This is a genomic window from Sporosarcina beigongshangi (genome assembly GCF_033485195.1).
In the GTDB taxonomy this organism is placed as follows: domain Bacteria; phylum Bacillota; class Bacilli; order Bacillales_A; family Planococcaceae; genus Sporosarcina; species Sporosarcina beigongshangi.
Window position 1 is genome coordinate 115,343 of record NZ_JAWLIR010000010.1, and the last position, 51,678, is coordinate 167,020.

Below are 51,678 nucleotides of genomic sequence, written 5' to 3' on the forward strand. Positions count from 1 at the left end.
TTGACGACTTCCTTCAATCCATAAAGGCGCGTCACTTCTTCAATTGATCTTCCTGGTTTATAAGGGTTCATCCCTTCAAGTGCTGGTTTCCAGTTCATCTTAATCCCTCCGGTGCACAATTTATTTTTGTAAATCAGGTCGCAACTTTACAGCTTCATTTTGATAAATATGTTTAACAGAGCGCTGTGGGGTATCCGTATTCACGTGCATCAACGCTCTGACGCAAAGTGGCATTGCACCCGGTACGTCCATCTCGTGCGTACACATTACAGGAACATAGGTCCATCCCTCAATCGTACGAACCGCTTTCGCTGGAAAAGCGGATGTCACATCTTTCGTAGTAGAAATTAGAACCGAAATAATATCTTCGGGTGAAATGCTGTTCGCTTGTGCCATTTCAACGACCAATGCTTCCGTCGCTGCAAGCACCGTTTGCTCATCATCTTGTTCAACAGTCGTTGCCCCTCGTAATCCCCTAACCGTCATCTTGCCCTATCCCCTTCCACACGTCGCCTCAATTGTTCAAAAGCTTCCTCACACTGCTCTTTTGACAGTTCCTTAACAAATGGATTGCCTACACCATCCAGCAACACAAAATTTAACTTTCCAAAAGAAACTTTTTTATCTTTTTCCATGAAATTCATAAATATTTCGAATGTATGATCATAAACCGGTTGGAAGGTATAGCCCTGCTGGCACGCAAATGTGATGAAACGGGTCGTCAATTGCTCATCAACGGCTCCGTGCTGCTCACTCAAAATAAGGCTATATGCCATACCAATCATCACGGACTCCCCGTGGCTTAAGCCTCCAAACCCACATGCCGCTTCCACTGCATGGCCAAATGTATGGCCAAAATTGAGGTACTTCCTTGTTGATTGTTCAAATTCATCTTCCGCCACAATTTTTGCTTTAACCTCAATGCCTTTTAACAGTTCGGAAGATAGCCAATCAATAGCAGGCTGCGCGAATGTAGGATTAGACAATAATTCATCTGCCCACTCTTCGTTCGATATGAGAGCGTGCTTCAATAATTCTGCCATGCCTGACCGCATTTCTTTCGCTGGTAATGTTGTGAAAAGTGACGTATCAAAGAGTACACCCGATGGTTGATGAAATGAGCCGACCATATTTTTTCCTTCTGGCATATTAATAGCCGTTTTCCCTCCAACTGCACTATCATGAGCCAAAATCGTTGTCGGGCATTGAAGGAAACGAATTCCCCGCATAAACGTTGCTGCGACGAACCCCGCTAAGTCACCACAAGCACCGCCACCAAATGCAATAATAAGTGAATCTCGTGTAAATTTTTTCTGTAGTAGAAACGACAAACAGTCAACATAAACAGCGGGGCTTTTACAGTTTTCCCCTGCTGGAACCTTTTTAACGACTATTTCACGCCCCGTAAATGCCAATGCTTCTTGAAGAAGTGGTAAATGGATTGCTGCAACTTGTTCATCTGCTAGAATAGCGATGCGATCTACGCTAGCAAAAAGCTCCGCATACTCCGTGGCAAACAGCTGATACGTCTGTTGACCGATATGGACATCATATTCATGATTTTTAATGTTGACCGTCAGCCTTCCCATCATTAAAACTCCTTCACATAGCGTCTGTAGTCTGAAATTTCCTTTTTAAGTCCATCTATCGTATCTGAACGGAACTCTTCCATAATTGCTTTTGCCATCTCAGTTGCGATGACATGCTCCGCTACGACCGAAGCCGCTGGCACTGCACAAGGATCTGAGCGCTCAATTGTCGCAACAAACGCTTCTTTCGTATCGATATCCACACTTTCAAGTGGCTTATACAAGGTTGGAATCGGCTTCATAACCCCTCTAACAACGATCGGCATACCCGTCGTCATGCCGCCCTCAAGCCCACCTAAACGGTTGGATTTACGAGTATAGCCCTGTTCCTCACTCCAAGCAATTTCATCATGCACTTGACTACCTGGCATTTTCGCCATGTCAAACCCAAGTCCAATCTCGACACCTTTAAAGGCATTGATGCTCATCATCGCTCCTGCAAGCTTACCGTCCATTTTTCGATCAAATTGAACATAGCTTCCAATGCCCGGAGGACACCCTTCAATAATCACTTCTACGACACCACCAACCGTGTCTCCACGACCTTTCGCATCGTCGATAGCCTGTACCATCCGTTCGGATGCCTCAGGGTCTGCACAGTAGACAGGGTCGTCCTCAATGATGCTACGGAGCTCCTGCGTCCCTTTTCCTGCATATGTATCTGGATTTGTAGTGACACCGCCAATGTCTGTTACATGGGCAACCGTTTCGATACCCAATTCACGAAGAAACTGCTTGGCCACTGCACCAATTGCTACACGCATGGTCGTTTCACGAGCAGATGACCGTTCCAGCACATTGCGTAAATCGCGGTGGCCGTACTTCATCCCCCCCACAAGATCCGCATGACCTGGTCTCGGCCTTGTAATCTGCCTTTTCACATCCTCCGGCTTTACATCCTCCGGCAATGGTTCAACGCCCATAATAGATGTCCAATGCTTCCAATCGTCATTGACTACTGTCAATGTCACCGGCGAACCTAATGTCTTACCATGACGCACACCTGACGAAATAATAACCTGATCTTTTTCGATTTGCATCCGTCGTCCCCGACCGTGTCCTCCTTGCCGTCTTGCCAGTTCTCCATTAATCATTTCAGTCGTCAATCCCATTTGGGCAGGTAGGCCCTCTATAATCGCCGTCAATTGTGGACCATGTGATTCTCCTGCTGTGAAATACCTCATTTCATTTTCCCCCTCCAACTATCTGTTTTATAGCACTTTACCAGAGTAAAGTCCGTTTGACTATATGTTTATATGAAAAATATCCGGAAAGTTATCCGGATATTAATCAATTACGCCAAGGCGTAATTGAATCAGCAGTGAACTTCTGTATCTGACACTTCGCTTTCAGTACAAAAATATTGGCTGATTCAAGTTATTATATTTTCCTGTAAAAGAACGTATCCTCGGACTCGAAACCATACTTAGCTGGATTGAATATTTGTTCGGTACTTCCAACAAAAAGAATCCCACCGGTTTTTAACGACTTGGAGAAGTTCATGTAAATCTGATCTTTTGCTTCCTCTGTAAAATAAATCATGACATTACGACAAACAATTAAATCAAAACCGGTATCATAACGGTCTTCCAATAAATTTTGCTGTTTAAAAGTGACCGTTTTTTTGATTTCATCTTTGACCTGATAAAAATGACCTTCATTGTTAAAATACTGTTTCACAATTGGTGCTGGTACTTCCTTCAACGCCCTCTCAGGATAAAGACCAACCTTTGCTCGCTCAATGACACCCAAATCGAGATCGGTCGCTAGGATGGAAATATCACGCATTGGAACATGCGAGGATAGCACCATCGCCAATGAATACGGCTCTTCTCCAGTTGAACAGGCAGCACTCCAAATTTTCAGTTTTTTGTTTCGTTCCAGTAGCTTCGGGAAAATCTTTTTTTCAAGAACATCCCATCGTTGGGCATTCCGGTAAAATTCAGAGACGTTTATCGTCATCCGATCAAGAAATTCTTCCAGTAATTCCTTATCACTATGTATCGCATCGAAATAATCCTTAAAATTTCGATAGCCCTTTTTCTCATAAAGAGATGTGAGCCTTCTTTTCATTTGGGCTTCTTTATAGAGTGATAAATCGATACCCGTCTTCTTTTTAATATTTTCAATAAATATAGCATAATCCGGCAATGTAACCCCTCCCGTTCATACGTTCTTTCCATTATAGCTGATTGGAGGCAATTACGGAATAACAAAAACAGCCGAGCACGAATGCAAGGCTGCTTTTCTTCAATTACGACTCAGCGTAATTGAAAGTTAGATTAGTTAATCCAGTTATTCAATGTTTTATCGTAAGAAACAAGCTCTTCTTCTTTGAAGAAAAGACCGATTTCGCGAACTGCTGATTCTGGTGCATCAGAACCATGAATAATGTTTTTACCGACAGTAACTGCGAAATCACCACGGATTGTTCCAGGTGCAGATTCTTTCGGATTTGTAGCTCCCGTCATTAGACGACCAACGGAGATAACGTTTTCACCTTCCCACACCATTGCAAATACAGGACCTGAAGTGATGAACTCAACAAGCTCACCAAAGAATGGACGCTCCTTATGCTCACCGTAATGCTGTGCAGCAAGCTCAGGTGTAATTTGCATAAGTTTAGCACCTACAAGTTTGAATCCTTTGCTTTCAAAACGTCCCACGATTTCACCGATTAGATTACGTTGTACGCCGTCAGGCTTAACCATTAAAAATGTTCTTTCCATTTATAAACACTCCCTCTTATATGTATCCGGATTTCTCCTTGTCGATCGTACCATCTGATGCTATATCTTTCAACTAAAACCTGAATCAATTGAATAAGGTTGATTAGTACTTACGTTTACCGATGAATTCAGCGATTTGCACAAATGCTTTTTTTGCGTCACCTTTGGGCAAATCATCTAATTCGCGGAGCGCTTTCTGTAAATATAAATCGCTCACCTCTTGCGCTTTTTCAATCGCATCTGTTCCCCGGATATAGGATAACATTTCATCACGCTCAGATTCGGTTAAAGTCCCGTTAAACGAGCGCTCCATATACGGTTGGAATACAGGATCATTTTTTATGTATAAAATAGGCAATGTCAAATGCCCGTTCAATAAATCACTACCAGCTGGTTTTCCAAGTTGTTCGTCCGTTGAGGTAATATCTAGAATATCATCTACAATTTGAAAGGCCATTCCTGCATAATAACCAAAACGACGCATTTTCCCAACAACTACAGAATCTGCTCCCGAAGCAAGAGCACCTAATTCACAGCTAGATGACAATAACAATGCAGTCTTCCGTTTAATACGACGTAAATAGTCACGAATAGTTTGATTTGTCTTGCGCTGGTGATCAATCTGAATGATTTCACCTTTGCAAATTTCAAGCATCGTCTCTGCGAGTAGCTGATGAACTGCTGGCAACTCAATTTCACCGATAGATGTCAGCGCACGAGAAAAAATGAAATCTCCCGTATACATCGCAATTCGATTATCCCAACGAGCCTTGACAGTCTCAAAGCCACGACGCATATCTGAATCGTCAATGACATCATCATGGACAAGCGAAGCCATATGGACAAGTTCGAGAGAGACAGCGACCTTTGACACATCCTTCAATGAATATGTACCGAATTTAGATGCGAGGATTACAAATATTGGCCGTATTCTCTTTCCACCAGCACGTAATAAGTGCAATGAAGCTTTCTGAATAATTGGGGAAGATGAATTGACGGAGCGCTCAAGTTCCTTTTCTATATAAGCGATATCCTTGCGAAAATCGCTATAAAGTGTCATTAACTTCAATTTCTCCAAAACGATTACCTTCCCCTGCGGTCTTTATTGTTTAAATCCTACGTGGCCTGCCGCCGCACCACCGCTATATGATTTATAAGAAACTGTTGTAAACCCTGCATCTGTAAATAACTGCGCAAGCTGCTTCATCCCTGGAAAATCGTCCGCAGACTCTTGCAACCAAGAATATTCCTTGTAGCTCTTCGCAAATATTTTCCCAAATACAGGCATTATGAATTTGAAATAGAATTTGAATAACTGCCTATAAACCGGGATTTCAGTTTGTGATGTTTCCAAGCAAGTAATCATACCACCCGGTTTGAGTACACGATTCATCTCTTTCAACACAGTCAAATAGTCCGGTACATTTCGCAATCCAAAACCGATTGTCACATAATCAAATGAATGATCTGGGAAAGGTAAAGCCATTGCATTTCCTTGTGTCAGCACAACATTTGAGTAATTCTTTGTTTTAGATCGTCCCACCTCTAGCATACCTTCACTAAAATCAAGTCCAGTTACATGACCCGTAGCTCCGGTTGCATCAGCCAATGCAATCGTCCAATCTGCCGTCCCACAACAAACGTCTAATATTTGGGCTCCTTCACGAACGTTCATCCGCACCATAATATCATCTCGCCATTTTTTATGTTGATTAAAACTAATAATGGAATTCATCTTATCGTAATCGACGGATACTTTTTCGAAGACTTTATGAACCTTTTGTTCTTTAGGTGTTTCCAAGAGTCATACCCCTTTTCTGTCAAATACGCCTCAATTTGGTTTTCCAAGAAGAGGTAATGCTAATTTGCGGATTTCCTCTTGTAAAAACGGCTCTAAAAAATCGGCGGCCTGAAGTACATCCCGCAATTCAGCATGTAATTGAAGTGCTACTTCACTTGAAGTCAACGCCACATCCTCCTTTTCCATCCAAAGAAGTGGCAATACTATATTGGCCAGCTTTGCATACTGCGAAAAACCGAATGTATGTAAAAAATCTGTAATGCATCCTGCTTCAATAATTCGGATAGCCTCCACTAATCGTGCGGGCTCATCTGGCACTTTTAGGTGAAGTGCTGTCTTCACCTCGTTAATATGCCCAATCGTTCGCGATAATGATTGAATGAAGTCCAATTTTGGAATTGAAGCAAGAAGCCGATAATGAATACCACTGTAATGATCGCCTGATAACACTGTCAGCTGTTGTTGTTTAGATGTCGCATCCGACACATCAATTGCATCATGCGCATCAAACGCAGCATGTACGGCGCCCACCGCGATAGCTGCTGTATGGACATGATCCGTCCACCTCTCGCCGTTCAACAACGGAAGCAGGAGGAAGAATGCCTTAGCAGCGTCAATCGGTAACCGCCCTACGTCCCTGTCCACAATCGGTTCTGAAAGCGAATGTTCGACATCATTTATATAGTTTTCGATATGCTGTTTAATTTTTTGTCTTTCCATCTTCGGATCTCCATTCAAAGACGTCTCCGGAAGAGTGTGTCGCGAAAGAATTATTCCTTCCCTTCGCTTGACACAACACCATATGCCGTATGAACGTCGGCTTTGCCGCGTATTTTCATCGCTGACGTATGTTCAGTGAACTGGGCAATCATCACTTCACCACGATCCAATTTTTCCGTATGGTGAAACTTCGTATCATTGCCTCTCGTCAATCCGATGACATTCACGCCGTCCTCTTGCGCTTTAATAACAATATAGTCAGGTTGTGTCATACTATACCTCTCCTGTCTGTTATATACTGCCCCATCATATCACAATAAAGGCTTTGCCCGCAAAGGCGTTAAGTCATTTTAATAAGTGATAGAATTTCAGCTCGTTTTACATCGTCTTGCTCATAGATGCCTCGTGCCACCGTCGTCACCGTTTTTGCACCCGGTTTCTTAATGCCACGCATCGTCATACACATATGCTCCGCCTCGATCACGACATAAACACCAATCGGATTCAACATGTCCATCATCGCTTCGGCTACCGTCGATGTAATTCTTTCTTGTAACTGCGGTCTTCTTGCAGTAGTTTCGACTGCTCTTGCCAATTTACTTAGTCCGGCAACAACACCGTCACGTGGTATGTATGCAATATGGGCATGGCCGAAAAACGGCACAAGATGATGTTCACACATCGAGTGAAATGCTATGTCTTTAACAAGTACAACTTCATCGTGATTTTCATGAAACACTGTTTTGAAATAATCTTTTGGATCTTTGTTTAAACCCTCAAATACTTCGGCATACATTTTCGCAACCCGTTTCGGAGTATCGATCAGACCTTCACGTTCCGGATTTTCACCGATCGCTTCAAGGATCATTGTAACTGCCTTCTCTATCTTCCCATAATCGACATCATTCATCGTACAAATCCTCCTCAATTGTGTCCAGATTTTGAATCGAACTTGTGCCCACAAGATGCAGGTACGCAACTGTGATCGCACGACGCGGCGAACTTAGGTTGCTTTTCCTTTACCTTCAAAATCTGTGACATCCGCCGGTGGCATTAGCTAAATTGAGATAAAGCTATTCCATCAAAAATAGTAGCACACTCCTACATTTCCGTACAGTTCTCATGCTTCCCTTTACGCTGATTATGACGAAAAAGGAAAGAAGCCCGACCAAAGTATCTGATAACCAGATACGCCGGACGGACTTCTATGTAAGCTTGATGATTATTTTACCGCGTCTTTAAGCGCTTTACCCGCTTTGAAAGCAGGAACTTTGCTTGCAGCGATATCAATTTCTTCCCCAGATTGTGGGTTACGTCCTTTACGAGCTGCACGCTCACGAACTTCGAAATTTCCGAAACCGATCAATTGTACTTTCTCACCCTTTGCAAGAGTAGATTGGATCGTTTCGAATACAGCTTCAACAGCTTTTGTAGCATCTTTCTTCGTTAGACCTGCTGCCTCAGCTACAGAGTTAATCAATTCTGTTTTATTCACACCATTCACCTCCTCTCAAAAGGAAATCACAACCAATTACGCACCGGCCTAATTGTATACGGATTTTGAATCGAGCTGGCTCGATAAACTTCTTTCAAAATCCGTGACATCCGCCGGAGACCTCATTAGGTAGGAATTGAATTTCATTCCTCCTTGATGAGCTTCAATACTGTAAAAAGAGTATCACAACAAAAACCATGACGCAACAATATTATCATTGTTTTCCTATTATCATGCACTTTATCCGTAAAAAAGCAGAAAAAGATCCGTTTTTGACGGATCTTCTCTCACAATAAGTTAATATCAAACGATGAATGTAATCATGCCTTTATTACCATCATTGACCATTTGTTCGATTGTTTCACGTAGGCGTTTTCGTGCATTTTGCGGTACGGAGGCTGTTTTAAAACGAATACTTTCCTTCATTACCTCATGAAGTGGTGTCCCGAAAAGTTGCGTATCCCACAATGCCTCTCTGTCATGTAAATAAGCATTTTTCAATTCTTTTAACAGATGATGACTGTGAAATTCGGAGCCAATTAAAGGGGAAAATTCCGCCTCCATATCGACCCGAATAATATGAAGTGATGGGGCTGTCGCCTTCATGCGAACACCAAAAAAATTATTTTGTTTGATTAATTCCGGAGCGGAAGGATTGAAATCCTCAATCGTTGGAAGAGCAACACCATAGCCTTGTTTTCGAGCAGTATCAATCGCTTCCGCATACATATTATGGGATTTCTTCGCTTTGGCAGCTTCTTTCACAAATAATAGCCAATCTTTTTTCGTACCTATTTCCTGCCCCATAATATTCTCACAAATTTCACGAAAAGCCTGCTCATCCATGTCAATTTTTACGATGGCTCTGCCTTTTCCAGCATCCACTTCAATTACTTCAGCGTTTCTCACATACTTTTCATCCTTGAGTCGCTCGGCAAGTTCCTGTACTTTACGAATTTTGGATACTTCAAGAAAGCCCTCATTGATGACCCTATCAATGTTAGCATTCAATTCATGCTCGCTTCCGAGCACATCCATCCAATCTGGCTTTTCGAGATCAATATCTGTAATTGGAAATTCGTAAAGTGCTTCTTTTAAAATGAGCTGTATTTCCTGTGCGTTGAGCTGGTCTGCACTAATAGCAATCACAGGCACACCATACGTCTCATGCAGTTGATTTTTCAACACGACGGTCCGTTCATTGGCCGGCATCTTGGAGTTCAAAACAATCACAAACGGCTTACCAATGTCTTTTAATTTGTTAATGATCTCTACTTCAGCGACTTCAGCTGCAGCTCGTGGAATATTATTAACTGTGCCGTCCGTTGTCACAAGAATACCAATGGTTGAATGATCACGAATCACTTTATCCGTTCCAATGCGCGCTGCCTCTTCAAAAGGAATCGGCTCATTATGCCATGGCGTATGAACATACTTCGGACCGTCCTCGTCTTCATAGCCCTTCACTCCGTCAATGACATAGCCGACACAATCAGCAAGTCGGATTTGGAATTTCAACTCGCCATCCCCTACAGCAACCGTCGTGCCTTGTGCAGGCACAAACTTCGGTTCTGAAGTCATAATGATAGGTCCTGGTGAGCTTTGCGGCAGTTCATCCTGTGCACGAATCCGATCAGACGCCTCCGTCATATTCGGAATGACGACTTCTTCCATTACCCTTTTCACAAATGTAGATTTCCCGACACGAACAGGGCCGACAACACCAATGTAAATATCACCGTCTGTACGTCTAGCTAGACTTTCATACAATTCTTCTTTCAAACCATCGCCCTCCTTTTCTGCGCATATTAGTTTATGTATAAAAAAAACGTTTCATGCGCGAAGCATGAAACGTTTTTTACTTTAATCAGCAAGGGGGTCCCCAGCTCGTGTTTGAGTTATTTCAACTTCTTCATAAAGACAGGCTCGTTATCTTCATTCACTGTGTAAGGCAATGAATACGCCGGTAACACAGGATAGTTATCAGCCAGTAAATAGCGGATATCTTCTCCTACTTTCACATCTGGCTGCTGTTCCTTTAATATTCGATTGAGATCAATCGAGTAGTCAACGTAAAATACTCCATCCCCCCCGACGACAATCGGCAAAAAGGTGTCTGAGTAAGGGCTTGGAACTGTTGGTTGTTCCTTGAAGCCCATCGCTTTATAATCAACCGCATATACATTTTCACCAACAGATTCATTAAATGGTACATAGCCATTAATATTTTTACGCAAATTCAATTCTCGAATTCGTTCTGCTGAACGTAAATCGACTAGTTTGACTGTTGGATTTTCTTCCACATCAGTCAGTACATATTGATAAACACCACCTGTTTCATAGCTATTGGCAGGTAGCTTTTCTGTGTAGGCGGGTACAATTTTAGAAAACTCAATTGGGTATTTAATATAAATATCTGTATCCAGATCTTTCGTTTTAATCGGTAACATGCCTCCAGAGCCTTCTCGGAAAGCGTCAACTGCTTTTTGAACAGTCTCCAACTGATCCGCATAGGGAGTCACTTGGGTTACTTTTTCATCATCAGGTAACATACAGCCCGAAAGAACTAGCATTATAGAAGCGAATAAGGTGACCATTTTTATTTTCACTGTCAACTTCATTATGCTCCTCCTGTCGGGCCATTAAATACGAGGTACACCATTGCAAAAAATGAAAAGATAAGTAAAGCGTACGCAATAATAGCAAATATAAATTTAAGTATTTTATTTTTAATCTTATGTCGGCTCACATAAATAAGACCCATGGAAATTGCCATGAATCCCATCGCATAAAAAGACAGCCACATTTTATCCATCGAGGACAAGATAAGTTCCCCCTTTCATCAATTTCGCCTTGGCGTAATTGAGTCCAGATTTTTTCGAGCCTGCTCGAAAAGCTCCCCTAAAAAATCTGTGACATCCGCCGGAGGCTTTAACTTAATTTAGCAGGGGTTTGAACTCCTGCTGAATTAAGTTAAAAATTACTGTGAATCAAACAAATCTTCAACTTCTTGCTTTTTCATCCGTGTCATTAGATGATCGACCGCTTCCTTCGGTGGGACGTTTTCGAAGACAATCGAATAGAGCGCCTCCGTGAGCGGCATAGACACTTCATGGAGCGCCGCCAGCTGGTGAGCTGCCTTCGCTGTTCTAACGCCTTCGATGACCATCCCCATGCCTGATACGACATCCTCGAGACTATTTCCCTGTCCGAGCATATTGCCTGCCTTCCAGTTACGTGAATGTACGCTTGTACACGTCACAATTAGATCACCAAGACCTGTTAAACCCGAAAACGTTAAAGGATTGGCCCCCATCTTCATACCTAGTCTTGAAATTTCTGCCAAGCCACGTGTTATAAGAGCCGCTTTGGCATTATCTCCATAGCCAAGTCCATCAGAAATACCTGCTGCTAATGCGATGACATTTTTAAGTGCCGCGCCAATTTCAACACCTACAATATCGGAATTTGTATAGACGCGGAAATAATGATTCATGAATATGTCTTGCACACGCTCTGCTGCCGCCAAATCGACAGAGGCAGCCGTCACTGTCGTTGGGTGTCTAAGGACAACTTCCTCCGCGTGACTAGGGCCTGAGAGCGCTACAATCGCACGCACTTTGTCAGATGCTAGCTCTTCCGCAATCATTTCAGATATTCGCTTCAAGGAATCCGGTTCAATCCCTTTTGAGACATGTACGATGATTTTCTTTCCAACAAGCATTGTATTCAATTCAGCACATACTTCTCGGATTCCTTTTGTTGGGACAGCAATGATGACGATATCGCCATGCATCGCTGCCTCTTTCAGGTCAGAAGTTGCCTTTAAAGTAATTGGCAAAGCAGCTCCTGGTAAATATGCATGATTCGTATGCAAGTCATTAATTTCAGCAGACTGAGTGTCACGCCTGGCCCATAATAAGCAGTCATGACCGTTTTCAGCAAGAACAAAGGCAATTGCCGTTCCCCAGCTTCCAGCGCCAATAACAGTTACTTTCTCCATTCCATACATCCTTTCTTAGGAAATCATTATTAACTTCTTGCGCGGGTAATGAGTCGAATTGGTGTTCCTTCGAAGCCAAACGATTCCCGAAGACGGTTTTGTAAAAAACGTTCGTAGGAGAAGTGCATAATTTCAGGCTCATTGACAAAAACAACAAACGTTGGCGGCTTGACCGCAACTTGTGTTGCATAGTAAATACGCAATCGACGACCTTTTTCTGAAGGGGCCGGGTTTCTTGCAACGGCATCTTCTATTACTTCATTCAAGACACTCGATTGAATACGAAGTGAATGGTTTTCACTAATCTGTTTGACCTTATCGAACAAAGTTGTAACGCGCTGTCTTGTTTTTGCAGACACAAACGAAATCGGTGCGTAGTCAAGAAATTGGAAATTGTCACGAATATCAGCAATATACTTATTCATCGTCTTATCATCTTTTTCAACGGTATCCCATTTATTGACGACAAACATGACACCTTTCCCTGCATCCTCGGCATAGCCTGCAATTCGTTTGTCCATTTCACGAATGCCTTCTTCTCCATTGATAACAATTAGAACGACGTCAGATCGGTCTATAGCTTTTAATGCGCGTAGAACAGCATACTTCTCTACATTTTCATAGACCTTTCCTTTTTTACGCATCCCAGCTGTATCAATAATTTTGTATTTTTGTCCATCATATTCATAGGAAGTATCAATGGCATCTACGGTTGTTCCAGGTATATTACTAACAATTACACGTTCCTCACCTAAAAACGCATTGACGAGTGAGGATTTCCCGACATTTGGTCGACCGATTAATGAAAAACGGATGACGTCATCTTCAATCGGTTCAGCACCTGGTTCCGGGAAGCTTTTAGCTACTTCATCAAGTAAATCACCAAGTCCAAGTCCATGAGATCCCGAAATCGGATACGGATCACCAAAGCCAAGTGAATAGAAGTCGTAAATCATATCCCGCATGTCAGGATTATCAATTTTATTGACAGCAAGTACGACAGGTTTTTTTGTTTTGTATAAAATTCTTGCTACCTGCTCATCTGCATCCGTTACGCCTTCACGACCATTTACAAGAAAAATAATAACGTCAGCTTCATCAATTGCAATTTCTGCCTGTGAACGGATTTGCTCTAGAAAAGGCTCGTCCCCAATATCGATTCCACCGGTGTCAATCAAATTGAAGTCGTGGTTCAGCCAATCTGCTGAGCTATAAATACGGTCACGCGTAACACCCGCAACATCTTCTACAATCGAAATTCGTTCTCCAACGATTCGGTTAAAAATTGTCGATTTCCCGACGTTTGGTCTTCCGACAATCGCCACTGTTGGTTTAGTCATAATCATACATCCTTCCAGCTTATCTTCTTCATATTATACACAAAAAAAATGATGATGCTATAAAAGCATCATCATCGATACAAGTACTTGTTCCCATTTTGTTCACATGCTGTCCAAAATAACAGGTTTAGTTTGAAAATTTCTTAAGCTGATCACCAATGACATCACTCAAAGAAAAACCAGATGCTTCTTCAGGCATTTCATAATCTCCATAGGAGTCATTATTATCTTCTTTTTCAATCAGGTCTTTAATGCTCAAGGATAGTCTTTTATCTTCATGATTTACTTCTAATACCTTCACGTCAACTTCTTGACCTTCTTGCAATACCTCGTGTGGTGTGCCAATATGCTGGTGAGAGATGCGTGATATATGGACAAGTCCCTCGACACCTGGGAACACTTCCACAAATGCACCATAAGATACTAGTCGTTTTACAGTCCCTTTTAGAACAGCTCCTTTTGGCGCGCGGTCTTCGATTCCTTCCCACGGTCCAGGTAGCGTATCCTTAATAGAAAGTGAAATTCGTTCTGAATCACGATCGACAGACAAAATTTTCACATTCACTTTTTCGCCTTCTTTAAGAATGTCTGACACTTTGTCAATATGGTCATGTGACAATTGCGATATATGGACAAGACCATCTATGCCACCGATATCGACGAAAGCACCAAATGTTGCAAGGCGTTGAACCGTTCCTTCCACAACTTGACCTTCCTTCAAGCTCTCTAACACCGCGCCTTTTTGTGACTCTTTCTCTTCCTGAATCACTGCACGATGCGAAAGAATAAGTCGATTTTTCTCTTTATCCATTTCAACAATTTTGAACGTCATCATACGCCCTTTATATTCCTCAAATGATTCAACGAAATAATCTTCGACAAGTGATGCCGGGATAAAGCCGCGCACGCCTAAGTCAACGACTAGTCCACCTTTGACGACATCCTTAACCTCAGTTTCAATCGTTACTTTGTTGTTAAACTTTTCTTCAAGCGAATCCCATGAGTCCTCTGCATCGACTTTCCGTTTTGACAGGACATACGTGTTGTCTTCCACCTTCATGATGATCAATTCAAGCTCGTCACCCTCTACTACTGCATCCGCAGCTTTTTCAATGTGGAGGCTGGACAATTCACTAATCGGAATAACACCATCAAATGGCGCTCCAGAAATTTCAACTGTCACCGATTTATCTTCAATTTTTGTCACTTTACCAGTAACACGATCACCTTCATTGTAGCTTTTCACCGTTTCCAAGTTCATCTCTTCAGTCATTATGTAGTCCTCCCCTATAAAGAATTCTACTTCTATATTATGCGAATTGATTCATAAAAACAAAAATTAACCCTTACTTTATTTCTGATGTTGTTCAATTAGTTTGCGAATTTCATTCATGATGACCTCGGTCACTTCTTCGGATGAAGCTCGTCTTTCACGATAAGGTGTTACATCAATCGGTTTTCCGTACACGACCTTTAACCGACTGAAACGCTTATACGGTCCGATAATCGCACAGGGCATGACGACTGCATCTCCCTTTAGAGCAAAGAAGCCTGCACCAGCAAGACCTTCACCTAGCTCACCTGTTTTACTTCTCGTCCCTTCTGGAAATAAACCAACAACCTCTCCAGACTTGAGAATTTTCAACGCCTTACGAAATGCTTCCCGATCGCTCATACCACGTTTCACCGGAAACGCTTTAACACTCGGCAAAACACTCTTCAAAATAGGTACATTAAAAAGCTCTTCTTTCGCCATAAAGTGAACGGGTCTTGGGCAACTAATTCCAACAATCGGCGGATCGACGTTTGCGATATGGTTTGTACAAAGCAGAACGCCTCCTTCTTTCGGAAAGTTCTCTTGACCGATCACCTGAATGCGATACAGTGGGTAAAAGACTACACTACATAACCATTTTCCAAACGGATACAAGTTCATCGGCTCAACCTCTTTTCTGCAAGCTCACTAATTTGCCTTGCCACTTCCTCGATTGACATCGAAGTCGTATCAATGAGCACAGCATCTTCCGCTTGTTTCAATGGGGATACTTCCCTTTCACTGTCCGCACGATCACGCTCGCTAATCTCTGCCTGCAATTCTTCGAGGGACGTTTCAATGCCACGCTCATTATTTTCAATATGGCGACGCATCGCTCTTTCTTCAACAGATGCTGTCATGAAAATTTTCAGCTCCGCATGAGGTAAAACAGCTGTCCCAATATCTCGACCGTCCATTACCACACCCGTTCCTTCAGCAAGTTGACGTTGTTTGTCAACCATTAGCTGCCGGACCCCTGGATGAACTGCAACAGCCGACACATGTGCCGTTACTTGCTGTGTTCGTAAATCCTCAGTTACATCTACACCATCTACAATGACAGCTTGCCCTGTTTCAGAAGGAACTAATACAATTTCTGTTTCCTGCAACAGATTTTTAAGCTCTTCACCGTTAGTAGTATCTATGCTTCGACTCAATGCTTTATGCGCAAGTGCGCGGTACATCGAACCTGTATCGATATACGTGTACCCTAGTTTTTCAGCTACCATTTTAGCAATTGTACTTTTTCCTGCTGCCGCTGGACCATCAATTGCGATTTTTATAACACTACTCATCTCATCTACCCCCGTACTCTTTTCGACAACATTGTACCATATAGAAAAAGGAAAAGTCCCATTCATGCAGACTTTTCCTTGATAATTATTGTGTTCGATTTCTCATCTTTAACTGCCGTTCAAAACAAAATCGAATAATATTCTGGGACTCCATCTGCTTGATATCTTCAAATTGCAACGAAGCAATCCGTCGGCCATCCTTTTCCCATATTCGTGCAACTTTCGCGTGAACTTTCACATATTTTATTTCTTTATTTTCAAAGGGTAATACAATCGTCAAAGCTACGACATCTTCTGCCGCAAACGGAACGCTTTTAGGAAGATTAAGTGCGACACCACCTGCACTCAGGTCCTCGGCTACAAAATGGCTGAACTTTCCATCCTGCTCAACCGCAATATCGATTGCCGTTTCTACTCTGACAAATTCCCGCCTTTGAACTTTAATCAGTTCTTCATCACCCGGGTAAGATAATTTCAGCATCGGAACGCCTCTGTTAAGCCGTCCACCCACTTCGGTACGAAAAGCATACGATATTTTCTTTGCATCTACGAAAGTGACAAGTAATTGTGTGCCATCCAGGAAAAATGCCGTTTTTCCCGTTTTAATCTGTGTCGGATAATCAATCATGATAAACCCGTCGCCCATATCAATTACTTTACTTTTATACTTTTCACTATCCTTTGTAAAGTCAGTGTCGATGACAATGATTGTCCCGATCGAAAGTAGCATTCCAAAACACCTACCATCCATGTCTTAATGTTGTGAAGCATTAGGTGCTGAATATTAGGCAGTAATTGCAATCTTATATTTCTCTACCACTTTTCATCAGCTATTAAACTTAGGTAATTTAACCTAACTAAAATCCCTATGCTTATCTTACTTCCATTATGTCATGAAGGCTAGGAAAATCCAATGTCTTTTTTTTACGGAAGGAGATGTATTCGCCAACAAACCACATTATTCTAACCTCTCTGTTTTAATCACCTCGGACGTTTCTGTATCAACAATTACTGCGTATGTGCCAATTACCCCATTTTCATCAATCGTCACCGTTAAATAATGTACCAAGCGCTGTTCTAATCTGTCATTCTCCACATACGCAAGCTCTTCCTTAGCGATTGTGACATTCGAATGGAAAAATGTTTTCCAATCCTTTTTCGTAATAGCTTGTGGTTCCGTTTTCTCTTTCCGGATATATTCAGAAGCGTCAAGCCCCACAATTCCTCCATCATCTTTGGCAACTTTCAAATGGATTGTATCCGAAAACACTTTCGCTTTATAAGTCGGTTCAACCCGAACATAGACAAAATGCCAAGCTGTACTATTTTCTCTTGATTCTTCGTAAACCAAGTCAGTGTAGCCCGCATCCTGTAAAAACTTCTCTGTCTTTTTCCGAATATCTTCAAACGGCAGACTCTCCTTTCCAAAAGGTCTTTCAGAAAGGAATGACAGGACATGTCCACCTTTCTCCGTTATATCGATATAGCCGATGGATTGATTTTCAGCGAAACGAATCTGATAAAATGGATAGGGAGAGCCTGGTTTACTCGATTCAACACTAATAATATCATTGGAAACGGATGGAAATAACTTTTTAAAGCGGTCAACCGCTTCATCACTTGTCACTTTTGCATCTGCTAAATCCCGTAGTTCTTTTTTCTTCATCGAATCGGATTCACTTGCCGTTAACGGAAAATCACTTTCCGTATATTGTTTCACCGCTGTTCCCATTCCCGCCCAATCATGCCCCTTGTCGGCAGAGTACAGCCTATTCTTCCAATCATCCATCGACAGTCTTCCACTTACCATACCTACTGTTGCAACTTCCCATTGATCCGCCAAATCACGTAAGTTTTTTGACGCCTGCGCCATGACCTTGTGATACTCCTCATTGTCCGCTACACGGTCAGCCTCTTTGGCATAATTTCCAAGCCTCCCTAGATAATTCAGCCAAGAAGTCGAAAAGCTTTGATCCAATGGCAACGATGACACCGAGTTTTTAATATCGGAAGACAAACGCCAAATATCTTCTCGAGCTTTTTCAGAGCCATCTGATTCATTGAACAATAATGTCTTCTTGACCGCTGTATCAAGTTCTTCTAGTTTTTCCGATGCATCCGTCATCTGGTTGGCGTATTGTCCACCAAGTGCAATGGAAAGCTGTTCACTTTCAGCTGCCTTTCCAATCGAAAAGATCGCTAGCGTAGCTACTGTGTACATTAAAATAAATATCATTTTTTTCATAATTCAGCAAGGTCTCTGGAATCGATTATGATTCCGACCAACACCTTGCCCGCCCTCCTCTCATCGCCTATTGTTGACACACTTTGTCAGTTGCAAAAGATATGCAATCCAATCTTCTTTATTTGCGGCCGTGACCAAATCCACTTACTCGTCGCAGTAATTGGATTGAAGTAGTAGATGGCGTTTTCAGACGGATCCCAACCATTAATCGCATCAAGGACCGCTTCTTTTGCACGCTCATTCGGTTCCAGCCAGATTTGTCCATCTGCTACCGCAGTAAAGGCGAGCGGTTGAAAAATCACTCCACCTACAGTGTCCGGAAAGTCAGGATGCTCTACCCGATTCAAAATAACCGCCGCAACCGCAACCTGACCATCATAGGGCTCTCCTCTCGCCTCTCCGTATACAGCATTTGCCATTAGTTGGATATCCTTTTCTGAATACTTAGAAGGTGCTTGGACACTTTCTTTTTTACCTGTTCCTTGTGACACTTGAGATGCCAATGGTTTCCCACCATAATGTGTAAATTTATTGCCTTTGTTTAAATTGTCTTTGACAAATTTCTCATCATACTTTGATACATCAACTAATTTCTTTTTAGTCTTCGAACCTGCAATTCCATCGACAGGGAGCCCATACTTCTCCTGAAAATTACGCAATGCCCAATACGTTCCATAGCCGAATTTACCATCAATCTTTCCCGAATAAAATCCGATGTACTGAAGTCGCGACTGCAATTCAATAACGTCATCACCGAAAGCACCACGTGTCACTTCCTGCGAACTAAATGCCGCTATTTGAACAGGTGAGGTAGCGTATGCACCCCCAAGAAGAAGGGCCACCACCATTATGCGAATGAACCACTTTTTCACATTCATTCCTCCTTTTTATACAGCTTACCCAAAGTCACTCATTTTATTTATCGAATGAAACAAATAAAGACGTTTATAGATATTGAACTTTGGCGGAATTAATTCAAAATAAAAATGACCCAGCGTGAGCTGGATCATTTTGTCATCGTTTTAGTTTTGCGTCTGAATTGCTGCATCGCAAACGTATGCGCGTATTTTACTCTCGTCAAGCCGAACCACCAAAGGAATAGCATGAATGGGATAATTAAATACTGCGAGAGCACATTTATCGAAGTAATTCCATTATACATAAAGTGAAGACAGTACGGGGCAAGAAGCGCTAGGAATAAATATTTGTTAATATTGGATTCAACAGCAAATTTTGCATGCCCAAAATAATAGCCCATCACGACACCGAATAAGGCATGACTTGAAACTGGTAACAAAGCCCGCATAAATGCTACATCCGCACCAAACGCAAGCAAATAAATTATGTTTTCAACGGTAGCAAAACCGAGTGAGACGCTGGCACCATATAAAATACCATCATAGGCATCCTCGAATTCTACATGCTTGTAAATTGCAATGAGTAGGATCAGCCATTTGAAAAACTCTTCGATTCCACTCGTAAAAATAACATTTTGCAAAAAGTAACTAGAAAAAATGGATTCTTCTTCAAAAACGTGCTGAATGAACATAATCGGGAAAGTCATGATAGCGCCATATATAAATGTATGAAATAATGTACGTGATGGTTCTTTCGCAATTTGCTTTCTCAAATAGAAATAGCTGAAGAGCGCCAAACCTGGCGCAATTGCCACTGTCAGCAATATGAACATAGGCGCACCCCCAATCAATACCATTATACCATGAATTACCTTTCATAGGAGGGTCCAACTTGAAGAAAAATATTCTATTAATCCATACCGGTGGGACAATTTCAATGCAGTTAAATAGCGAAACAGGAGGCGTCATTTTAAGTGCTGCTAATCCACTGGCATTGGAAATCGACAATATTCAACAGTTCGCAAACATTACCGAAATTGAAGCATTCAATTTACCATCCCCCCATATTACACCTGTTCATATGCTTGAGTTAAAACTAATAATTGATCGAGAGATTGCAGATAGTAGCTTTGATGGTATCGTCATCACACATGGCACAGATACACTTGAAGAAACCGCCTACTTTTTAGAGCTGTCGACGAACTATGGCGTTCCCATTGTTTTGACAGGTGCCATGCGTTCTTCTAATGAAATCGGTGCGGACGGAGTTTATAATCTGATGGCGGCTGTTCGAGTAGCAGCCGCTGATAATGCAAAAGCCAAGGGTGTACTAGTTGTTTTAAATGATGAAATACATACTGCAACCAATGTGACGAAAACCCATAGCAGCAGTGTATCAACCTTCCAAAGTCCACAATATGGACCTATCGGTATTGTGACGAAATCGGCTATTCATTTCCATCATGCGCCTTTAGCACGGGTTCACCTTCCAGTGAAGGATATTCAGAAAAAAGTGGCCATGTTCAAAATCTATGCCGGTATGGAACCCGATATGCTCCAATCGGTTGCTTCACTGGGCTATGACGGTGTCGTACTAGAAGGTCTTGGTCAAGGGAACGTGCCGCCAGCTTTACTGCTAGGTATTCAGCAACTATTGGGGGAAAACATCCCTGTCATCGTTGTTTCACGTTGCTTTAACGGCATTGCACAGGATATATACGCCTACGAAGGCGGAGGCAAAATGCTGAAAGATATGGGCGTTCGCTTTGAGCATGGACTAAGTGGTCAAAAAGCACGGTTAAAGCTTCTTCTCGAACTTTGTTTAGAGTAAGTTAATTAGGATGTGTACAAAAACTGGGCTACCCCTGCGTAAAACTCGACTACGTATCAGTAAAACTGGGCCACCCCGGGCAAACTGGATTACGTATTAATGAAATTGGGCTACCCCTGCACAAAGCTCGACTACGTATCTGTGAAACTGGGCTACCCCGGGCAAACTGGATTACGTATTAAGGAAACTGGACTACCCTGCGCAAAACTCGACTACGTATCTGTGAAACTGGGCTACCCCGAGCAAACTGGACTACGTATTAAGGAAACTGGACTACCCTGCGCAAAACTCGACTACGTATCTGTGAAACTGGACTACCCCGAGCAAACTGGACTACGTATTAAGGAAACTGGACTACCCTGCACAAAACTCGACTACGTATCTGTGAAACTGGACTACCCCGAGCAAACTGGACTACGTATTAAGGAAACTGGACTACCCCAGTAGTTACACTAAAAAAAGGCTACTCGCTCACCGAAATTCGGGCATTGAGTAGCCTTTACTTTTCCTATTTCACAACCACTTGTTTTGCTTTAATCGAGCGGGCAATCATGCCGCCATGGAACTTACCATTTTCGATAAATATTTCATTCGCATTATTTCCTGCCGCAATAACGCCAGCAATATAGAGCCCCTGTACGTTTGTTTCCATCGTTTCCTCATTAAAAGTAGGACAACCACTTTCTTCATCCGTCGAAATACCGATGCTTTTCAAAAAAGCATAATCCGGATGATAGCCAATCATCGCAAAGACATAGTCATTATCAATAACAAATGTTTCTCCTTGCTGCTCAATCGTCACACTCGACTCTGTAATCGCAACGACATGCGCATTAAAATGCATCTCGATGTCACCCGCACGGACGAGGCTATCGAATCCTGGTAAAATCCAAGGCTTCACACTCGGTGAATACTCAGAGCCTCTGTAAACAACTGTTACTGATGCACCTGCACGCTCCAATTCAAGCGCAGCATCGACTGATGAATTCTTACCACCAATAACGACAACCTTTTTCCCGAAGAATGGATGAGCCTCTTTGAAATAGTGGAAGACATTCGGTAAATCCTCTCCCTCAACACCAAGCCGATTTGGATTATCATAATAACCCGTAGCAACGACAACATTGGTAGCAAAATACTCATCCTTATCCGTCACCACTCGGAAGCCTTCAATTTCTCGCTCGATATCTTCCACTTTTTCAAAGCTTTGAATCGCGATTTCTTTTAGCTCCGCCACCTTGCGATAATAAACTAATGCATCGTTACGTTTCGGCTTATCAACCGCCGTGATGAATGGGATATCACCAATTGATAATTTAATACTCGAACTGAAAAACGTTTGATGTGTTGGATAATGATAAATCGAGTTAACAATATTCCCCTTTTCAATCACAACTACATCCAGTCCAATTTGCTTTAATTCAATTGCTGCAGACAGGCCACAAGGTCCGCCCCCAACAACAATGACATCTTTTCGGTTCATTTCCTTCATAACTTTTTTACAGCTCCTTTAGTACACTTTCTTCATAATGAATAGCAATTACATGGCATTCAGGTGCTGCCCCTAATCGAAGAGGTAGCGTGGAGGTGCCATATCCATTGCTTACGAGCTTAGCTCTCCCCTGATCTAGGCGGAACGCTCCTTTTTCCTGCAAGCCCCATTTACCTAATCGGATTTGCCCACCATGCGTATGACCTGCGAGCATCAGACGAGGATGACACATCTGCTCTACTTTTCGAAATAATGATGGTGTATGCGTGACAACTATGACTTCCTTATACTGGTCAATGCCGCGGAGGGCCGATTCAATATTAACATTTTGACTCGAAGGATCATCCGTTCCACATAATCCCCAATCTGAATGGCCAGGGATAGACACCGATTCATTATCTAAAACCTTCCCCCCATAGCACTCCAGTATTTCCCTCATTGCTGCTTCGCCAACTTCACGGTCATTATTTCCCCACACGTAAAATAAAGGCCCTAGACTGGCAAGTTGACGAATATTTTGTGTAATACGTGTTAACGGGACACCTCTTTCCGCGAGATCTCCACCGATAATGACAACATCTATTTCACGGCCTTCACAAATTTTAGCCAGTAGTTTCCCATCTATTTTTCGTCGATGAATATCGGAGATAAAAAATACCGTCAGCTGCTTACTGACAGCATTCCCAGCACTTAGTTTCATATCATGGAACATAACATTTTTTTGTCTTGCATTCATAAACATAAAAGTAAAAAATCCAATCGCCATCGAAAAAACGAGCCATACCATTTTATTGACCGTAATCATGCCCTCCTTCCAATCAATTACGCCGTGGCGTAATTACGTTCAGATTTTTTCGAGCTTGAGGCCTGCATGATGCAGGTCATGCAGTCGTTGCGAATCGAACTGCGAAGGGTTCGATTTGCCGTATTTCTGTGCTTTTTGCAGAAATTAAGGCACATAATTAGGACGTCGCGATCTTAGACTGCCTTCCTTTTAGTCCCCTTAAAAATTTGTAACATCCGCGGGTCGACAGGATGTCGATCATGCAACCGTTGCCACAGGACGTGGCGCACTTAGGTTACCTTCATTTATGTTCATTCAGCAGGGGGTTCTGCTGAATGAACATAAAAAAGGCAAAGCAAGACACTTTGCCCCTTTCTTTACTTGTATAGACAATCAAACAACTCAAGGAATCGTGAGCGTCTGTCCGACCATAATATTATTGGATGTTAAACCATTTGCATTTTTAATTTTCTCTACACCAACGTCTGATCCATAATATTTAACAGATATGCGGTAAAGTGTTTCTCCGTCAGCTACCTTATGCGTTTTCACCGTCGACTCTTGCTCTGTTTTTCCTTCAGCTTCTTGTTCGGGCGTCGGATTGACAACTACGACAGGTTTTTCCGGCTTTTCGTCTGGCTTTGTTTCAGATTCAGGCTCCGTCTCTGGAGTCACCACTTCTTTGTCTTTTTCCTCATCTTTATTATCTTCGTCTTCTAAAGCGATGTCTTGGTCAACATCTTTTTGTGCATCATCAGGTTTCTTTTTATCTGTTTCTTCATAGCTAACGACAGCATCTCCATCTTTAGCTGACGGATTACTACCTGGATTATAAAAATCAGAAACAACATAAACTAAAATAATAACTGGTATTAGCGTAAATAATCCGAGAACGATATTAATCATTAAATGACTAGATTTCCTTTTCGGCTTGCGACCTTTCCTATGCAATTCTGCACGGGATGGTAGACTGTCACTATCCTGAAGAATCTCTCTCCTATGTTCTTCGAATTCAGTTTTGTAATTATCTTTTTTCATCGCTACATTCTCCTATCACATCGTGCTATTCCTTCATTATGACGAATTTTACTGCGAAAATCAAATCTGCCTTTGTCGACTTCTGTGTTACAAATTGTTAACCAAGTAGCCTGATTAACCTGTCCTGCCAATCCACTATCGGCCGATCAACGTGAAGTTCCTTTTGGCGATCAAACTGCGATCCCTCGTTCATCCCACAAACAGAACAACAAAATATCGGTCTATCATTACAAATCTCTCCAAAAAACGCCAATAGTACTTCTCGAAGACATTTTTCAGAATGGACTAATCGTAACATAATTTGTAGCTGAGCCTCTTTATCGCGCACTAATTCTGCCATCCACTGAATAACATCCTCAACTGGCATCCGTTCTTTATAATAATCTATGACGCGTTTCCCTGTTTCGCTCATACCAGTCATCGCTGCCGCTTCATCCGGCGAAATATTGTCTCCTAGCAGTCCTATGTAATGCCTGATTTCTACTTCCTGTGGAACATCTCCCTGCACAATAAAGCGCATTCTTCTTTCATCATCAGCTGTGAAAAGTAAAGTTGCCGCCGATTGTTCACCGTCGCGCCCTGCTCGACCCACTTCTTGTATATAACTAGCGATAGCTTGTGGGACATGCTCATGAATGACCTGACGGATATCATCTTTATGTATGCCCATTCCAAACGCATTTGTCGCACATATCCAGCTAATTTCACCTGTACTAAATTGCTCTTGGATAAACGCACGATCTTCCTGTTCCTTCCCAGCGTGATAGGAAGCAGCCGCTATACCCAACTGTTGTAAAATAACTGCCAGCTCATCTGCCCTTTTTCGAGAAGCAGCATAAATAATACCGGGTCCTATCGTCCCCATAACCCGTTCTTTGATCCATTCCGTCTTCATCATTTCATTCTCAACTTTGACAATCGCATAAGAAATATTTGGACGATCCAATGATTGGCGATGAATAGCAGGAGATTGAAGCTGTAAATAATGGAGAATATCTGCGATTACTTTATCATTTGCCGTAGCAGTAAGTGCCAGCACACCGGGACGATTAAATTCCCCAAACAATTCACCAATCCGTAAATAGTCCGGTCTAAAATCAAAGCCCCATTGCGAAATACAATGCGCTTCATCGACAACAATTAACGCAAGCTGAATTGTACGCAATAGTGCAACCACATTTTTCTGCAATAGCATTTCTGGTGAAATGAAAATGAATTTATACTTCCCTAATTCAGCCATAATTCGTTTTTTCTCTGAAAATGACAAAAATGAATTTAATGCAACAACCTGTTTTTCACCATTCTTTTTCATAATGGCCACTTGGTCCTCCATCAAGGCCACAAGTGGTGAAACGATTAGAACTGCCCCCTGTAATTCATATGCTGGTAGCTGATAACAGAGTGATTTGCCGACTCCAGTTGGCAAAATAGCAAGCGTATCTTTGCCGGCGATAACATCGCGAATGACCGCTTCTTGCCCCGGTCTAAATTGCTCAAAACCAAATTTTTCTTGAAGTACTTTATAAATATCCATTAGCTCCCAGCCCCCGTCCGTGCACCTAAAATAAGTCGTAGCTGAAAATAAGACAGCTCCCCAAACTCATCCTTCAATATGCGTAGCCTACGTGTTTCAACTTCCTTTACTTTCGCAACGACAGCCTCTATGTAATCCTCAGTGACAAATTGACTAAGAGGAAATTGCGGATCATTAATAGACATTTCGACAAAATGGTCTTCAATTGTACTCAATTTTAAATTTCTCGTTGTCGCAATTTCTTCAATGGACAATCCTCGATTGAAAAGCTGTTGTGTTTTTCTAGAAGAATCAGTCAAATAGGTCGTTACTTTAATATTGTCGGCAATTTTTCGTAAAAAAGACAAATCAGCGGCTTGTTCAATTACAACGAGTAGCTTATGTAAACCTTCTATAAAAAGTAAATATACCGAAAACGGCTGTAGCCCCAAATGAGCTCCTAACTGATCCCATGTCCAGCCTGTTAGCTTAAAACCACTTAGCCTATGTGTCATAATTATTTTTTGATTATCATCCATGCCACTACGCTCTATGCATAGCCTTAGCTCCTCGGCAATATAACGAGCGTATGCAGGATCGCTAATCGGTTGCTTATGGAATAGGTTTCTAATGAAGTTTTGGCTATCATAATCTTTTTGAACCGGTATAAATGCATGTTCACCTGCTTTAAAATTCGACACCGTCTGGATAGCAAGCGACAACCTTGCAAAAAAAATCATTTCTCTGCCCCGATAATCCCAACCGTTAAACGCATAGACAGGTAAATTCTCTACAAGCTGGCGACCACTCGGCGTTATATTGACGAAGGAATCTTCCCCCGCTATAATAAAGCCCGAATTCCTCAGCAGTGTTGCTGCTTCGTCAAAGTGCTCGACAGTCAATTTCGGCAATATACCGAAGAAAGATTTTAAGCCATAGTATTCGACATCCTGTAACGTCTGCCCCGAGCGTTTGCCACGCAATAAATGGAATCCTGCATAAATGGTTCGCTCACCATCTAGCTTCTGAATGATTGTTAATAGGATTGAAGAAAGATTCATAATAAATTCCTCCACAAAACAAATTCTTTTTGTTGAAAACTGTTGTCAATATCATTAGAATGAAGTATGAAGTATTTTTAGTAAATTGTTTGTACGGAGAAAAGAGGAGAGAAAGACTATGCCTAAATATACAATCGTCGATCAAGATACATGCATCGCATGTGGCGCTTGTGGAGCAGCCGCTCCGGATATTTACGATTATGATGATGAAGGAATTGCTTACGTTATCCTCGATGATAACACGGGTACAACGGAAGTTCCAGAAGAACTAATGGAAGATTTGGAAGATGCATTTGATGGTTGCCCGACCGATTCAATCAAAATCGCAGATGCGCCATTCGATGGCGATGCGTTAAAATACGAAGACTGATTTTACGTTCTTCATAAAGAAAAACCGTCCTCGAGTTATTCGGACGGTTTTTCTTTATGTCTAAATTGTGACGTTTTTATCTGAATCCAGATAAAGCCTCCTGACTCAATCACGCCATTAATTGAGTTCTTTGCTGAGCAATCCATTTTTTCATGCTCTTGAACAGTAACATTGTAATTACCATAAGCATAATTCCTTTGATTACGTTAAAAGGTAGAACCCCCAAAACGATAAATGCAGATAATTCACTGCCAGCCATCGCCGGGAAATTCATGAAGTACGTATACATCGGTAAAAATAGTACATAATTCAAAATACTCATACCAACGGCCATAGCAACTGTCCCTGCAATCAGTCCAGCAGCTAACCCTTTAGATGTTTTGAATTTATTGTGAATATAATAGATTGGCAGGATGAATAACACGCCTGTCGCGAAGTTCGCAATTTCTCCCACTGGAACACCTGTTGGACTTCCTGACATAAACCAGTGCATAACGTTCTTGATCAATTCAACAAGGATGCCTGCTACCGGACCCATTGTCATAATTGCTAGTACTGCTGGAATTTCCCCGAAATCGATTTTCAAAAATCCTGGTAGTGCTGGCAACGGGAAATTGAATTGCATTAACACCGTTCCAATACTTCCTAGAATTGCGATGAGAATCATCTTTCTTAACTTCTTGTTGTTCATGTGTTCCTCTCTCCTTTTGCGATTCACTTCAAAAGAGGAAAGGTCGTTCCGTCAATCATTGTCTACAAAAAATCCCCAAAGCTCATTCATAAGCTCAGGGGAGTGTTAAAAGGTTCATTTAAAAGGACGTATAAAAGAAGCTTCTTCTTTAATCCGCACTTAAAAAAAGCACCCTTTTTGTGGACAACACAAAAAGACGGCCGCACCTTCACCTTCTCCCATCCAGACTATACTGTCGGCTCCGGAATCACACCAGAATCAGCTGTTAAGCTCGCGGGCTAGGAGAGAAACTCTCCATTTCCGCCGGTCGGGAATTACACCCTGCCCCGAAGATGAATCAATATTTTATTACTACTCTAGTATATACAGCAAAAAACGCTTTGTAAACATAATTGCTTACAAGGCGTTTATTATTGTAGTGCATCATTTCATGAAATACATCAGCTTATTCTGGTAATACAGTTGTCAAATCATAATGGAGGAAAGTCGATTGCATTACGTTTTCTAAACGCACTTGCATGTTAAAGTTTTTGGCCGTTAGTATGAACCCTTCTAACATCGCACTTACCTCATCTTGATTCAGCCTGGACAAATCCAGTGGCTCTGTAAAGGTAATTACCGCAACTTCCTCTCTCTCCTGTACAGTATACAGAATACCTTTTGGCACTTCTTTCATTTCCAAAAGTGCTGCTTCAATTGTAGGTGCATGCCCTATTTCTGGAGCACTAAAGGCTTTGACTTCTCGTGTGTCAGATGTAACTTCAGCACTTTCTTCCTTTGTATTATCCAGCGCATTGTCTATCGACATTTTAGCTTGGATATTTACTGAATCAGCTGACTCGTTTACACGATCATCCATCGCGCTATCATTTTGCTGTAGCATGGAGGGAATAAGTAAACTCAAAACAAGTAATGCTGCTACCGCTACCAAAGCCGGTACCCACCTTTTAGACATTTTTCGACGAGGGGAATACAGGCGTTCATCTTGTTTTAGTCGTACTAATATGTCCGACTGCAGGCGCTCATCTTGTATATCTGGCATATTACGCAGAAGGCTGTCAATCTTGCTGTCGTCCCATTTTTTGTCGGTCATCTCATTTCCCCCCTTCTGTAGGAAGAGCATTCAACTTCTTTTGTAACGCTTTGATTGCCCGATGTTGTGTAGTCTTCACTTTACCTTCTGTCCAACTGAGAATTTCGGCCGTTTCTGCAATCGACAAGTCCTGGAAATAGCGCATTGTAACGACCATTTTTTGGTCACCAGTACAAGTATTCAATGCTTCTAATAACGCCTTCATCTCTTCACTAAGTGTGACCAATTCCTCAGGTAAAATTCCCGTTGAAACAAGCTCACTTTTTTCCCAGTCGAACTTATCAAATAGATGCTTTTTACGGACAGCACTTTTTCTGAAATGGTCAATTGCAACATTTTTCGCAATGGAAAAAAGCCATGTCTTTTCAGAACTTTTCCCTTCAAAACCGCTATATGCCCGCAATACCCTCACATACACTTCATGCACGAGATCCTCGGCGTGATCGCGATCTCTTGTCAAATAGATAAGAAATTTGAACACATCCTGATGGTATTGCTCATAAAGTCGGTGGAAAACGGAGTCGTCCATGAAATACCCCCGTTCTATACATTAGTCGTTATTCAAGCTAAATAGTTACAACTTTTTTAAAGGCAATGTGCAGCTAAAAATAGTACCGCATTGTTCCCCTCTGCTCGCCGTAATCGCGCCACTATGTGAATCAATAATATTTTTAGCGATTGCAAGACCTAAGCCTGTTCCACCCTTACCTCTTGTCCTTGCCTTATCCGCCTTATAAAAACGTTCAAAAATATACGGCAGATCCTCTTCTGGTATTCCAACACCTGTATCCGTAACGGTCATTTCAATCATATCCACATACTTCTCGATGCGTAATGTAACACTCCCACCATCAGGTGTATGCCGGATAGCATTGTCAATTAAATTCGTAAACACTTGCTCAATTCGATCTTCATCGACATTTGAAACAATTTTTTCGTCACTCGGAAAATCAAATACCAACTCAACATTCGCATCACGTGCAATTTGCATGAATTTGGTAACAATCCGATCTAGGAAAGGAATCATCTCCACATCGTCTTTGTACAGTCGCATATGCCCTGATTCCATTCGTGCAAGGTCAAGCAAATCCGTGACAAGCCTTCCCATTCGCTTAGACTCTTCATGAATAATGTGGATCATCTCATTGCGTTCTTCGTCATTCGCCGTGACGCCATCAATTATCGCTTCACTATACCCTTGAAGCATCGAAATCGGCGTCCGTAATTCATGGGACACGTTGGCAATGAAGTCGGAGCGGAGCTTGTCCAGCTTATGCTGATCTGTCATATCACGAAGAACAGCAACTACCCCGCGAATGTCACTCCCACTATAAAGGGGACTGATTGAAACAGCGTAAAAGCGCCCTCCTAACTCTAATTCATCCTCTATTTCTTCTGCAAACGTGACAACATGATCGAGCATATGGTAAATTTCTGGTGGAATCGTATTCTCCTCATCCTGTGCACCGCTTTTAAAGTACCAATTTTGCAATAATCGCTCCGCCTGCGGATTGCTCAACAAAATCGTATAATCCCGATTAAACGTAATAACTGCATCTGCCATTGACGTTAAAATACTGGAAAGCTGCTCCTTTTCTTGGTTGATCAGTTCAACGTGATATTTAAGCTGTTTCCCCATCTGATTAAATGCAGTTGCAAGCTGACCTATCTCATCATTTTGTACAACGGGCAGTCTTGTATCAAAATTACCTTTCGATAATTCATTGGCAGCTTGCCTCATTCCACGTAAAGGGGATGTTATTCTTGTCGATAAGAAAAAAGCAAAAAAAGTTGTTAAAATAAATGCAATAAACGCTGACAAGAATACGATATTCGTTGTTTCCTTCGTCGCTCGATGAACAGCCTCTAAACTTTGATAGATGATTACCGAACCGGCGATTACTTGTTCTTGCTCAAATGGATAAGCTAATACAAGATATTGTTCCATTACATCACTTTTTTCGATGGATGGTAAAATCATCTCTTTTACAACCGGTGTAACTTCTTGTTGACTTGACAAGAAAATGGATTCAGAAAGAATTTTACTTTCAATTTCATCCTTATTCAGACCTAGCTGGAAAGAATACGTAATTTCCCCATCACTGTCTACTATCATAGCATCTACTTCATCACCAAGGATATCTTCAATAATAAGTTGCATCGAAGATTCACTTTCATGATCCACAACTATCTTTCCAATTGTCATGGCATCCCTTCGTAACGAATCCTCTGCTTGTTGCGTATGAAAATCGTCAAGAAATTCAAGCAGTAGCGCTGTCACGACAAACAGAACAAAGGAAACGAGAAGCAATATGGTTGCCCATAGCTTCCCGACGATTGAATTCCATATTCTATTCATTATGCGGAACCTCGAATTTATAGCCTACTCCCCAAACCGTAACAATCATTTTTGCAGCACGCTCAGAAACACGACTTAGTTTTTCACGTAACCGCTTAACATGCGTATCAACTGTTCGAAGATCACCAAAAAATTCATAATGCCATACTTCTTTTAATAGCTGCTCCCGATCAAATACTTTATCTGGTGATTTTGCTAGGAAATAAAGCAATTCATATTCCTTCGGCGTAAGATTCACTTCGTTGCCTTCCGCTGTCACACGATGTGCATCGTTATCGATTGTCAACTGTGGGAACACGACAAGATCTTTCGATGAAGAGGCTGATGCAGTACCATGAAAGGTCACAGATCTTCTAAGAATTGCCTTAACTCGTAAAACCACTTCACGTGGACTGAACGGCTTTACTATGTAATCATCGGCACCCGATTCAAACCCAGTTACACGATCAGCTTCTTCGCCCTTTGCTGTTAGCATAATAACAGGCGTCATGATTTTCTTTTCTCTTAACTCTTGCAATACCTCAAGACCATCTTTTTCAGGCATCATTAAATCTAATAATATACCGTCATAATGGTTCGTCAATGCCTTTTCAAGCGCTTCGGCGCCATCAACTGCTTCTTCGATTTCATAACCCTCGCGTGTGAGATACATATTTAACAGCCGACGAATCCGATCCTCGTCATCAACTACTAACAACGTCACTTTTTCTTCCACAACTAATTGCCCCTTTCCACACATATCTATGTTCATTGTACAAGCCACCTGATAAAAAAGAAACTACGAAGTCGGAGGCTTTAACTGATTTCAGCCAAAAAAACTGCACGGTGTCCTGTGAACAACCGTGCAGTTTCTTGGATCAAGCGTATGAATGCAATCCCGCAATGATTAAGTTCACGGCGATCAAGTTAAACATAATAATGATAAAACCGATGACCGCAAGCCACGCTGATTTTTCACCTTCCCATCCACGTGATAACCGCACATGGAGAAACGCTGCATAGAATAGCCATGTAATGAGTGCCCATACTTCCTTAGGGTCCCATCCCCAGAATCTAGACCATGCTTCATGTGCCCAGATCATAGCAAAGATCAGCGCTCCTAATGAAAAGACTGGGAAACCAATAATAACCGCACGATAGCCAATTTCATCCATCAACTGCGAATTTGCTTTTTTAGCAAACGGCTGGAACAGCGTTGCAATCGGACGTCGGAAAATGAGCCTAAGAATGAAGTACAAAACAATCCCCGTCGCAACTGACCAAACGAATGTCGTTAACGTCTTCGCATTGACAATAGCCGGCATTTCCGCCCATGGTGTCATAACATCTGGCGTTAATGATTCAGATTGATTCATACCGAATAACGGTGGATAGTGATACACCATCTTCGCCGGCATTTCATTTTTATCGATATATGAAAATTCAGCTTCATAACCCATCAACTTAAATGTTGTAGATGACAACACAAAACCAATTACGAGAATAAGCGTAAACATAACTGCTTCTAACCAAAAGCGTTGTTTTGATTTCTTAGTCAAATCAATATTTTTCAGCAAGAAGATCAGTCCCGCAACCGCACTGATCGCAAGGATCGCTTCACCAAGGGCTGCTGTAATAACGTGAATCGTCAACCAATAGCTTTGAAGGGCCGGGATAAGCGGCGTAATCTCCTTCGGAAACATGCTTGCATAGGCAATGATAATAACCGCTATCGGCAATGCAAACAATCCGAGTGATGGTGTCCGATAAAGGAAAAACAACAGAATGAATGCTCCAACAAGCATCATGCCAAATGCGGTCGTAAATTCAAACATATTACTAACTGGCGCATGGCCAGAAGCCATCCAACGTGTAATGAAATAGCCGAGATGAGTAATAAACCCGATGATTGTAATCGTTATCGCGATATTTCCCCATCTATTATTTTTATAAGTTGCTTCCGATTTCGCACCTTTTACCGCACCACCAAAAAATGCCGTCGCGATAAGGTACGCAATAAATGAAACCAGAAGTAAATTAGCACTTAGCGCTGCAAGTCCCATTTTGATTGTTCTCCTTCCTTATCTTCCAAAATAGCATCTGTATCCTGCCTATCTGTATAAGTAGGTAATGCTGCAAAATCTTTTACTTGATTCAACTCCTGTTTCAACTTGAACCAGTTTTTATTCGTATGGCCAGCAACTAGTAGCTCGTTGCCAGTTCCTTGTTGAATCCAAATTCTTCTATGATTCCAATATGCACCCTGTGCAACACCGATCATAAAGATAATTCCACCAAGAAGGATGATGAATAGTGTTTTATCCTTCCGAATCGTTAACCCTGATATATCTCGTGTTTCTGCACTAACAAACTTCACTTTATAATCATTTAGCTCTGTTTCAAGCGTTTGCTGGATTGCCACAAAACTTCTTTCGCCAGCAGGCTTGTCAGGTGTCTTCATTTCAAAAATAAAGGCAGGATTATTCGGAATCGGCGATTTCGTATCTGGTTCTCCATCCGTCATCACAAAGTCTGGATAATAATCCATCAATCTAACTTGTGCCCCGTTTTCCAGTTCATAATTTTTAGTAGGTTCAGCCAAATCGACTGTAAACTGACCAAATGTTTTATCTGTTTCTTTTTCTGTTAATTCGAATGTCATTGATTTTAATTCATCGAGACGGTAATCCATTTGGAAAATGTTAAAGCCATCGAACTTCAGTGGTTTGTTAACGATGATGGAGTAGTCTTTTACGAATTCAAAATCGCTAGAGCCTACTACTGCATCATCAGGTATTTTATAAAGTGCGACGTCTGTCTGATAGTTACTTGCAATCATCCCCACACGATCCAATGCCTCACCGAATACGTCGTCGGCATCATCTTTCGTATAGTTTTCCAAGATGAAATTCTTGCTTTCCAAATAATACCCCTCTGCACCTGGGATAGAACGTGTTTCCCCTTCACGGAGCCACATCGTTTCATCCACATAGAAACCCGGGATTCCTCGTAATAAAACACCAAATAGAAAAATGATAATTCCTGCATGGTTGACGTAAGGTCCCCATCTTGCGAAGCGCCCTTTTTCCGCCAATAATGCGCCATCTTCGATTTTAACATTATAACGAAGTTCCTTCAATTTCTCCTCGGCTTTAACAAGCGATCCAGCTGGATTTTCAGAAGTTCCTTCACCATAAACGCGCTGTTTCTTCATAAAAGAAGGATGACGCTTGGTACGTTGCTTTTTTAATGATTTGTAAAGTGGTACAACCCGATCGACACTCGCAATAATAATCGATGCGCCAAGCATCCCCGTCAACGTGATGAACCACCAACTATTATACATATCATAGAAACCAAATTTATAGTAAATGGTACCGAAAAATCCATACAAGCGTTCATAATAAGCTAAGTATTCCGCACCTGATGATAGTGGTGATGATACAGGCACATACAATTTTTGAGGGAAGATAGTTCCAATTGAAGCCGTTACAAGCACAGCGACAATAATACCAATTCCAACTTTAACACTTGAAAAGAAATTCCAAATCTTATCAACAATCGATTTATTATACGTCTGTGACCTCCTAGACGAGCCTTCGTAGCGCATGTCAACAAGCTCACTCTTTTTAGCTTCTTCGGTCTGCGGTCTACCACATCGTTCACAAAGTACTGTACCAAATGGATTTTCATGGCCGCACTGGCATTTGATTTTACTCATTTTGCATGTACTCCTTCGTTAAGGTTGAATACTTTCCAAATGGGATATAATTTCCTCTTCGGTCATTTCAGTTTGTATGATCTTTTCGATTTTCCCCTCTTTATTAATTAAAAAAGTTGTGGGAAGCGGCACTATATTATAAGCTTCTTTGACACTTTTATCCTTATCAATTGCGATGGGAAACGTCAGCTCATACTGATCCCTGAATGCTTCTACCTTCAACGTAGATTCCGCGTTATTGATAGCTAGTATATGGACACCTTTCCCTTCAAAGGCAATATGCTGGCTTTCCATATGCGGCATTTCTTTTTTACATGGTCCACACCAAGTCCCCCAGAAATTCAGGAATACACCTTGTCCTTTGTAATCAGATAGGCGATGTTTAGTACCATCTAAGTCTACTAGTTCAAAATCAGGTGCTTTATCACCGACAGCTAACACCTTCACTTGATCTTTCGAAGTGATCGTATAGCCGACTGCTGCTACGAGAAGTAACAGGACAATCGTCCTTATAATAAGGCGACTCTTCTTTTTATTTACTTTAGCCAAATTTACTTCCTCCTAACGATCAATTACGTCTACCCCTTATTATAACAAACGAATTTTGGTAGATGCTCCCGATAAATGAAAGGATTGTGAACGTTTGAATCAACAAAGAAAGATCGAACTGCATCCTTCCTTGTTGGGCCAAGCGCTTTCAGTTAACCGATTTTGCCCGTTTCGGCAAGGACACGAAGCTGTTTCACTTCATGCTTCGTTAATTCACGTGCCTCTCCTGCATTCAAACCATGCGTCGTCAAATTACCAAATGATTCACGACGGAGTTTCAACACCGGACAACCAATCGCATCGAACATGCGACGTACTTGACGGTTTCGTCCTTCATGGATTGTAATTTCAATCAATGCAGTACCTGCTTTTTTATCGACTGTTTGCATCTTCACATGCGCCGGGGCCGTTTTACCGTCGTCCAAGTCAATCCCACGTTCTAGTTTTCGTAATGATTCACGGTCTGGTATGCCCTTCACCTTAGCGACATACTTCTTCTTAATGCCAAATTTAGGATGCGTCATTAAGTAAGAAAAATCACCATCATTCGTCATCAAAATAATTCCAGACGTATCGTAATCGAGTCGCCCTACTGGAAATACCCTCTCTTCTACAAGTGGAAACAGATCAAGAACTGTTTTTCTTCCTTTGTCGTCATTGACCGTTGAAATAACTGATCTTGGTTTATATAAAAGATAATAGACATAATTTTCTTTAACAAGCTGAATGCCTTCCACTTCTACTCGATCCGAATTTGAAACCTTTGTTCCAAGCTCCGTTACGACAACGCCGTTTACTTTTACTTTACCTTCTACAATGAGTGCTTCGGACTTTCTCCGTGATGCAACACCCGCTTGCGCCAATACTTTTTGCAATCTTTCCATCTAGACACCTCGTTCTTCATTCTGCAAAAATTATGTCATACTTTGCGTCAAATTAAAAGAAGACTGTCCTATATGGCAGCAGTCTTCTCAGAAACGACACAATATCAATTACGCCTCGGCGTAATTGCGTTGGGATTTTGAACTCCCTGTTGATTCAAGTTAAATAAGCAATTATGAAGTTAACTTTACTGTTTAATAATAACTTCACTCGCAATAAGTGGCTCGTTGTCAAATAAAACCGTCCAAAGTCCTGTACTTCTTTCGCTTTTCCCTTGTGGAATACGGATAATATTTTGCAACTTAGCCTTTTCGCCCTTTTTGAGTAAAAGACGAATTGGAGTTTCCAATTCCATTTCAACCCCCGGCAGGATAGCATACATTCCTTTTTTCGCGACGGTTGTTAATTTGTAATCAGAAAATACTTTATCCGCCAAGCTTTTATGTGTATTCCAATCATCACTATTATTGAGTGTTACGACGATGATATTTTTGCCATCCTTCTCAAAGTATGTTGCCAGCGTCCGACCTGCTGTTTTTGTAAAACCTGTCTTTCCGGCAATCGCAGTTGGCTCATAATGAAGAAGACGATGTTTGTTACGCCAGCTATATATTTGACTTTCTCCTTCATACCGATGATTTTTAGTCATTGCAATTTCACGGAATTTGTCATTGTCCATCGCATAACGTAACATGAGTGCCGTTTCATATGCTGTAGACAGATGGCGGTCATCATGTAAGCCGGACGGATTGGTGAAGACGGTTCGCTTAAGGCCGTAGACAAGCGCCTTATCATTCATTAAGTCTACAAACCCCTCCAGCGATCCCCCTGCCTGTTCTGATAACGCGTAAGCTGCGTCATTACCAGATCGTAGCATTAAGCCGTACAACAATGTCTCCGCGTCTATGAGCATACCCTGCTTCAAGTAAATCGATGAACCTTCTGCTGACGAAGCTTGTGGGGATATCGCAACTTCTCCGAATGAGCTGCCACTTTCGATAAAGGTCAACGCTGTCCAAATTTTCGTTAAGCTGGCGATTGGTAACTGGGCATCTGCATTATACCCCTCTAACAATCGCCCTGTATCTGCATCAATAACTACCCATGCGCTACCCGCTGCTGCCGCTTCTTTCGGTACAGCGCCAAGAAATAATGAGAAAAACAGGACAATCATCATCGTCCGTTTCAACATGCGCTTCCTCCTTAAGAGATTTCCTTTTTTAGCAGAGGGATTGGACATCATCCCTCTTTAGTCTTCTTCCATTGCAAATGCTTCTTGGAATTTAGTCATAAACAAATCAGTATCTCCCGTTGCGTCATCGTCCTCCTGTTGGAGTGGTGGCAACTCCTTGAGTGATTCCAAACCAAAACGATCTAAAAATAAATCTGTCGTACCGTAAAGAATCGCCCGTCCACTACCTTCTGAACGACCTTTTTCCATAATCAATCCCTTTGCAATAAGCGTACTAATAGGTCCTTCTGACTTCACACCACGCAAATCATCAATTTCCACTCGCGTTACCGGCTGTCTATAAGCAATTATCGCCAGCACTTCAAGGGAGGCTTGCGTCATTGACTTCGGCGTTGGATTTTCTAGTAACCGTTTAATATCCTCCGCAAATTCTGCCTTTGTCACAAGGCGATAAGCACCTGCTAAAAGCTTCATCGTAATGCCACTCTCATTGCGTTGTTCATAGCTCAACTGTAGCCATTCAAGCGCAGCATTCACTTCGGCTTCTTGTCGTTCAGTAAGAACGGTTAATTGTTTCACTGTCAGTCCTTCATCCCCCACAAGAAATAAAAAACTTTCAATCATACCCGACAAACGTTCCTTCTTATCCATCTCACTCATCCTCCCGACGGAACGCCACTGTTAGTTCATCAAAATTACCTTGCTGCACCACAGTAATATCACGGCGTTTCATCAATTCCAACAACGATAAAAACGTCACGACAAGATCTGGCGTATTACCTCTGTCAAATAGCGAATGGAAATCGCATTTTCCGCCGCCTCTTTCTAGTATGGCCATAATCGCATCCATTTTTTCACCGATAGATATTTCCATTTTTGTTATACTTGCAGTCATCGGAGCTTTCAATCGATTTCTATCGAGCATCTTTTGGAATGCACCGATTAAATCAAATACATTCAAACTTTCATCATTACTACTCGGGATTACTTCACCAAATTCTGTCAAATCTTCAGGTGACTTTGTGAAGTAATCGGATCTTTCATCCGCAGATTCCTTTAAACTAACAGCCGCCTCTTTATACTTCCTATATTCAATAAGACGTGCAACAAGTTCGTCCCGTGGATCGTCCTCCAACTCAAAATCCATACCTTCGTCAAATTCTTCCCCCTCATGGATTGGAAGTAGCATCTTACTCTTGATTTCTATTAATGTTGCGGCGAGAACGAGGTATTCACTCAGTTCATCTAATTGCAAAATACGCATAGCGTGAAGGTGTTCTATGTACTGCGCCGTCAATTCAGCCATCGGAATATCGTATATATCAATTTCAAGTCTGTTGATTAAATGTAATAATAGATCCAGTGGGCCTTCAAAAGCTTCTAGTTTTACTTTATACGACATACTGCGGGACACCTACCTACTATTTTTTAGTAACAAAAGCACAAGCGCCTATCCAAGTGCGACTGGCGCTAGAACCTAGACAAGAAAGGACTGATTTCATGCATTTGTATCATCATCCGTTATTCGTTCAGTTTATTGTTTATTTTAATAACAATCAAGACTATTTTGAATGTCACGAAGTATTGGAGGAGTATTGGAAGTCGATTCCACTAAGTGACAAAGAGCATCCACTAGCAACTTATATACTCCTGGCGACAGGCATGTACCATTGGCGTCGTAACAATTTCACGGGTGCATCACGTACATTGCATAAAGTTGCGAAAAGACTACCCACTTTTTCTGAATCTGACAGAAATGAAATCAACTTTCAACAGCTCATCACGCATGTGAACGAAAGCGTCAAACGAGTTGAAAAAAAATACCCTTTTGAATCCTTTCCATTTGCAATTACATCACCCGCTCTACAAGCCAAAGTCGAGCTCGCGCGACAATCTATGACGCTCCTTCCATTTGGTAGCGAAGCGGTCATTCATAAACATATGCGAAGGGATCGTAGTGATATTCTTCGTGAGCGTGACGAAAAGAAGAAGGGCAGACATTAATCTGCTCCTTCTCCTTTTGCTTGACACTTCTGTATAAATAAATCAGTTTCTTCAGTACTTTTACATTCCATGTTAGGGAAAAGCGCCTTCACTTTCGCTACCATTTCCTTTCCAACCCCTTCTCCTCGAAAAGATGGATTAACTGAAATATGGTATAACGTGTAGTCTTCGTCGCCTAATTCCACACCGATTAGGCCGATAATGTCATCCTCTTTTTTTAATAAATAGAGTTGCCACCTATCGTCTGTTTCGTATCTGTGAATCGTTTCCTGTAACTTCTTCGCAGTTTTATCGCCAGGCATATAAGATAATAGCCCCATCGCAATCTTTTCATACGTTTTTTTATAACGCAAAAGCATCAATTTGAATCCCTTCTTTTCTGAGAATCCTTTATCAATCATCCATTTATGATCCATTAACGAGGGTCGATAATCGGCATGACAAAGTACCAGTATACAGCTCCCCACGCAATCGCCGCAACTACAATAATCGCAAAGAGGAGGATGTTACGTCTTTTCAAATCTTTTCCTCCCGTCTAACGATTTGTAGCGGAATGTCTAATCTGACGACATCTTCATAGGTCTCTCTACGAACGACTAGCTGATGCTCTCCATTTTCACAAAAGACAATGGCCGGCTTTGGTAGTCGATTATAATTACTTGCCATCGAGTAGCCATACGCACCTGTACAGAAAATAGCGATGACGTCCCCTTCAATCGGATTGGCAAGATAGGCTTCTTCAATCAGCTTATCCCCCGACTCACAGCATTTCCCTGCAATTGTAACTTTTTTATCATGAGCAGTGCTCATACGATTCGCTGAAGCAGCCGTATATTTCGCTCCGTATAGCGCTGGTCGGATATTATCTGACATTCCACCGTCCACAGCTATATACGTCCGGATACCCGGCACTTCTTTTGTACTGCCAGCCGTATAAAGTGATGTACCCGCATCTCCAACCAATGATCTACCTGGTTCAATCCAGATTTCCGGCACAGGGTAGCTATGGCTACGCGTCATCGACAGGACAATTGTCGCCATTTCCTCAATGTAAGCGGAAGGTACAAGTGGCGTGTCTTCTTCTGTATAACGAATACCAAATCCTCCGCCCAAATTCAATACAGAACAAATGAAATCATGCTCGTCACGCCAAGCAATCATCTTGTCCATCAGTACCTCCGCCGCAAAACGGAAAGCGTCAGTTTCAAATATTTGAGAACCAATATGGCAATGCATACCGAGTAATTGGATATAAGGATGATCATGTAATTGAAGAAATGCCTCATCTGTCTGACCATTTTTCAAATCAAAGCCAAACTTCGAATCTTCCTGTCCCGTCGTAATATAATCATGCGTATGCGCTTCAACACCAGGAGTTACCCGAATGAGCACACTCATTCGTTCCTTGCGTGATTCCGCAATTTCCTTCACCAACGCAATTTCAGAGAAATTATCAATGACAATGCAACCTATTTTTTCATCAAAAGCATATTGTAATTCGGTATAGCTTTTATTATTACCGTGGAAATGAATTTTCTCCCGCGGAAAGTCCGCCGCGATAGCCGTAAACAGCTCTCCACCAGAAACAACGTCGAGAGAAAGCCCTTCTTGCTTCGCTACTTCGTATATCGCAATTGACGAGAATGCTTTACTCGCATAGGCAACCTGTGCACGGATGCCTACATTTTTAAAAGTTTCTTTGAAGGCCTGCGCCCGTTCACGGAACAGAGCGATATCATAGACGACGAGTGGTGTACCATACGTATGTGCAAGATCAATTGCATCGACGCCACCAATTGTTAGATGGTCCTGCTGATTGACTGATTGTGTTCCGTACAAATGCATATTGCCTTCCCCTCCCAAATCATATAACTAAAACTTTATCATAACAGAGTGGGTAGTGGCAATCACCTATCAGATACGATCCCTGTCCGGCGAGTCGGTAATAAACGGTCGGGGTTCATCCGCAGTCATTGGAAATCTGATTAAAACGCGAAGCATCGCTTGTGGAAAAAATGGAACAGCGGGCCATAAATAAGGAACACCCATCGGCTTCAAAGAACATAGATAGTAAAAAAGAACTGTAATGGATATGAAGAAACCAGGTGCTCCGAGCAACGCTGTTGAAAGCAATATGCAAATTCTGAAAATCTTTGTCGTAATACTTAATTCATAAGATGGAATAGCAAAAGTAAAAATAGCACTAACTGCTACGTACAACACCACCTCCGGGGTAAATAAACCGACGTCAATCGCCACTTGCCCAATGACTATAGCCGCAACAAGTCCCATCGCTGTCGACATCGGAGTTGGTGTATGAATGGCTGCCATTCGAAGTACTTCAATGCCAATATCCGCGCCGAGCAACTGTAAAATTAACGGAATTTCTCCTATATCCTTCGGTCCTATATAACTGAGAAAATCCGGTAAATATTGTTGTTTCGTCGCGATTAAATACCAAAACGGAAGGAGTATTAAGCTCATCGCAGCTCCAAAAAATCGCACTGCGCGAACAGCCGTCCCTAAAAGCGGCGCTTGACGGTACTCCTCTGCATGTTGAAGATGATGAAATAATGTCGTTGGTACAAGAATAACAGAAGGGGACGTATCAACGATGATGGCGATATGTCCTTCCAATAAATGCGCCGCACAAATATCGGGGCGCTCTGTAAAACGGACAAATGGCATCGGATGAAAACCCTGTTTGAACAAAAATTCCTCCAATGATTTATCGGTCATTGTAAGTCCATCATGACGAATTTCATCGAGTCTATCCCGTATATAGGTTAGATGCTCTTCACTTGCAGCTCCTTTCATATAGGTAATGGCGATATCCGTTTTTCCATTAACTGTTACTTTATGCATTTCAAAGCGTAACTTTTCGGTGCGTAAACGCCTACGAACAAGAGCCGTATTTTGAATTAGGTTTTCTGTAAACCCGTCCCTTGGCCCCCTGACGACTTTTTCATTGTCCGGCTCTTCTGGCTGCCTGCCAGGATAAGATCTAATATCAATTGTAAACGCATAGCCTTCAGGCGTTATGAATGCTGCTTGACCACTGAGAATCGATGTCAACAATTCATCTTTGTCCTTGATGTTGGATATCGCATGGTATGGGAAAAAGGAGAGGAACTGATCTGTTCCATCTCCCTTCATTTCTGGCCTTTCCGTATTCCCTTGCATTTCCGTTAGTAGCGTCGTGATTGTAGCGCCATCTACTAGTCCATTAATGTACAGTAACAGTGCAGGCATGTCCCAAAGATGCAAAGACCTAGCTGTCGCATCAAACGTCTCGTCTTTTCCAAAACACGCGCGGAACCACTCCTCACCTTCATTCATCGAACGGAATAACTTCTTCATGGATTCAATCCATCCTCACTTTTTCAATTATGCCTCAGCATTAACACCCATCCATGATTTCAGTTGAGCTAAAATTTTCTTTTCAAGACGCGATACTTGTACTTGTGATATACCAATGCGTTCCGCAATATCGCTTTGTGTACAATCCAGATAGTAACGCATATAAATAATGGTCTGATCGCGTTTATTTAATTTCGATATGACATCACGAAGGGGAATATGATCAAATACCCTCTCGGACCGATCATCTCGTAGTTGATCCATTAGCGTCAGACTGTCTCCTTCACTTTCATATAATTGCTCATGAAGGGAGGCAGGATCACGCAAAGCATCGGACGCCAAAATAATATCATCGACTGGCACTTCTAAAGCTGCTGCAACCTCTGATATAGACGGCGATTTTCCGTGTTTTTTAATATAATCATCTGTAGCATGACGGATTTTAAAACTTAGCTCACGAATAGAGCGACTTACCTTCACCATCCCGTCATCTCTTAAAAAACGCTGGATTTCTCCGACAATCATTGGCACAGCATACGTAGAAAACTTCACCTCATAAGAAAGGTCGAATTTATCAATCGATTTCATCAACCCAATACAACCAATTTGAAATAAATCTTCGGGGTCAGCGCCACGCGAGGCAAAGCGTTGAACAATGGACCAAACTAGTCTTGTATTGCCCTCAACCATCATCCTTCTCGCTTCCTTATCGCCTTCCTGTGAAACTTGAATTAGTTCCCTCATCTTCTCCTGCGTCAACAAAGCGGGTTGCACTTCAACAGATGCGTCCATAGGTCACCTCATTCTGCTTACTTCCGTGACCGGAGAAAACGTTTTTTCGAACTTAACAACAGTTCCACTTCCGACAACAGATTCAACAGACAGACTGTCGGAGAAGCTTTCCATAATCGTAAATCCCATACCTGAACGTTCCATGAAAGGTCGCGTGGTAAACATTGGTTCCATCGCCTGCCCTACATCAAAAATCCCCATCCCTTCATCGCGCACTGTCATCGTTACTTTGTTGTCTTGAATAATGGCGTGAAGTGTAACTAGGCTGACACCATCCATCTCATAGCCATGAATGATAGCATTCGTTACAGCTTCTGAAACGATTGTCTTAAACTCCGAAATTTCTTCGATTGTTGGGTCAAGGGGTGTGATGAAACAGGTCATCGCCATCCTTGCCAGTGCTTCATTTTCTTCAATTGCGACGAATGATAACGTCATTTCATTGTTCATGTAAAACCCCTCCAATTTCCCCGATCGCTTTGTCGACCGTACAATGTCTTATAGTTGACCCAAGACCGGAAAAGTTAAAAATCTTTTCCATAGTCGGGGTAGGATTCAAAATAAGTGTCTCTCCATTTGAAGGCACTAGGTCACGCATCCTACCAAGTATGAGCCCGATTCCTGCACTGTCCATAAAGCCAAGTCCTTCTAAATTCCAAATGATTGCGCGCACTTGTCCCGTAAAAATAGATGTGGAAATATGCGTTCTGATTTGATTCGCCTGATGATTATCCAATTCCCCACGTAGTGTCACAATTAAGATGCCATTGTCTAGTATTTCGATGCCAGCCATGCTGAACCCCCTCCTTACTGCGAATTATTCCACACTGGAGAAGGCGAAACCTCTTAGCTGACAAAACTAGTCATAGATAGTAAAAGGTTCTTACTTTTCGACAATGCCCTTAATTAAGGAAAGTATGCACATGTTGGATGGGATTTACACATGGATATGTTATATATGTTGAAATAAAGAATCCCACTAATAACGCATCATGAAAAAGTACAACGGTGACTGTGCACCACACACACTAAAGAAACTTTCTAAACACCGCTTGGCGCTAGGGGTCGCCTTCGCTGATGATTATAGAAAAAGCGTAAATCAAACAAGTAAATTGGAAAGTAATTTAAGTAAATCCATATAGAAAAGGCAACAATCCATTCAAATGAACGAAATGTTGCCTTTTCTATTTATTATCTTCACTCTGTCCGTGAGGGTTTTAAGTCAATAAAGTTTTACCCTAATACTCAGCATCAGTCCTACTTTATTTCTTAATGGTGGACTTGATATTGTATACCTCTTATATTGCCCTCAAATTCAGGCGATACATTGAAAAGAATCTTGACGGTTTGTATTTGATTCCCACCTTCTTTAATTCAAGATACGAGAATACCAACTTGAAGATAATCAAGTATCAATGTTGCAACTCGTAGTTCCGTTACATGTTCCCCCTTTCGTCATCACTCGTTATAATGAAGAAAGAATTTTTTTCCATAACGACGCATAATGGTCCAACCGTTACATAAAAAAGAACGTCAATAGATGAACTCCTGTTGTTAAACTAAACACCCGCTAATTTAAGTAGAAAGACTCTCATACACTGATCTATGCCATACTTTAAAATGAAACTTTCACTCACTATCAAAATGAAATCATAGCTCCTCGTTCATCGAATACTGAGTCTGGGTTCCAAGCAATTTCCCAAAGGTTGTTCTCGGGATCCGAAAAATAGGCTGTTCTTCCTCCCCAGAAGGCATCACTTGGTTCTCTTAAAATATTCCCACCTATTTTTCTAATAGCATCAATTGTTGTATCCACTTCTTCTGGTTTGTCTACGTTGATGGCAAAAGTCACGCCACGAAAGGTATCTACACTTTCAGTAATTTCAACTCCTGCATCCTTAGCCAATTCCTCAATAGGAAATATTGAAAGAATTACACCCGCTGTTTTATAGGCAGCGTAATTATCAGAACTTATCTCTGTTTCTTCCCATCCTAAACTTTTATAAAACGAACGTAAAATTGGTAAATTGAATGCCCCAATAGTAATCAAGCTAATTCTTTGCAATACCATTAATATTACCTCCATATTTTTATTAAGTAATAATTTCAACAAAATGCTTAATAATCCCTCTTTCACTATCCTGCACCGTTAGCCATCCATGTAGCGCAAAATCAGCGCTACACCACAGAGGATGAAAACGGATGTTGGATAGTACGGCTGGGAGAAGAAGGTCAATCAACTATGGTGCCATTGAGCCCATCCATTAGTCTGACTCCAACGACCACGGTGCATCACAGAATGTTGCTCCCTTACGGGAAGCACTCATGGAAGTTTTATAATATTTCTTTTGATTAATATCGTTTTTTTAAGTTTGGATATTTATTATTATAAATTTTATCCCAAATTTTTAGGGCACTAGGATAACAATTATTAATTGAAGGTATTCTACTTCTACTCCTCGAAAACATTTCATCAAAGACCTCATGTATCACTTCAGCTAATTTTTCAACAGATGCAGTTGGTAATCGCGATACAATGCGACTTATTTCTGGATCATATTCATCCTCAGATGAGAAACTTAAAAAGTTCATCGGGTCCCAATCATTAATTACTTCTTTTACAATTTGGTAGTGGTTCATAATATCCCTCTTTCAAAATGTAATTTTTAGTGATTTATGCTACACCCTTATTTAACAAACATACCAAATTAATTGAATAACTATTAAATTTCATAGTACCATGATTACCCATTTAGGAGGCATAAAATAACATTTCAATAAGGTGCTTGCTGTTACACATAATGAGTCGTACTACGAAGCTACTAGCTCCAATTTACAAGTGAAATTCCTCTTAATTTGAATATCAAACAAAAAGTTAGTACAAACGTTCGAGAATGGGTATAATAGTGGTAAATTAAAACCAAAAGGAGTCTTGCCTTATGAGTCAAAGAGTTCCCTACAATGATGTTGCACCCGAAGGTATGAAAATTATGATGGATATGGAGAAGTACACTAAGCAGTCTACAATAAATAGAACAACTAGAGAGTTAATCAAAATCAGAGCCTCTCAAATTAATGGCTGCGCCTTCTGCATTGATATGCATTCATCCGATGCTCGTAAGATGGGTGAAACTGAACAACGAATTTATTGTTTGAGCGCTTGGAATGAATGCACTTTTTATACACCAGCGGAGAAAGTTGCTCTGGAACTGTCTGAGCATATTACTCTAATCCCTACCAAAAGAGTTCCTGACGATCTATATAAGCGAGTACTTGAACAATATGACGAGAAACAATATGTTGACCTTGTTCTAATCATCAATCAAATCAACAGTTGGAATAGAATTTCTATTGCAATGGGTAATATCGCGACTGAAAAATAATTACTCTCAACGAACATCTTTCGGTGTTCGTTTTTTCACGTTCTTTTACTACGCATTCTGTGCCTTATGTATCGTAAGGCACAATCTCACTCCGCTTTCTCTTCGTTTATATATAAAGAAAAAGAACATCTGAATGGATGTTCTAAAAATATATTATTATGGCATTTGCCGAACTTATGATGCTTCGTTATCTCCAGCGAAGTCAGCATCAAACGTTGTTAGAAGGCTTCTTTCCTTTAATAAATACCCAAATACCTACAATCAAAAAAAAGCTACCCCATCGACCGAAAAATCTCGATCAACGGGATAGCCCTTCACAATTATTCAATTCAACCCGTGATCATTTCTCCAATGAGACGCGGGCTTTCAACTGCTTGTTCGCTAATGATAATATGTTGTTGTATCAAAGCGATAGAACGTTCCACATCCTGTATATTCGAATGAATGACGGCAAGTGGCTCACCTTGCTGTACGGAATCACCAATTTTTTTACGCAAAACAATTCCAACGGCGAGGTCAATTTCATCTTCCTTCGTCGCTCGTCCTGCCCCTAATAGCATGGCCGCAACACCGATATCATCCGCTTCCATTTTCGTAACATACCCTGATGTCAGTGCTGGTACCTCAATTTGATATTTTGCGGTAGGCAACAACGAAACATCATGGATAATTGCCGCATTGCCTCCCTGCGCTTCAATCAGCTTGCCGAATAATTCAAGCGCTGAACCGTCGGCGATAACCGCTTTCAGCATGTCACGGGCTTCATCAATCGAATCCGCTTTGCCGCCTGCCACAATCATCTTGCTGCCGAGAACAAAACAAAGTTCTGTCAAATCATCTGGCCCTTGCCCTTTTAGCGTTTCAATCGCCTCTATAACTTCAAGCGCGTTCCCAATCGCAAAACCAAGCGGCTGACTCATATCCGAAATGACTGCCATTGTCTGTCTACCCACTTGCTTACCAATCGCTACCATTGACTCAGCAAGTGCTTTAGCATCTGCTTCGGTTTTCATGAATGCCCCATCGCCAGTTTTAACATCCAGCACGATGGCGTCTGCGCCCGCAGCAATTTTCTTACTCATAATCGAACTAGCAATTAAAGGAATACTATCAACAGTTGCTGTTACATCTCGTAAGGCGTACAGCTTTTTATCTGCCGGCGTTAGGTTACCACTTTGACCGATAACTGCCAAATTCAAGTCATTCACTTGCTTGGCGAATTGCTCTTCCGTTAACTCAATGTGAAAACCCTCAATTGACTCCAACTTATCAAGCGTTCCACCTGTATGGCCAAGTCCACGACCACTCATCTTCGCAACAGGTACGCCACACGCAGCGACAAGCGGCACCAAGATAAGTGTCGTCGTATCGCCCACCCCTCCAGTGGAGTGCTTATCGACTTTAATCCCTTCAATCGCCGACAAATCAATCTGATCGCCCGATTCAACCATCGCCATCGTCAGATGACCTTGTTCTTCCGCAGACATCCCAGTAAAGTAAATTGCCATAAGAAAAGCACTTGCTTGATAATCAGGAATTGACCCATCTGTATAACCATTGACGAAAAATGTGATTTCTTCCTTCGAAAGCACTTCACCATTGCGTTTTTTCTCGATTACATCAACCATTCTAAACATTGACATCACACCTTTCCAACTAATAAACTCAAGAAACTTACCCCGAACTCTGGCAGTTTCACGTTAAAGTTATCCGCAACTGTCGCTCCAACATCCGAAAACGTCTCCCTTTGCGGCAAAGCTCCGCCACGCTTGAAACTAGGCGAATAAACAAGCAGCGGAACGTATTCACGTGTATGATCCGTCCCTGGATAGGTCGGATCATTTCCATGATCCGCTGTAATGATTAGCAAATCCTCTTCATGCAAAGCCGTCATAATTTCCGGTAACCTTGCATCGAATTCCTGCAACGCATTACCATACCCAATTGGATCTCTTCGATGACCAAATAATGCATCAAAATCGACAAGATTAGTAAAGCTAAGCCCCTTGAAATCCTTCTTCATAACATCTAACAATTTGTCAACGCCATCCATATTACTCACTGTACGAACTGATTCTGTAATGCCTTCTCCATTAAAGATATCCGCAATTTTACCAACTGCAATCACATCATATGTAGCATCTACTAATTCATTCATAACAGTCCGACCAAACGGCTTCAGTGCATAGTCATGGCGATTCGTCGTACGCGTGAAATTTCCTGGTTCCCCAATAAATGGACGCGCAATGACACGACCGACCAAATATTTTGGATCCAATGTTAATTCACGTGCAATTTCACAAATGCGATATTGTTCCTCAATCGGAATAATACCTTCATGTGCTGCTATTTGTAATACCGGATCCGCTGATGTATAGACGATTAGCGCACCTGTCTCCATATGCTCTTCTCCGTATTCGTCAAGAACCTCTGTCCCACTTGCAGGTTGATTGCAAATCACTTTACGTCCTGTTCGTTGCTCTAATTCAGCAATCAATTCTTGTGGAAAGCCATTCGGATAGACTTTGAACGGCTTGTCAATATTCAACCCCATAATTTCCCAATGCCCCGTCATAGTATCCTTACCAACGGATGCTTCTTCCATTTTGCCATAATACGCCTGTGGCTCGTCTTCAACTGTAATCCCTTTTATTTCACCGATGTTCCCAAGGCCCAGTTTGCTCATATGAGGCATATGTAATCCTTCCATTGCGTCTCCGATGTGCCCGAGCGTATTGGAGCCTACATCACCGAATAATTGGGCATCCGGGGCTTCTCCGATACCTACGGAGTCAAGTACGATTACATGGATGCGTTTAAATTGTTGTTTTTGCATAGTTGTTTCCTCCAATTAAATAATCTGTTTCCATTATTTCAAGCCCGCGGGTGAAATTTCACATACACTTCTTTTAACCGTGAACGGCTAACATGTGTATAAATTTGAGTTGTTGAAATATCTGCATGGCCAAGCATTTCCTGAACAGCACGCAGATCCGCCCCATTTTCAATGAGATGCGTAGCAAAAGAATGACGCAAAATATGCGGTGTCAATTCCTTTTGTATACCCGCTTCCAGTGCATGCCCCTTCAATAGCTTCCAGCAGCCTTGCCTTGTTAGACGAGTTCCACGCATATTGACAAACAATGCTTCCGCTTGTTTTTGCTTGGCGATAAAACCAGGACGCGCCTCAGCTATATACGTTTGACAAGCTTCAATGGCTTTGCCGCCGAGTGGGATAATCCGTTCCTTCCCCCCCTTACCGAACACGCGAACAAAGCCCATCGACAAATGGATATCATCCATATCTAACCCAATTAGCTCACTAACCCGCATTCCTGTCCCATACAATATTTCCAATAGCGCATGGTCCCTCACGCCTTGAGGCTTTGAACGATCTGGGATAGCGATTAACCTATCTACTTCTTCCATAGACAAAACGCGTGGCAATTTCTGCTCTAGCTTCGGTAATTCTAAATGTACCGTCGGATCTTGAGTAGTCACTTTTTCTCGTAAAAGAAACTGATGAAAGGAGCGAATTGAGGAGATATGTCTCGACACAGTTCTTGAAGATTTACCACTTTCTTTCAAACGTTGCAAATGCTCTAAAATAGCCGGTCGATCTACATCATCAATCGTTTTGAAGCCTTTATCTTCTAGATGATCCATGTAATCATCTAGATCACGCCTATAAGAAATAATCGTATTGCTAGACAATTGGCGTTCCACTTTTAAAAAATGCATATAATCCTCAAGCGCAAAATGATTATCTTTCATGAATAGCGGGAAATAAAAAACAAGTTCTGTCTATCCTTTGTTTAAACAATCCCTTTCCCCCTTTCGTATCCAACGACAAAAGGGATAGCGGCGCGCCATCCCTTTTTATCAAACACGCCTCGGCATGTTTGCGTCCAGATTTTGAATTGAGCTTGTACCTGCAGGATGCAGGTATGCAACTGTTGCCGCAGGACGCGGCGAACTTTAGTTGCCTTTCTTCTCCATTAAAAATCTGGGACATCCGCCGAAGGCATTAACAGGGAGGAATTGAACTTCATTCCTCCCTGTTAAACTTCACTATCATCTACATCCGATGTACATCTTTTACAAACACCATGAAACGTTAACCAATGATCTTTAATGGCAAATTGAAAACGGCTTTCAACAATCTTTTCGACATCGCCGAGAAGATCTTCCTGAA

Annotated in this window: 57 protein-coding genes, 1 pseudogene and 1 riboswitch (1 of these 59 running past the window's edge); of the genes and pseudogenes, 4 read left to right on the top strand and 54 right to left on the bottom strand. The window is 41.7% G+C overall.

What is annotated here, in order from left to right; genetic code table 11:
- The 24 genes from hisC to prsW form a co-directional block, all read right to left on the bottom strand.
- A protein-coding gene (gene hisC, locus R2B77_RS07690; protein WP_203246467.1) for a histidinol-phosphate transaminase crosses the window boundary here: on the bottom strand, nt 1-98 show its start. It extends 1,003 nt beyond the left edge of the window; the window shows 98 of its 1,101 coding nt (coding positions 1-98); it begins with the start codon at nt 96-98; its stop codon lies beyond the left edge, outside the window.
- 22 nt (nt 99-120) lie between these two features.
- Nucleotides 121-486, bottom strand: a complete 366-nt coding sequence (aroH, locus tag R2B77_RS07695; protein WP_203246466.1) for a chorismate mutase — start codon at nt 484-486, stop codon at nt 121-123.
- A complete protein-coding gene (aroB, locus tag R2B77_RS07700; RefSeq protein ID WP_203246465.1) occupies nt 483-1,589 on the bottom strand; it encodes a 3-dehydroquinate synthase in 1,107 nt (368 codons plus the stop codon). Before aroB ends, aroH begins: the two co-directional genes overlap by 4 nt.
- A gap of 2 nt (nt 1,590-1,591) precedes the next feature.
- Nucleotides 1,592-2,773: a chorismate synthase gene (gene aroC, locus R2B77_RS07705; protein ID WP_203246464.1), complete on the bottom strand. Its 1,182-nt coding sequence runs from the start codon at nt 2,771-2,773 to the stop codon at nt 1,592-1,594.
- A gap of 196 nt (nt 2,774-2,969) precedes the next feature.
- On the bottom strand, nt 2,970-3,740 hold the full coding sequence (locus tag R2B77_RS07710) for a CheR family methyltransferase (RefSeq protein ID WP_203246463.1): 771 nt from the start codon (nt 3,738-3,740) through the stop codon (nt 2,970-2,972).
- A gap of 131 nt (nt 3,741-3,871) precedes the next feature.
- On the bottom strand, nt 3,872-4,318 hold the full coding sequence (ndk, locus tag R2B77_RS07715; RefSeq protein WP_203246462.1) for a nucleoside-diphosphate kinase: 447 nt from the start codon (nt 4,316-4,318) through the stop codon (nt 3,872-3,874).
- Between the two features lie 103 nt (nt 4,319-4,421).
- A complete protein-coding gene (locus R2B77_RS07720) occupies nt 4,422-5,396 on the bottom strand; it encodes a polyprenyl synthetase family protein (RefSeq protein ID WP_203246461.1) in 975 nt (324 codons plus the stop codon).
- Between the two features lie 24 nt (nt 5,397-5,420).
- Nucleotides 5,421-6,119, bottom strand: coding sequence for a demethylmenaquinone methyltransferase (locus R2B77_RS07725; RefSeq protein WP_203246460.1), 699 nt, complete (start codon nt 6,117-6,119; stop codon nt 5,421-5,423).
- A 30-nt stretch (nt 6,120-6,149) separates the two neighbouring features.
- Nucleotides 6,150-6,839, bottom strand: a complete 690-nt coding sequence (locus R2B77_RS07730) for a heptaprenyl diphosphate synthase component 1 (protein WP_203246459.1) — start codon at nt 6,837-6,839, stop codon at nt 6,150-6,152.
- A 50-nt stretch (nt 6,840-6,889) separates the two neighbouring features.
- Nucleotides 6,890-7,111: a trp RNA-binding attenuation protein MtrB gene (gene mtrB, locus R2B77_RS07735; protein ID WP_203246458.1), complete on the bottom strand. Its 222-nt coding sequence runs from the start codon at nt 7,109-7,111 to the stop codon at nt 6,890-6,892.
- A gap of 68 nt (nt 7,112-7,179) precedes the next feature.
- Nucleotides 7,180-7,749 carry a GTP cyclohydrolase I FolE gene (gene folE, locus R2B77_RS07740; RefSeq protein WP_203246457.1) on the bottom strand — a complete coding sequence of 190 codons (570 nt, stop codon included), beginning with the start codon at nt 7,747-7,749 and terminating at the stop codon, nt 7,180-7,182.
- Nucleotides 7,750-8,061: 312 nt separating this feature from the next.
- Complete coding sequence (locus R2B77_RS07745) at nt 8,062-8,334, bottom strand: HU family DNA-binding protein (protein WP_203246456.1); 273 nt, start codon at nt 8,332-8,334, stop codon at nt 8,062-8,064.
- 303 nt (nt 8,335-8,637) lie between these two features.
- Nucleotides 8,638-10,116 (bottom strand): stage IV sporulation protein A, encoded by a 1,479-nt coding sequence (spoIVA, locus tag R2B77_RS07750; protein ID WP_203246455.1) that lies wholly within the window; start codon nt 10,114-10,116, stop codon nt 8,638-8,640.
- Between the two features lie 116 nt (nt 10,117-10,232).
- A complete protein-coding gene (locus R2B77_RS07755; protein WP_203246454.1) occupies nt 10,233-10,955 on the bottom strand; it encodes a hypothetical protein in 723 nt (240 codons plus the stop codon).
- Nucleotides 10,955-11,149 (bottom strand): DUF2768 domain-containing protein, encoded by a 195-nt coding sequence (locus R2B77_RS07760; protein WP_404830744.1) that lies wholly within the window; start codon nt 11,147-11,149, stop codon nt 10,955-10,957. The genes R2B77_RS07755 and R2B77_RS07760 overlap by 1 nt, the downstream gene beginning before the upstream one ends.
- Nucleotides 11,150-11,314: 165 nt before the next feature.
- Entirely contained in the window at nt 11,315-12,337 is a 1,023-nt protein-coding gene (locus tag R2B77_RS07765; protein ID WP_203246452.1) for an NAD(P)H-dependent glycerol-3-phosphate dehydrogenase, read from the bottom strand.
- 29 nt (nt 12,338-12,366) lie between these two features.
- On the bottom strand, nt 12,367-13,677 hold the full coding sequence (gene der, locus R2B77_RS07770) for a ribosome biogenesis GTPase Der (RefSeq protein ID WP_203246451.1): 1,311 nt from the start codon (nt 13,675-13,677) through the stop codon (nt 12,367-12,369).
- A 127-nt stretch (nt 13,678-13,804) separates the two neighbouring features.
- A complete protein-coding gene (rpsA, locus tag R2B77_RS07775) occupies nt 13,805-14,950 on the bottom strand; it encodes a 30S ribosomal protein S1 (RefSeq protein WP_203246450.1) in 1,146 nt (381 codons plus the stop codon).
- 78 nt (nt 14,951-15,028) lie between these two features.
- A complete protein-coding gene (locus tag R2B77_RS07780; protein WP_203246449.1) occupies nt 15,029-15,613 on the bottom strand; it encodes a lysophospholipid acyltransferase family protein in 585 nt (194 codons plus the stop codon).
- On the bottom strand, nt 15,610-16,287 hold the full coding sequence (gene cmk / locus R2B77_RS07785; RefSeq protein WP_203246448.1) for a (d)CMP kinase: 678 nt from the start codon (nt 16,285-16,287) through the stop codon (nt 15,610-15,612). The genes R2B77_RS07780 and cmk overlap by 4 nt, the downstream gene beginning before the upstream one ends.
- Nucleotides 16,288-16,372: 85 nt before the next feature.
- Nucleotides 16,373-17,017, bottom strand: a complete 645-nt coding sequence (locus R2B77_RS07790) for a flagellar brake protein (protein WP_203246447.1) — start codon at nt 17,015-17,017, stop codon at nt 16,373-16,375.
- A 228-nt stretch (nt 17,018-17,245) separates the two neighbouring features.
- Nucleotides 17,246-18,532: a PepSY1/2 domain-containing protein gene (locus tag R2B77_RS07795; protein WP_203246446.1), complete on the bottom strand. Its 1,287-nt coding sequence runs from the start codon at nt 18,530-18,532 to the stop codon at nt 17,246-17,248.
- Nucleotides 18,533-18,618: 86 nt separating this feature from the next.
- Nucleotides 18,619-19,410, bottom strand: coding sequence for a spore cortex-lytic enzyme (sleB, locus tag R2B77_RS07800; protein ID WP_212391102.1), 792 nt, complete (start codon nt 19,408-19,410; stop codon nt 18,619-18,621).
- 128 nt (nt 19,411-19,538) lie between these two features.
- Nucleotides 19,539-20,222 (bottom strand): glutamic-type intramembrane protease PrsW, encoded by a 684-nt coding sequence (gene prsW / locus R2B77_RS07805; RefSeq protein ID WP_203246444.1) that lies wholly within the window; start codon nt 20,220-20,222, stop codon nt 19,539-19,541.
- A gap of 59 nt (nt 20,223-20,281) precedes the next feature.
- Here prsW and R2B77_RS07810 point away from each other — a divergent pair, with 59 nt between their 5' ends.
- The gene (locus tag R2B77_RS07810) at nt 20,282-21,220 is read left to right on the top strand and encodes an asparaginase (RefSeq protein WP_212391100.1); all 939 of its coding nucleotides are present in this window, start codon (nt 20,282-20,284) and stop codon (nt 21,218-21,220) included.
- A gap of 508 nt (nt 21,221-21,728) precedes the next feature.
- Here R2B77_RS07810 and R2B77_RS07815 read toward each other — a convergent pair.
- The 5 genes from R2B77_RS07815 to R2B77_RS07835 form a co-directional block, all read right to left on the bottom strand.
- On the bottom strand, nt 21,729-22,703 hold the full coding sequence (locus R2B77_RS07815) for a YpdA family putative bacillithiol disulfide reductase (protein ID WP_212391206.1): 975 nt from the start codon (nt 22,701-22,703) through the stop codon (nt 21,729-21,731).
- Nucleotides 22,704-22,719: 16 nt separating this feature from the next.
- Nucleotides 22,720-23,517, bottom strand: a complete 798-nt coding sequence (locus tag R2B77_RS07820; protein ID WP_203246442.1) for a metallophosphoesterase — start codon at nt 23,515-23,517, stop codon at nt 22,720-22,722.
- Nucleotides 23,518-23,898: 381 nt separating this feature from the next.
- Nucleotides 23,899-24,534, bottom strand: a complete 636-nt coding sequence (locus R2B77_RS07825) for a LysM peptidoglycan-binding domain-containing protein (RefSeq protein ID WP_203246441.1) — start codon at nt 24,532-24,534, stop codon at nt 23,899-23,901.
- A gap of 97 nt (nt 24,535-24,631) precedes the next feature.
- A complete protein-coding gene (locus R2B77_RS07830; protein ID WP_203246440.1) occupies nt 24,632-26,068 on the bottom strand; it encodes a RecQ family ATP-dependent DNA helicase in 1,437 nt (478 codons plus the stop codon).
- Nucleotides 26,068-27,108 (bottom strand): helix-turn-helix domain-containing protein, encoded by a 1,041-nt coding sequence (locus tag R2B77_RS07835; protein WP_203246439.1) that lies wholly within the window; start codon nt 27,106-27,108, stop codon nt 26,068-26,070. Before R2B77_RS07835 ends, R2B77_RS07830 begins: the two co-directional genes overlap by 1 nt.
- 118 nt (nt 27,109-27,226) lie before the next feature.
- Between R2B77_RS07835 and R2B77_RS07840 the strand changes: the two genes are divergently transcribed.
- Nucleotides 27,227-27,478: a 4Fe-4S domain-containing protein gene (locus R2B77_RS07840; RefSeq protein WP_203246438.1), complete on the top strand. Its 252-nt coding sequence runs from the start codon at nt 27,227-27,229 to the stop codon at nt 27,476-27,478.
- A 109-nt stretch (nt 27,479-27,587) separates the two neighbouring features.
- Here R2B77_RS07840 and R2B77_RS07845 read toward each other — a convergent pair whose 3' ends face one another.
- The 12 genes from R2B77_RS07845 to R2B77_RS07900 form a co-directional block, all read right to left on the bottom strand.
- Nucleotides 27,588-28,169, bottom strand: a complete 582-nt coding sequence (locus tag R2B77_RS07845) for an ECF transporter S component (protein WP_203246437.1) — start codon at nt 28,167-28,169, stop codon at nt 27,588-27,590.
- Between the two features lie 206 nt (nt 28,170-28,375).
- Nucleotides 28,376-28,507, bottom strand: a riboswitch (FMN riboswitch).
- Nucleotides 28,508-28,614: 107 nt separating this feature from the next.
- Nucleotides 28,615-29,262 (bottom strand): hypothetical protein, encoded by a 648-nt coding sequence (locus R2B77_RS07850; RefSeq protein ID WP_203246436.1) that lies wholly within the window; start codon nt 29,260-29,262, stop codon nt 28,615-28,617.
- Between the two features lies 1 nt (nt 29,263).
- Nucleotides 29,264-29,791 (bottom strand): RNA polymerase sigma factor SigX, encoded by a 528-nt coding sequence (locus R2B77_RS07855; protein ID WP_203246435.1) that lies wholly within the window; start codon nt 29,789-29,791, stop codon nt 29,264-29,266.
- Between the two features lie 45 nt (nt 29,792-29,836).
- Nucleotides 29,837-31,621: an ATP-binding protein gene (locus R2B77_RS07860; protein WP_203246434.1), complete on the bottom strand. Its 1,785-nt coding sequence runs from the start codon at nt 31,619-31,621 to the stop codon at nt 29,837-29,839.
- Nucleotides 31,614-32,372 carry a response regulator transcription factor gene (locus R2B77_RS07865; protein ID WP_404830743.1) on the bottom strand — a complete coding sequence of 253 codons (759 nt, stop codon included), beginning with the start codon at nt 32,370-32,372 and terminating at the stop codon, nt 31,614-31,616. Before R2B77_RS07865 ends, R2B77_RS07860 begins: the two co-directional genes overlap by 8 nt.
- 106 nt (nt 32,373-32,478) lie before the next feature.
- Nucleotides 32,479-33,663, bottom strand: coding sequence for a c-type cytochrome biogenesis protein CcsB (gene ccsB, locus R2B77_RS07870; protein ID WP_203246433.1), 1,185 nt, complete (start codon nt 33,661-33,663; stop codon nt 32,479-32,481).
- Nucleotides 33,645-35,321: a cytochrome c biogenesis protein ResB gene (gene resB, locus R2B77_RS07875; protein WP_203246432.1), complete on the bottom strand. Its 1,677-nt coding sequence runs from the start codon at nt 35,319-35,321 to the stop codon at nt 33,645-33,647. Before resB ends, ccsB begins: the two co-directional genes overlap by 19 nt.
- An 18-nt stretch (nt 35,322-35,339) precedes the next feature.
- Entirely contained in the window at nt 35,340-35,870 is a 531-nt protein-coding gene (gene resA / locus R2B77_RS07880; RefSeq protein ID WP_203246431.1) for a thiol-disulfide oxidoreductase ResA, read from the bottom strand.
- Between the two features lie 152 nt (nt 35,871-36,022).
- A complete protein-coding gene (locus R2B77_RS07885; RefSeq protein ID WP_203246430.1) occupies nt 36,023-36,754 on the bottom strand; it encodes a pseudouridine synthase in 732 nt (243 codons plus the stop codon).
- Between the two features lie 185 nt (nt 36,755-36,939).
- The gene (locus tag R2B77_RS07890) at nt 36,940-37,944 is read right to left on the bottom strand and encodes a D-alanyl-D-alanine carboxypeptidase family protein (protein WP_203246429.1); all 1,005 of its coding nucleotides are present in this window, start codon (nt 37,942-37,944) and stop codon (nt 36,940-36,942) included.
- Between the two features lie 57 nt (nt 37,945-38,001).
- Nucleotides 38,002-38,595 (bottom strand): SMC-Scp complex subunit ScpB, encoded by a 594-nt coding sequence (scpB, locus tag R2B77_RS07895; RefSeq protein ID WP_203246428.1) that lies wholly within the window; start codon nt 38,593-38,595, stop codon nt 38,002-38,004.
- 1 nt (nt 38,596) lies between these two features.
- The gene (locus R2B77_RS07900; RefSeq protein WP_203246427.1) at nt 38,597-39,346 is read right to left on the bottom strand and encodes a segregation/condensation protein A; all 750 of its coding nucleotides are present in this window, start codon (nt 39,344-39,346) and stop codon (nt 38,597-38,599) included.
- A 98-nt stretch (nt 39,347-39,444) separates the two neighbouring features.
- Between R2B77_RS07900 and R2B77_RS07905 the strand changes: the two genes are divergently transcribed.
- On the top strand, nt 39,445-39,948 hold the full coding sequence (locus R2B77_RS07905; RefSeq protein ID WP_203246426.1) for a DUF309 domain-containing protein: 504 nt from the start codon (nt 39,445-39,447) through the stop codon (nt 39,946-39,948).
- On the opposite strand, the gene R2B77_RS07910 is transcribed toward R2B77_RS07905, so the two are convergent.
- The 9 genes from R2B77_RS07910 to R2B77_RS07950 form a co-directional block, all read right to left on the bottom strand.
- Nucleotides 39,945-40,307: a GNAT family N-acetyltransferase gene (locus R2B77_RS07910; protein WP_212391196.1), complete on the bottom strand. Its 363-nt coding sequence runs from the start codon at nt 40,305-40,307 to the stop codon at nt 39,945-39,947. The genes R2B77_RS07905 and R2B77_RS07910 overlap by 4 nt on opposite strands.
- A 56-nt stretch (nt 40,308-40,363) precedes the next feature.
- Nucleotides 40,364-40,468, bottom strand: coding sequence for a YdgA family protein (locus R2B77_RS07915; RefSeq protein WP_232843401.1), 105 nt, complete (start codon nt 40,466-40,468; stop codon nt 40,364-40,366).
- On the bottom strand, nt 40,465-41,793 hold the full coding sequence (gene lysA / locus R2B77_RS07920) for a diaminopimelate decarboxylase (protein ID WP_203246424.1): 1,329 nt from the start codon (nt 41,791-41,793) through the stop codon (nt 40,465-40,467). The genes R2B77_RS07915 and lysA overlap by 4 nt, the downstream gene beginning before the upstream one ends.
- 69 nt (nt 41,794-41,862) lie before the next feature.
- Nucleotides 41,863-43,308 carry a spore germination protein gene (locus R2B77_RS07925; protein ID WP_203246423.1) on the bottom strand — a complete coding sequence of 482 codons (1,446 nt, stop codon included), beginning with the start codon at nt 43,306-43,308 and terminating at the stop codon, nt 41,863-41,865.
- Nucleotides 43,309-43,335: 27 nt separating this feature from the next.
- Nucleotides 43,336-44,100: a SigF/SigG family RNA polymerase sporulation sigma factor gene (locus R2B77_RS07930; RefSeq protein ID WP_203246422.1), complete on the bottom strand. Its 765-nt coding sequence runs from the start codon at nt 44,098-44,100 to the stop codon at nt 43,336-43,338.
- Between the two features lie 3 nt (nt 44,101-44,103).
- Entirely contained in the window at nt 44,104-44,550 is a 447-nt protein-coding gene (spoIIAB, locus tag R2B77_RS07935; RefSeq protein WP_203246421.1) for an anti-sigma F factor, read from the bottom strand.
- Nucleotides 44,540-44,893: an STAS domain-containing protein gene (locus tag R2B77_RS07940; RefSeq protein WP_203246420.1), complete on the bottom strand. Its 354-nt coding sequence runs from the start codon at nt 44,891-44,893 to the stop codon at nt 44,540-44,542. Before R2B77_RS07940 ends, spoIIAB begins: the two co-directional genes overlap by 11 nt.
- An 846-nt stretch (nt 44,894-45,739) precedes the next feature.
- Entirely contained in the window at nt 45,740-46,171 is a 432-nt protein-coding gene (locus tag R2B77_RS07945) for a VOC family protein (RefSeq protein ID WP_203246419.1), read from the bottom strand.
- A gap of 281 nt (nt 46,172-46,452) precedes the next feature.
- A complete protein-coding gene (locus R2B77_RS07950) occupies nt 46,453-46,740 on the bottom strand; it encodes a DUF1871 family protein (RefSeq protein ID WP_203246418.1) in 288 nt (95 codons plus the stop codon).
- 299 nt (nt 46,741-47,039) lie between these two features.
- On the opposite strand from R2B77_RS07950, the gene R2B77_RS07955 reads away from it, so the two are divergent.
- Nucleotides 47,040-47,483 carry a carboxymuconolactone decarboxylase family protein gene (locus R2B77_RS07955; protein ID WP_203246417.1) on the top strand — a complete coding sequence of 148 codons (444 nt, stop codon included), beginning with the start codon at nt 47,040-47,042 and terminating at the stop codon, nt 47,481-47,483.
- Between the two features lie 329 nt (nt 47,484-47,812).
- On the opposite strand, the gene R2B77_RS07960 is transcribed toward R2B77_RS07955, so the two are convergent.
- The 4 genes and pseudogenes from R2B77_RS07960 to R2B77_RS07975 all read right to left on the bottom strand — a co-directional run.
- Nucleotides 47,813-49,120, bottom strand: coding sequence for a pyrimidine-nucleoside phosphorylase (locus R2B77_RS07960; protein ID WP_203246416.1), 1,308 nt, complete (start codon nt 49,118-49,120; stop codon nt 47,813-47,815).
- Between the two features lie 5 nt (nt 49,121-49,125).
- Entirely contained in the window at nt 49,126-50,319 is a 1,194-nt protein-coding gene (gene deoB, locus R2B77_RS07965; protein WP_203246415.1) for a phosphopentomutase, read from the bottom strand.
- A 38-nt stretch (nt 50,320-50,357) separates the two neighbouring features.
- Nucleotides 50,358-51,257, bottom strand: a complete 900-nt coding sequence (xerD, locus tag R2B77_RS07970; RefSeq protein ID WP_203246414.1) for a site-specific tyrosine recombinase XerD — start codon at nt 51,255-51,257, stop codon at nt 50,358-50,360.
- A 287-nt stretch (nt 51,258-51,544) separates the two neighbouring features.
- Nucleotides 51,545-51,678 (bottom strand): annotated as a pseudogene (locus R2B77_RS07975) (transcriptional repressor); the annotation flags it as partial.

What these genes read in the sequence shown, in the direction of transcription:
- R2B77_RS07930 (WP_203246422.1), bottom strand. Translation starts at nt 44,100, where the DNA reads ATGGACGCATCTGTTGAAGTGCAACCCGCTTTGTTGACGCAGGAGAAG.
- R2B77_RS07795 (WP_203246446.1), bottom strand. Translation starts at nt 18,532, where the DNA reads ATGAAAAAAATGATATTTATTTTAATGTACACAGTAGCTACGCTAGCG.
- lysA (WP_203246424.1), bottom strand. Translation starts at nt 41,793, where the DNA reads ATGCATTTGTACGGAACACAATCAGTCAATCAGCAGGACCATCTAACA.
- prsW (WP_203246444.1), bottom strand. Translation starts at nt 20,222, where the DNA reads ATGTTCATATTGCTGACAGTGGCAATTGCGCCAGGTTTGGCGCTCTTC.
- R2B77_RS07955 (WP_203246417.1), top strand. Translation starts at nt 47,040, where the DNA reads ATGAGTCAAAGAGTTCCCTACAATGATGTTGCACCCGAAGGTATGAAA.
- folE (WP_203246457.1), bottom strand. Translation starts at nt 7,749, where the DNA reads ATGAATGATGTCGATTATGGGAAGATAGAGAAGGCAGTTACAATGATC.
- xerD (WP_203246414.1), bottom strand. Translation starts at nt 51,257, where the DNA reads ATGAAAGATAATCATTTTGCGCTTGAGGATTATATGCATTTTTTAAAA.
- ndk (WP_203246462.1), bottom strand. Translation starts at nt 4,318, where the DNA reads ATGGAAAGAACATTTTTAATGGTTAAGCCTGACGGCGTACAACGTAAT.
- aroB (WP_203246465.1), bottom strand. Translation starts at nt 1,589, where the DNA reads ATGGGAAGGCTGACGGTCAACATTAAAAATCATGAATATGATGTCCAT.
- scpB (WP_203246428.1), bottom strand. Translation starts at nt 38,595, where the DNA reads ATGGATAAGAAGGAACGTTTGTCGGGTATGATTGAAAGTTTTTTATTT.
- aroH (WP_203246466.1), bottom strand. Translation starts at nt 486, where the DNA reads ATGACGGTTAGGGGATTACGAGGGGCAACGACTGTTGAACAAGATGAT.
- resB (WP_203246432.1), bottom strand. Translation starts at nt 35,321, where the DNA reads ATGAGTAAAATCAAATGCCAGTGCGGCCATGAAAATCCATTTGGTACA.
- R2B77_RS07830 (WP_203246440.1), bottom strand. Translation starts at nt 26,068, where the DNA reads ATGGATATTTATAAAGTACTTCAAGAAAAATTTGGTTTTGAGCAATTT.
- cmk (WP_203246448.1), bottom strand. Translation starts at nt 16,287, where the DNA reads ATGAGTAGTGTTATAAAAATCGCAATTGATGGTCCAGCGGCAGCAGGA.
- R2B77_RS07765 (WP_203246452.1), bottom strand. Translation starts at nt 12,337, where the DNA reads ATGGAGAAAGTAACTGTTATTGGCGCTGGAAGCTGGGGAACGGCAATT.
- R2B77_RS07960 (WP_203246416.1), bottom strand. Translation starts at nt 49,120, where the DNA reads ATGTTTAGAATGGTTGATGTAATCGAGAAAAAACGCAATGGTGAAGTG.
- R2B77_RS07760 (WP_404830744.1), bottom strand. Translation starts at nt 11,149, where the DNA reads ATGGATAAAATGTGGCTGTCTTTTTATGCGATGGGATTCATGGCAATT.
- der (WP_203246451.1), bottom strand. Translation starts at nt 13,677, where the DNA reads ATGACTAAACCAACAGTGGCGATTGTCGGAAGACCAAACGTCGGGAAA.
- R2B77_RS07890 (WP_203246429.1), bottom strand. Translation starts at nt 37,944, where the DNA reads ATGTTGAAACGGACGATGATGATTGTCCTGTTTTTCTCATTATTTCTT.
- R2B77_RS07825 (WP_203246441.1), bottom strand. Translation starts at nt 24,534, where the DNA reads ATGAAAAAAGATAATTACAAAACTGAATTCGAAGAACATAGGAGAGAG.
- R2B77_RS07910 (WP_212391196.1), bottom strand. Translation starts at nt 40,307, where the DNA reads ATGCTTTTGCGTTATAAAAAAACGTATGAAAAGATTGCGATGGGGCTA.
- mtrB (WP_203246458.1), bottom strand. Translation starts at nt 7,111, where the DNA reads ATGACACAACCTGACTATATTGTTATTAAAGCGCAAGAGGACGGCGTG.
- R2B77_RS07850 (WP_203246436.1), bottom strand. Translation starts at nt 29,262, where the DNA reads ATGACCGACAAAAAATGGGACGACAGCAAGATTGACAGCCTTCTGCGT.
- R2B77_RS07900 (WP_203246427.1), bottom strand. Translation starts at nt 39,346, where the DNA reads ATGTCGTATAAAGTAAAACTAGAAGCTTTTGAAGGCCCACTGGATCTA.
- R2B77_RS07865 (WP_404830743.1), bottom strand. Translation starts at nt 32,372, where the DNA reads ATGAACATAGATATGTGTGGAAAGGGGCAATTAGTTGTGGAAGAAAAA.
- R2B77_RS07730 (WP_203246459.1), bottom strand. Translation starts at nt 6,839, where the DNA reads ATGGAAAGACAAAAAATTAAACAGCATATCGAAAACTATATAAATGAT.
- R2B77_RS07845 (WP_203246437.1), bottom strand. Translation starts at nt 28,169, where the DNA reads ATGAACAACAAGAAGTTAAGAAAGATGATTCTCATCGCAATTCTAGGA.
- R2B77_RS07905 (WP_203246426.1), top strand. Translation starts at nt 39,445, where the DNA reads ATGCATTTGTATCATCATCCGTTATTCGTTCAGTTTATTGTTTATTTT.
- R2B77_RS07945 (WP_203246419.1), bottom strand. Translation starts at nt 46,171, where the DNA reads ATGGTATTGCAAAGAATTAGCTTGATTACTATTGGGGCATTCAATTTA.
- R2B77_RS07755 (WP_203246454.1), bottom strand. Translation starts at nt 10,955, where the DNA reads ATGAAGTTGACAGTGAAAATAAAAATGGTCACCTTATTCGCTTCTATA.
- R2B77_RS07820 (WP_203246442.1), bottom strand. Translation starts at nt 23,517, where the DNA reads ATGATTACGGTCAATAAAATGGTATGGCTCGTTTTTTCGATGGCGATT.
- R2B77_RS07950 (WP_203246418.1), bottom strand. Translation starts at nt 46,740, where the DNA reads ATGAACCACTACCAAATTGTAAAAGAAGTAATTAATGATTGGGACCCG.
- R2B77_RS07790 (WP_203246447.1), bottom strand. Translation starts at nt 17,017, where the DNA reads ATGCTACTTTCGATCGGGACAATCATTGTCATCGACACTGACTTTACA.
- R2B77_RS07815 (WP_212391206.1), bottom strand. Translation starts at nt 22,703, where the DNA reads ATGAACCGAAAAGATGTCATTGTTGTTGGGGGCGGACCTTGTGGCCTG.
- sleB (WP_212391102.1), bottom strand. Translation starts at nt 19,410, where the DNA reads ATGAATGTGAAAAAGTGGTTCATTCGCATAATGGTGGTGGCCCTTCTT.
- spoIIAB (WP_203246421.1), bottom strand. Translation starts at nt 44,550, where the DNA reads ATGAACAATGAAATGACGTTATCATTCGTCGCAATTGAAGAAAATGAA.
- deoB (WP_203246415.1), bottom strand. Translation starts at nt 50,319, where the DNA reads ATGCAAAAACAACAATTTAAACGCATCCATGTAATCGTACTTGACTCC.
- R2B77_RS07855 (WP_203246435.1), bottom strand. Translation starts at nt 29,791, where the DNA reads ATGGACGACTCCGTTTTCCACCGACTTTATGAGCAATACCATCAGGAT.
- R2B77_RS07835 (WP_203246439.1), bottom strand. Translation starts at nt 27,108, where the DNA reads ATGAATCTTTCTTCAATCCTATTAACAATCATTCAGAAGCTAGATGGT.
- R2B77_RS07885 (WP_203246430.1), bottom strand. Translation starts at nt 36,754, where the DNA reads ATGGAAAGATTGCAAAAAGTATTGGCGCAAGCGGGTGTTGCATCACGG.
- ccsB (WP_203246433.1), bottom strand. Translation starts at nt 33,663, where the DNA reads ATGGGACTTGCAGCGCTAAGTGCTAATTTACTTCTGGTTTCATTTATT.
- R2B77_RS07780 (WP_203246449.1), bottom strand. Translation starts at nt 15,613, where the DNA reads ATGAACTTGTATCCGTTTGGAAAATGGTTATGTAGTGTAGTCTTTTAC.
- R2B77_RS07925 (WP_203246423.1), bottom strand. Translation starts at nt 43,308, where the DNA reads ATGAAGAAGTTATTCCGTTCGATGAATGAAGGTGAGGAGTGGTTCCGC.
- R2B77_RS07860 (WP_203246434.1), bottom strand. Translation starts at nt 31,621, where the DNA reads ATGAATAGAATATGGAATTCAATCGTCGGGAAGCTATGGGCAACCATA.
- rpsA (WP_203246450.1), bottom strand. Translation starts at nt 14,950, where the DNA reads ATGACTGAAGAGATGAACTTGGAAACGGTGAAAAGCTACAATGAAGGT.
- R2B77_RS07840 (WP_203246438.1), top strand. Translation starts at nt 27,227, where the DNA reads ATGCCTAAATATACAATCGTCGATCAAGATACATGCATCGCATGTGGC.
- R2B77_RS07940 (WP_203246420.1), bottom strand. Translation starts at nt 44,893, where the DNA reads ATGGCTGGCATCGAAATACTAGACAATGGCATCTTAATTGTGACACTA.
- aroC (WP_203246464.1), bottom strand. Translation starts at nt 2,773, where the DNA reads ATGAGGTATTTCACAGCAGGAGAATCACATGGTCCACAATTGACGGCG.